52 protein-coding genes and 5 pseudogenes (2 of these 57 cut by a window edge) are annotated in these 57,671 nt (G+C 53.2%); 4 read left to right on the forward strand and 53 right to left on the reverse strand.

The window, feature by feature from the left end; all coding sequences use genetic code 11:
• Positions 1-1,108, forward strand: the 3' portion of a protein-coding gene (locus RGB73_RS26800; RefSeq protein WP_310766192.1) for a methyl-accepting chemotaxis protein. Its footprint begins 293 nt before the window's first position; 1,108 of the gene's 1,401 nt are visible here — the last part of the coding sequence; its start codon lies off the left edge, out of view; its stop codon occupies positions 1,106-1,108.
• Positions 1,109-1,138: 30 nt separating this feature from the next.
• Here RGB73_RS26800 and RGB73_RS26805 read toward each other — a convergent pair whose 3' ends face one another.
• The 7 genes from RGB73_RS26805 to RGB73_RS26835 form a co-directional block, all read right to left on the reverse strand.
• Positions 1,139-2,041 (reverse strand): SDR family oxidoreductase, encoded by a 903-nt coding sequence (locus RGB73_RS26805; protein WP_310766193.1) that lies wholly within the window; start codon positions 2,039-2,041, stop codon positions 1,139-1,141.
• A 366-nt stretch (positions 2,042-2,407) separates the two neighbouring features.
• Complete coding sequence (locus RGB73_RS26810; protein ID WP_310766194.1) at positions 2,408-3,268, reverse strand: N-acetylmuramoyl-L-alanine amidase; 861 nt, start codon at positions 3,266-3,268, stop codon at positions 2,408-2,410.
• On the reverse strand, positions 3,265-3,729 hold the full coding sequence (locus RGB73_RS26815) for a phage holin family protein (protein WP_310766195.1): 465 nt from the start codon (positions 3,727-3,729) through the stop codon (positions 3,265-3,267). Before RGB73_RS26815 ends, RGB73_RS26810 begins: the two co-directional genes overlap by 4 nt.
• 116 nt (positions 3,730-3,845) lie before the next feature.
• Positions 3,846-5,294, reverse strand: a complete 1,449-nt coding sequence (locus RGB73_RS26820) for a transposase (RefSeq protein ID WP_310764996.1) — start codon at positions 5,292-5,294, stop codon at positions 3,846-3,848.
• Between the two features lie 287 nt (positions 5,295-5,581).
• The gene (locus tag RGB73_RS26825) at positions 5,582-5,698 is read right to left on the reverse strand and encodes a CD1375 family protein (RefSeq protein WP_310766196.1); all 117 of its coding nucleotides are present in this window, start codon (positions 5,696-5,698) and stop codon (positions 5,582-5,584) included.
• Complete coding sequence (locus RGB73_RS26830) at positions 5,698-5,892, reverse strand: hypothetical protein (RefSeq protein WP_310766197.1); 195 nt, start codon at positions 5,890-5,892, stop codon at positions 5,698-5,700. Before RGB73_RS26830 ends, RGB73_RS26825 begins: the two co-directional genes overlap by 1 nt.
• Positions 5,889-7,256, reverse strand: coding sequence for an Ig-like domain-containing protein (locus RGB73_RS26835; RefSeq protein ID WP_310766198.1), 1,368 nt, complete (start codon positions 7,254-7,256; stop codon positions 5,889-5,891). The genes RGB73_RS26830 and RGB73_RS26835 overlap by 4 nt, the downstream gene beginning before the upstream one ends.
• A 715-nt stretch (positions 7,257-7,971) precedes the next feature.
• Between RGB73_RS26835 and RGB73_RS26840 the strand changes: the two genes are divergently transcribed.
• Complete coding sequence (locus tag RGB73_RS26840) at positions 7,972-8,298, forward strand: hypothetical protein (RefSeq protein ID WP_310766199.1); 327 nt, start codon at positions 7,972-7,974, stop codon at positions 8,296-8,298.
• 161 nt (positions 8,299-8,459) lie between these two features.
• Here the strand turns inward: RGB73_RS26840 and RGB73_RS30700 are convergent.
• The 15 genes and pseudogenes from RGB73_RS30700 to RGB73_RS26915 all read right to left on the reverse strand — a co-directional run.
• Positions 8,460-9,065: pseudogene (locus tag RGB73_RS30700) on the reverse strand (glycine-rich protein); the annotation flags it as partial.
• Between the two features lie 145 nt (positions 9,066-9,210).
• On the reverse strand, positions 9,211-9,483 hold the full coding sequence (locus RGB73_RS26850; protein WP_310766201.1) for a hypothetical protein: 273 nt from the start codon (positions 9,481-9,483) through the stop codon (positions 9,211-9,213).
• Complete coding sequence (locus RGB73_RS26855) at positions 9,484-9,801, reverse strand: hypothetical protein (protein WP_310766202.1); 318 nt, start codon at positions 9,799-9,801, stop codon at positions 9,484-9,486. It abuts the gene before it with no gap.
• Entirely contained in the window at positions 9,798-10,370 is a 573-nt protein-coding gene (locus RGB73_RS26860) for a hypothetical protein (RefSeq protein WP_310766203.1), read from the reverse strand. The genes RGB73_RS26855 and RGB73_RS26860 overlap by 4 nt, the downstream gene beginning before the upstream one ends.
• Entirely contained in the window at positions 10,367-11,182 is an 816-nt protein-coding gene (locus tag RGB73_RS26865; RefSeq protein WP_310766204.1) for a baseplate J/gp47 family protein, read from the reverse strand. Before RGB73_RS26865 ends, RGB73_RS26860 begins: the two co-directional genes overlap by 4 nt.
• Positions 11,170-11,604: a DUF2634 domain-containing protein gene (locus RGB73_RS26870; protein ID WP_310774561.1), complete on the reverse strand. Its 435-nt coding sequence runs from the start codon at positions 11,602-11,604 to the stop codon at positions 11,170-11,172. Before RGB73_RS26870 ends, RGB73_RS26865 begins: the two co-directional genes overlap by 13 nt.
• Positions 11,604-11,852 carry a hypothetical protein gene (locus RGB73_RS26875; RefSeq protein ID WP_310766205.1) on the reverse strand — a complete coding sequence of 83 codons (249 nt, stop codon included), beginning with the start codon at positions 11,850-11,852 and terminating at the stop codon, positions 11,604-11,606. Before RGB73_RS26875 ends, RGB73_RS26870 begins: the two co-directional genes overlap by 1 nt.
• Before the next feature lie 2 nt (positions 11,853-11,854).
• Positions 11,855-12,808, reverse strand: a complete 954-nt coding sequence (locus tag RGB73_RS26880; RefSeq protein ID WP_310766206.1) for an XkdQ/YqbQ family protein — start codon at positions 12,806-12,808, stop codon at positions 11,855-11,857.
• A gap of 4 nt (positions 12,809-12,812) precedes the next feature.
• Positions 12,813-13,412, reverse strand: a complete 600-nt coding sequence (locus RGB73_RS26885) for a hypothetical protein (protein ID WP_310766207.1) — start codon at positions 13,410-13,412, stop codon at positions 12,813-12,815.
• Positions 13,409-15,781 carry a hypothetical protein gene (locus RGB73_RS26890; RefSeq protein ID WP_310766208.1) on the reverse strand — a complete coding sequence of 791 codons (2,373 nt, stop codon included), beginning with the start codon at positions 15,779-15,781 and terminating at the stop codon, positions 13,409-13,411. Before RGB73_RS26890 ends, RGB73_RS26885 begins: the two co-directional genes overlap by 4 nt.
• Before the next feature lie 232 nt (positions 15,782-16,013).
• A complete protein-coding gene (locus RGB73_RS26895; protein WP_310766209.1) occupies positions 16,014-16,394 on the reverse strand; it encodes a phage tail assembly chaperone in 381 nt (126 codons plus the stop codon).
• Positions 16,395-16,409: 15 nt separating this feature from the next.
• The gene (locus RGB73_RS26900) at positions 16,410-16,862 is read right to left on the reverse strand and encodes a hypothetical protein (RefSeq protein WP_310766210.1); all 453 of its coding nucleotides are present in this window, start codon (positions 16,860-16,862) and stop codon (positions 16,410-16,412) included.
• Entirely contained in the window at positions 16,863-18,200 is a 1,338-nt protein-coding gene (locus tag RGB73_RS26905; RefSeq protein WP_310766211.1) for a phage tail sheath subtilisin-like domain-containing protein, read from the reverse strand.
• Positions 18,201-18,365: 165 nt separating this feature from the next.
• On the reverse strand, positions 18,366-18,824 hold the full coding sequence (locus RGB73_RS26910) for a hypothetical protein (RefSeq protein ID WP_310766212.1): 459 nt from the start codon (positions 18,822-18,824) through the stop codon (positions 18,366-18,368).
• Positions 18,825-19,198: 374 nt separating this feature from the next.
• Positions 19,199-20,140, reverse strand: a complete 942-nt coding sequence (locus RGB73_RS26915; RefSeq protein WP_310774564.1) for a DMT family transporter — start codon at positions 20,138-20,140, stop codon at positions 19,199-19,201.
• A 136-nt stretch (positions 20,141-20,276) separates the two neighbouring features.
• On the opposite strand from RGB73_RS26915, the gene pdxR reads away from it, so the two are divergent.
• Positions 20,277-21,677: a MocR-like pyridoxine biosynthesis transcription factor PdxR gene (gene pdxR / locus RGB73_RS26920; protein ID WP_310766213.1), complete on the forward strand. Its 1,401-nt coding sequence runs from the start codon at positions 20,277-20,279 to the stop codon at positions 21,675-21,677.
• Between the two features lie 274 nt (positions 21,678-21,951).
• Here pdxR and RGB73_RS26925 read toward each other — a convergent pair whose 3' ends face one another.
• From RGB73_RS26925 to RGB73_RS27005, 16 genes and pseudogenes are all read right to left on the reverse strand, one after another.
• On the reverse strand, positions 21,952-22,338 hold the full coding sequence (locus tag RGB73_RS26925) for a YxiG family protein (RefSeq protein ID WP_310766214.1): 387 nt from the start codon (positions 22,336-22,338) through the stop codon (positions 21,952-21,954).
• A gap of 438 nt (positions 22,339-22,776) precedes the next feature.
• A complete protein-coding gene (locus RGB73_RS26930; RefSeq protein ID WP_310766215.1) occupies positions 22,777-23,130 on the reverse strand; it encodes a hypothetical protein in 354 nt (117 codons plus the stop codon).
• Between the two features lie 578 nt (positions 23,131-23,708).
• Positions 23,709-23,819, reverse strand: a pseudogene (locus RGB73_RS30705) (RHS repeat-associated core domain-containing protein); the annotation flags it as partial.
• Between the two features lie 509 nt (positions 23,820-24,328).
• A complete protein-coding gene (locus tag RGB73_RS26940) occupies positions 24,329-24,886 on the reverse strand; it encodes a hypothetical protein (protein WP_310766217.1) in 558 nt (185 codons plus the stop codon).
• A 15-nt stretch (positions 24,887-24,901) separates the two neighbouring features.
• Positions 24,902-25,600, reverse strand: a pseudogene (locus RGB73_RS26945) (RHS repeat-associated core domain-containing protein); the annotation flags it as partial.
• A 66-nt stretch (positions 25,601-25,666) separates the two neighbouring features.
• Positions 25,667-26,902 (reverse strand): annotated as a pseudogene (locus RGB73_RS26950) (IS110 family RNA-guided transposase).
• 430 nt (positions 26,903-27,332) lie between these two features.
• Positions 27,333-28,061, reverse strand: coding sequence for an IS21-like element helper ATPase IstB (gene istB / locus RGB73_RS26960; RefSeq protein WP_023555238.1), 729 nt, complete (start codon positions 28,059-28,061; stop codon positions 27,333-27,335).
• Complete coding sequence (gene istA, locus RGB73_RS26965) at positions 28,058-29,563, reverse strand: IS21 family transposase (RefSeq protein WP_024985199.1); 1,506 nt, start codon at positions 29,561-29,563, stop codon at positions 28,058-28,060. Before istA ends, istB begins: the two co-directional genes overlap by 4 nt.
• A gap of 130 nt (positions 29,564-29,693) precedes the next feature.
• Positions 29,694-30,410: a recombinase family protein gene (locus tag RGB73_RS26970; RefSeq protein WP_310766219.1), complete on the reverse strand. Its 717-nt coding sequence runs from the start codon at positions 30,408-30,410 to the stop codon at positions 29,694-29,696.
• The gene (locus tag RGB73_RS26975) at positions 30,407-30,673 is read right to left on the reverse strand and encodes a hypothetical protein (RefSeq protein ID WP_310766220.1); all 267 of its coding nucleotides are present in this window, start codon (positions 30,671-30,673) and stop codon (positions 30,407-30,409) included. Before RGB73_RS26975 ends, RGB73_RS26970 begins: the two co-directional genes overlap by 4 nt.
• Positions 30,674-31,923: 1,250 nt before the next feature.
• Positions 31,924-32,214 (reverse strand): hypothetical protein, encoded by a 291-nt coding sequence (locus RGB73_RS26980; RefSeq protein WP_310766221.1) that lies wholly within the window; start codon positions 32,212-32,214, stop codon positions 31,924-31,926.
• The gene (locus tag RGB73_RS26985; RefSeq protein ID WP_310766222.1) at positions 32,207-32,473 is read right to left on the reverse strand and encodes a preprotein translocase subunit TatA; all 267 of its coding nucleotides are present in this window, start codon (positions 32,471-32,473) and stop codon (positions 32,207-32,209) included. Before RGB73_RS26985 ends, RGB73_RS26980 begins: the two co-directional genes overlap by 8 nt.
• A 413-nt stretch (positions 32,474-32,886) precedes the next feature.
• Positions 32,887-33,426 (reverse strand): RNA 2'-phosphotransferase, encoded by a 540-nt coding sequence (locus RGB73_RS26990; RefSeq protein ID WP_310766223.1) that lies wholly within the window; start codon positions 33,424-33,426, stop codon positions 32,887-32,889.
• Between the two features lies 1 nt (position 33,427).
• Entirely contained in the window at positions 33,428-33,838 is a 411-nt protein-coding gene (locus tag RGB73_RS26995) for a hypothetical protein (RefSeq protein WP_310766224.1), read from the reverse strand.
• Positions 33,839-33,853: 15 nt separating this feature from the next.
• Complete coding sequence (locus RGB73_RS27000) at positions 33,854-39,373, reverse strand: RHS repeat domain-containing protein (protein ID WP_310766225.1); 5,520 nt, start codon at positions 39,371-39,373, stop codon at positions 33,854-33,856.
• A gap of 22 nt (positions 39,374-39,395) precedes the next feature.
• Positions 39,396-41,312: a hypothetical protein gene (locus tag RGB73_RS27005; protein ID WP_310766226.1), complete on the reverse strand. Its 1,917-nt coding sequence runs from the start codon at positions 41,310-41,312 to the stop codon at positions 39,396-39,398.
• Positions 41,313-41,757: 445 nt separating this feature from the next.
• On the opposite strand from RGB73_RS27005, the gene RGB73_RS27010 reads away from it, so the two are divergent.
• Positions 41,758-42,222 (forward strand): EVE domain-containing protein, encoded by a 465-nt coding sequence (locus tag RGB73_RS27010; protein WP_310774566.1) that lies wholly within the window; start codon positions 41,758-41,760, stop codon positions 42,220-42,222.
• Here RGB73_RS27010 and RGB73_RS27015 read toward each other — a convergent pair.
• The 15 genes and pseudogenes from RGB73_RS27015 to RGB73_RS27085 form a co-directional block, all read right to left on the reverse strand.
• On the reverse strand, positions 42,212-42,835 hold the full coding sequence (locus RGB73_RS27015) for a nitrite reductase (protein WP_310766227.1): 624 nt from the start codon (positions 42,833-42,835) through the stop codon (positions 42,212-42,214). The two genes, RGB73_RS27010 and RGB73_RS27015, sit on opposite strands and share 11 nt — an antisense overlap.
• Before the next feature lie 26 nt (positions 42,836-42,861).
• On the reverse strand, positions 42,862-43,728 hold the full coding sequence (locus RGB73_RS27020) for a hypothetical protein (protein WP_310766228.1): 867 nt from the start codon (positions 43,726-43,728) through the stop codon (positions 42,862-42,864).
• Positions 43,729-43,744: 16 nt separating this feature from the next.
• Entirely contained in the window at positions 43,745-46,183 is a 2,439-nt protein-coding gene (locus RGB73_RS27025) for a heavy metal translocating P-type ATPase (RefSeq protein ID WP_310766229.1), read from the reverse strand.
• Between the two features lie 107 nt (positions 46,184-46,290).
• Positions 46,291-46,491, reverse strand: a complete 201-nt coding sequence (locus tag RGB73_RS27030) for a copper ion binding protein (protein WP_310766230.1) — start codon at positions 46,489-46,491, stop codon at positions 46,291-46,293.
• A gap of 271 nt (positions 46,492-46,762) precedes the next feature.
• Complete coding sequence (locus RGB73_RS27035; protein WP_310774568.1) at positions 46,763-47,107, reverse strand: metal-sensitive transcriptional regulator; 345 nt, start codon at positions 47,105-47,107, stop codon at positions 46,763-46,765.
• Positions 47,108-47,313: 206 nt separating this feature from the next.
• The gene (locus tag RGB73_RS27040; protein ID WP_310766231.1) at positions 47,314-47,529 is read right to left on the reverse strand and encodes a hypothetical protein; all 216 of its coding nucleotides are present in this window, start codon (positions 47,527-47,529) and stop codon (positions 47,314-47,316) included.
• A gap of 221 nt (positions 47,530-47,750) precedes the next feature.
• Positions 47,751-48,527 carry an arylamine N-acetyltransferase family protein gene (locus tag RGB73_RS27045; protein WP_310766232.1) on the reverse strand — a complete coding sequence of 259 codons (777 nt, stop codon included), beginning with the start codon at positions 48,525-48,527 and terminating at the stop codon, positions 47,751-47,753.
• Positions 48,528-48,818: 291 nt separating this feature from the next.
• Complete coding sequence (locus RGB73_RS27050) at positions 48,819-49,472, reverse strand: sigma-70 RNA polymerase sigma factor region 4 domain-containing protein (protein WP_310766233.1); 654 nt, start codon at positions 49,470-49,472, stop codon at positions 48,819-48,821.
• A 459-nt stretch (positions 49,473-49,931) separates the two neighbouring features.
• Positions 49,932-50,693: an SDR family NAD(P)-dependent oxidoreductase gene (locus RGB73_RS27055; RefSeq protein WP_310766234.1), complete on the reverse strand. Its 762-nt coding sequence runs from the start codon at positions 50,691-50,693 to the stop codon at positions 49,932-49,934.
• Positions 50,694-50,727: 34 nt separating this feature from the next.
• Positions 50,728-52,005 (reverse strand): histidinol dehydrogenase, encoded by a 1,278-nt coding sequence (hisD, locus tag RGB73_RS27060; protein ID WP_310766235.1) that lies wholly within the window; start codon positions 52,003-52,005, stop codon positions 50,728-50,730.
• Between the two features lie 156 nt (positions 52,006-52,161).
• On the reverse strand, positions 52,162-53,163 hold the full coding sequence (locus tag RGB73_RS27065) for a LacI family DNA-binding transcriptional regulator (RefSeq protein ID WP_310766236.1): 1,002 nt from the start codon (positions 53,161-53,163) through the stop codon (positions 52,162-52,164).
• A gap of 141 nt (positions 53,164-53,304) precedes the next feature.
• Complete coding sequence (gene rhaA, locus RGB73_RS27070) at positions 53,305-54,591, reverse strand: L-rhamnose isomerase (protein ID WP_310774570.1); 1,287 nt, start codon at positions 54,589-54,591, stop codon at positions 53,305-53,307.
• 156 nt (positions 54,592-54,747) lie between these two features.
• A pseudogene (gene rhaB / locus RGB73_RS27075) lies at positions 54,748-56,073 on the reverse strand (rhamnulokinase); the annotation flags it as partial.
• A gap of 77 nt (positions 56,074-56,150) precedes the next feature.
• A complete protein-coding gene (rhaM, locus tag RGB73_RS27080; protein ID WP_310766237.1) occupies positions 56,151-56,465 on the reverse strand; it encodes an L-rhamnose mutarotase in 315 nt (104 codons plus the stop codon).
• Between the two features lie 74 nt (positions 56,466-56,539).
• On the reverse strand, positions 56,540-57,671 hold the 3' portion of the coding sequence (locus RGB73_RS27085) for a bifunctional aldolase/short-chain dehydrogenase (protein ID WP_310766238.1). The gene runs 938 nt beyond the window's last position; the window shows 1,132 of its 2,070 coding nt (coding positions 939-2,070); its start codon lies off the right edge, out of view; the stop codon is at positions 56,540-56,542.

Raw genomic sequence — 57,671 nt, forward strand, 5'->3', positions numbered from 1 at the left:
CATGCGCGAGACCAATGCGTCTTTGGAGGAGGACTTGCGCCATGCGACTCAGGCATTGACCGACACCAGCGAGACATTCGCCAGCCTGACGGGCAGCACGCAGCGCACCTCTCAAGCGATCTATTATCTGCTCGAACAGATGCAGCACATCGCCGAGATTCGGAACATGCTGAAAAACATGGTCGAGCAGACCAGCATGCTGGCCATGGACGCATCCAGCGAAGCGTCGCATGCGGGGGCGAACGGACAGACGTTTGCCGTCGCGGCCGGGAGCATCAAGGAGCTCGCAGACAGCGGCAAGCGCAGCCTGCTCGACATCGACCTGCTCCTTCACAACATCCGGCAAGCCTCGCTGGAAGTGCTCGCCGTGTTGGACAAAAACCAGCAGCTGATTGCGTCAAACAAGGAAAAGCTGGAGGATAGCCATCGCTTTCTGAGCCAGGTGCAGGGACGATTTGACGTGCTGGAGCGCATCATTTCCGCCAACGAGGAGGCCTGCCTCGGACAGGTAGAGACGGTGCAAAAGATGGCCGGACAGCTGACCCAGCTCCTGAACAAATCGAAAGAAAGCACCCGGCTGGCAGCGGATGTGCAAACCATCTCCGCCGGCCAAAACAGCATCGTCAAACATTTGCTCGAGGCGAGCAAGCATCTCACGGATATTTCGGACGAATTTTCCGTCGTGGTCAAGCAGCGCAGCGAACACGTGGAGATCGTAGACAATCCCCAGTTCACCATCGATACGTTTGCCCAATGGAAAGGGACGATGGAAGCGTGGGCCGCGCAGGACGGCCTCTTGCAGTCGACGCCCGAAGAGCTGCAGGAATTGTTTCAAACATGGATCGAGAAAACGGCCGCCCTGGAGGCGGTCTGGCTCAACAACGCCGATGGCGATTTCCTGCACTCGCTTCCTCCCGCAGGCATTGTAAATGCCAAAAGGCGCCCCTGGTTTACCGGCGCCTTGCAGGATGGCTTCTACATTTCCGCTCCCTACCTCTCCGCGATTACCAAGAAGCCTTGCGTGACCATCTCCATCCGCGTCGCAGGCAAAGATGGCAGCCGCGGAGTGCTCGGCGCGGATATTCACTGCTTCGTTTCCGAAGAATGACGGCCAGGCAGGCGGCCCGGTCGTCATTTTTCAGGACTCGACCATCGTACCGCCGTTTACATGAAGCACCTGTCCGGTCACATACCCGGAATCGTCGGACGCCAAATAGACGTATGTAGGCGCCAGTTCAAACGGCTGCCCTGCCCTCTTCATCGGGGTTTCCGTCCCGAATTCCGACACCCGCTCCGCCGAGAAACTGGATACGATCAACGGCGTCCAGATCGGACCAGGAGCCACCGCATTCACCCTGATTCCCTGCCCGACCAGATTGAGAGAAAGCGAACGGGTAAACGAGACGATCGCGCCCTTGGTCGAAGAGTAATCAATTAGCGTCTTTTCGCCTTGGTACGCCGTGACCGAAGCCGTGTTGATGATGGTGCATCCCGGCCGAAAGCACGGCAGCACCGCCTTTGTCATGTAAAAGAAGGAGAAGATGTTCGTGCGAAACGTATGCTCGAGCTGCTCGTTGGAAATGTCCAAAATGCTGTCCTGTGGATACTGGACGCCGCAATTGTTGACGAGCACGTCGATTTTCCCAAAGTGAGCGAGGGTTTGTTCCACAACATACGTCGACGCGCGCGGATCCTGGAGATCGCAGGCAAGCGCCAGACATCTTTGGCCCAACTGCTCCACCCGGCTCCGGGTCGCTTCCGCATCCACATGCTCATACAAGTAGACGATGACCACATCCGCCCCTTCCTTGGCAAACGCGATCGCCGTCGCCCTGCCGATCCCGCTGTCCCCTCCCGTGACAATCGCCACTTTTCCCCGCAGTTTGTTCGCGCCTGTGTACGAGGGATTTTCCGAGATCGGCTGCGGCACCATAAGGTATTCGAGGCCCGGCTGGCGATCCTGATGCTGGGGCGGGAAGGACACCGGCGTTTCTTCGCATTTGGTGCGATACGCATAATTCGGATAGACTGGATAATACATGGGACGTACGCTCTCCTCTCTAATCGGCAATGCTACCACCCAATGTATTCACAGCCCCATATTCGTGACACCAGCCCAACTGGGCCAGACGAACTCATATATCATTCGCAATGGCTTCATCATTTCCGCACGTCTCTTCCCGCCGCACGTTGCAGCGCTGCTTGGCGGCATTGCTTGCTCCTCTAACCGGCACAGCCCTTCCCCGACATAGCTGATCTCGCTTTCCTTGATAGAACAATTTCCTTCCAATCAAACCGGGAATAGACCCTCCAGTTATCCACAGATTGTTGAGAAATCTGTGCATAAGACTGTTGTTTCTGTGGGTATTCCCTTAATAAGCTGTGGATATTATTCAATCAAAATTTTTTATCCGGAACTTGGCGTTGTTTTCACCAGCCGGACGGTTCTGCTCTCCTGCTCCCACTCCACCTGCATATCCAGCAAGGCTGCCAGCTCTCTCGTCGCGCTGTATGCCGTCCCGTTTTCAATCGTCACAGGCAGCGCCTTTCCGTTCACCGTCACTTTCTTGGGTCCGGCGTCCCACTCCACTTTTCCCCCCGCCGCTTCCGCTACTGCGCGGACTGGCAGGTACGAAACGCCCGCCCGCAGACGGCCTTTTACGGGCAGCGTCACCTGAATATCACAGTTATCCACATCCACCTGTGATTTTTGTGCATAACCTGTTAGTAAGCTGTGGACACCCTTTTTGAACTGTTCCCACGCTTCCGCCGCGTTTTGTCCCACGTACTTTTGCGCGTAGTCATCCGATGCGAAGAAGGCCGGGCAGTTTTTTCCCGTGATGTCATAGTGCCGCCAAAGCTTGTCCACCCCCCACCCGTACCGATGGAGAATATCTGCCGCAAGCTCCAGTGTGTTGCGGTACATCGCCCGGAAATCCCCGTCTGCATTGACGCACATCTCGATGCCGATCGTGCAGTTGTTCGGGTAGGAACTGAGCCGCTCCAGGGCAGCGGGCTTGTACGACTGGGCTCCGACGTGGTACCCCATTTCATTTTCCGGCAGGCAGCGCACGATCTGCTTGTCGCAGACGATGTAGTGCGCGCTGGCCACCGTGGTCGGGCGGTTGAAGTAGTTGCGGTTGGCGATGGCATTGGCGCCCTTGCCTTCATTGGCCGTCCAATGGATCACCAGTCCCCGGGGAGTGATCCGTGTCCCCGGTCTGGCGTTTGGATTGGTCAGGAGCATTTCCGTAATCTGCAAAGTCATTTCCCTTCTTTCTGCTTCATGGCCCGTTCGGTCTTGGCCTTGATCTCGGTCTCGACCAGATTGACGATCGCTTTCGGCACCGGCCAGCCCGCCCGATGCGCATTCGCCGTCAAACTGTTCCAGGTGTGATAAATGAGCCCGAATGTCACTCCGTAAAAAAGAAACCCCGGCGTCGCCATCACGCGGTCAAGCAGGTTGGCAAGCGCGGGAAGGGCCAGGAAAAACATCGTGCGCGGCAGACGGCTCAGTCCGTATTCGGACGAGTAGGTCTTGTCCTGCTTCTTGGCCGCCTGAATCCCCGTGACCCAATCCAGCGCCGTGCAAACCAACAGGACAACCAGAATGTCGGCGCGCCCGGTTCCGTAGAAGTAATGAAAAACGGGAGCGACGACCGCCCCCGTGGTCGCGGCCCACCCGTGCGCCGGTGTCACCGCGTGCTCTACGCTTTGCCAAAATTTCATGTGCTCATCTCCCTTCTCACCCCCTTGGGGTAAATATGAAAAGCCTCGTTAGGAACGAGGCTGGTTGTCAGTCTTGGTGTCATTTAGATTGGACGCCTTTCTAGAAGTCCGGTGATTTAAGTCAGTTGTATCCGTCTCTTCGGCATGAAAAAAGAGGAAAACAACCCAACCAACGCCGAAATGAGCAGGTCCGACACCGCCTCCATCATCACGGATTTCGGTTTTGGACATGCCGAAATACCGGTTTGGGGTCGTTTCTTCTTAAACCGGCATAGTTTTTTCAGATTTTGAACGATTGCCGTGAGCAGTGCCTGCTCCTGCATGCAATCCAGGCCGCGGCTCCGCGCGCGACCCAGGCCATGCGCGACTTTGCTTTCGGCAAACACATGCTCGCACCGCGTCCGTAACTTTTGCAGATGACGGTAAGAACCCTTGAGCTGAATTTGTTTGGCTTTGTTGCGGATTTGGATTTCTCGGATTTTGGCCAGACGCTTGCGTTGTTTCTTCGGATCGTTCGTTTGGCGTTTCCAAGTCGGTACATCTTCCAGTGCCAGGTTGCGAAGCGAAACCAGAGGAATAATCCCTTGCTCGAACAGCGCTTGCAGATAATCTGTCGTACCGTAGGCTTTATCGGCAGAAAGCGTGCGAATCCGGATTTGCGGATGGGCAAAACGGATCGCGGCCAGCTGTTGCAAGCTCGTCTCGCGTTCAGCCGTTCCGGACGCGATGCTCGCTTGCGTAGACAGAATGACGCCGGATTTGACATCCGTCACATGATGCACCAAATACCGCAAATGCGCTTCCTGACCGTTGCTCTTTTTGTACAAGCGAGCATCCGGGTCCGTCACGCTGCGGTAGGTCTTGTTCGAGAACCTTTTGCCATGAAAATCTTCATGTGTCGCTTCGTCTTCCAGACGCCGTTCTGTTCGCGTGGGCGGTGCGGGCGGCCGTCTGTCATCATCGGAATCAGCGGCGTCACCTTCGGGTTGCTCGTCTTGCCGGGCCATGCGAGCCAGGTAGTCTTCAATCGACTCCACAGGTGCCAGAGTGATTTCTTTCAAGCTGTGGATAGAAGCGTTGGCGCGTACTTGGGAACCGTCGACTCCCGCATCTACATCGGGTTGGACCAGTCCGGCGGCGATGCACTGATCGACGACATGTTTCATGAGCGTGTCGAAAATACCGTGTTTTCGCCACAATTTCCGGGTCTTCACCAAGGTCGTCCGATCCGGCAGGGACGGCCTGGATGGATCCGGGCGCAAGACGGATTCGAAATCCAGTCCGCAAAACCACAAGTAGCCCCCATGCATGGGCAACAGTTGATACAATTCCCGTTCGGAATGGTTGAACAAATACGAAAGCAGCATGAGTCGAACCATCCGCTCCGGGTCAGCCGCCGGGCGTCCGGTACGTTCCGTATACAGCGGCGCCACCCAATCATGGACGATGGAAAAATCAAGCGCTTCGTTCAGTTGGCGCAAGATGTGCTTTTTCGGTACGAGTTCATCCATATCCACAAATTGGAACATCTGAGGCTGGATAGCCGATGACTTATAGGCTTTCATGTTCAATCACTCTTTCGATCATCGTGTTACGATATAAATTCGACAAACCCGTGATAAAGGCCTGCTTACGCGGACTTTTTCACCGGACTTCTAAATGTTGCGAGAAAAGGCGTTTACACTCACAGAGATGTCTTACTTGTCCCCAGTCAGCGTACCTCCGCATCGCTTTTTACCGCTGGTTGCCAACCAGCCGTACACCAACAAAGGCGTGATGAACTGCTACAATTTGTGCTACATAGTCGCTGCATGACATCAACTCTTTTTAGATCGCGAGCCAAACTCCCAGATTAAAGCATCGTGTTTTGAATATCGAGCCTTGCCTGCACTTCCTCCCGGAGATTGGCCGGTACCTGATCAATGGTCCGGCGCCCGGCTATCACCAGATTGTAGTAAATCGTTGCCATTATGCGGTTCCTCCGATCTGTTCTTTGAGGGCGAGCAGCTCTTCATAGACCTGGGCTGTGGCTTCCATGATGTTCAGCTTGTCTTCCTTCTCCGCAGCCAGCTCCCTTTCCAGCCGTGCGATTTTCTGCTCCGGGGACTCTTGCTGTTCCTCCCGAATCACTGAGATCGGCGTACGGTCCTGAAATTTCATCAATCGAATGCACCCCCGAATCCGTTCAACTTCACACGCTCCGTTGCGGAGCCCTTCGCGATGACCACCCAGATGTTAATGGCCCAGTTTGTTGCTGTCTTCGTCGTGTTCGTGAACAAGTAGCCGCGGTTCGTTTTCACCGCGTTTGTCGCGTCCTCCCAGGTAGGGGAGGCGTCCAGGGCATTGTTGCATACCTTCACGCTCTCGATCGTCGCGCCTTCCGGGATATACCGCTCCAGCGTCACCAGCACCCGCTGTGGCATGCCATCCAGGACGAAGTGGGCTTGCACGTCCGGGTTGTCGAAGTTCAATACAAACTCGATGTGCGTCTCTGTTCGGGTGAAGGTGTAAACGCGTTCTGAATACGAGCCCGCGCTATCCGTTGCTCGGATCCTGATCTCATGCTGCACATTCAGGTCCAGCCGGATCCAGGCGTCATGATCGATCTGCACCACGTAGTTTTCACCGGCCGTTCCATCGAACGATCGGATCTGCTTCCCGTTCAGGTACTCCGTGAAAGTGAACGTGTTACCCTCGGGATCGACCGCTGAGTAATCCACGGTCGGCGGCTGCATAAATGTGCCAAGATCGCCATCCTGGCCGCTGATGGTCGGTGGCCGGTTCCAGACGACACGGAACTTGCGAGTGACCTCTGGGCTCTTTCCGCTCTTGTTGTCCTCCGCCCAGATAGTGAGGGTATGGTCGGTATTCTCCAATAAGTCCCTGCCGGTGATGTCCGTGCTGCCGAGCCAGATCCGCTTATTCCGGTACGTGAGAGTCTGGTCAAAAGAAATAGGCGTCGAGCTCCCTTTTGAAACGCCGGAGGCTGCCGCCTGTGCTGCACCACTGTTCACTTTGTAGAAGACCGAAACAACGTCACCGACATCCTCTTCCGTGGCCGACCCTTGGAGGTCGAATGTCACGCCCTCGGTCAGGATCAGGCCGTCATTCGGAGACGTGACGGTGACGACTGGCTTCTTGTTGACGTTGATTGCCCCGTAATATTTGACCGCGCCGGTATCCTGGAAGAACGTCGGGGGGATCGTGAATTCTGTCTGGAATGTCGGATCGTACATGGATGCCGGGACTGTGCCTGCTGCGACAGTATAAGGACCCGACCATGAAGCGAATTCGTCCGTGGACTCGATCCGCTTGATATTGCCGCCGTCCTCGTAGTGGATCGTCAGCTTTCCGTTTTTGTCACTGGTGATGCTTGCGTTCTGACCTTTGACCAGCTTTTTCGGAGTGGCGAGCCAGTCTGCGCCGGTCGTTGCGTTTGAGTAACGGATGTACGGATTTACCGTATCACTTGAATCCGTCCCATGCCATACAACGTGCAGCTTGCCGTTTGGCGTGCGGATTACCATAGGTGAGGATTGGTCGTAAGAACCGCCTTTGTAAATAGACTGCCAACTCCAATTTGCATTAAGATAGCTATTTCCTGTTGTTAGTGTGTTATCTCTTTTCAAGATAGTGATTGCTTTGTTTGTTCCAGTCTCCAGCCCTGTATTAAGGAAAGGTCTGTCTTGAGAAATAGCTATAACCGGAATCCCATTGAGAAAGTCAATGGAAGGGCTGACTGCAAAATTTGGGAAGGTGGAATTACTAAAAGTAGTGACTTGTTCCGCTGCACTCGGATTTCCTAATGTTCCGTCCGGCAAAATCGGGATAGAGCCAACGCGGAGGTTGAAGCCGTTCGGGTAGGTGCTGTTTTTCGTGTTGGCTGTCCACCAAAGTTTTGTGCCGTCTGGAGTGATAGAAACTGAGACTGTTCCTAGGTTGTTTTGACCATTGTCGGCAATAACTCGGTTTGTTCCGAACACATTTCCTGTGGTCGTGGTTGCGTCGAATGCTCCTGCATAAACCGTAACACCCCCATAAGTCGAAGCCCAGTATACGTAGTTGCCTTTTGAAACGATGGAGAGTACACCTACATCAGCAGATGCCGCTTGAATGTTGGCAAATTCTGTCCACGCTCTTCCATTGTCTATTGATCTGTAAAAAACAAATCTATCGGGATTCGATGCGGTATCACGAACCGCCCCCACAAACCACCCATTGCTCAACCGAACAGGAGGAGCCATGCGAGAAACGAGATACGCGGACGATACCACGTTTACAGGCGCGAGAATTTGGCCGTCTTTTTGCCGGATCGTAATGACGGGTGACGACTCCGCCCATTCGCCCGTTCCGTATGCGTCTTTTGCTCTGACTCGGTATTTCGCGCTCGTTGTGTCCGGCATCGAAGGAACAGGCGCAACAATTGGTGAGCGAGTGAAATTCGTACCCAAAGAAATCCACTTAGCGTCAACAGGGCTGTATATTTCCGCTTCGAACGTCATCGAATCGCCTTCGACATCTGTTGCGGTGAACGGAATTGAGATGTTGTCGCCTACCGTCAATGTCTGATTATCGGCAGGAGTTGAGAGTGTAAGAGTTGGTGGGGTGTTTAGGGACGTGATTACAACTAGGCCGTCTCCCTCTCTAACTCCAGGAGTCGTTGCTCCGCTATTGAGAGTTCCGATAAATGAAGATCCTCCGCCCCCTGCTCCTCCGTTATAAGAAAGTGATGATGCACCTGCTCCACCGCCGTAGTACCCTCCGCCACCACCGCCGTAGTATAAAGTGGTATTACTGGTATTACTTCCGCCTTGACCTAAACTTCCACTTCCTCCAGAATAACTTCCACCAGTCCCTCCTGCACCACCAGCAGCTTGCGTCCCTCCAGCGCCTCCACCGATAGTACCATTGCCTAGCCCGTTAGATCCCGATAAACCTCCACCAGACCCTCCCGTACTACTTTCGTAACCACCTTGCCCCCCACCGCCGCCAGCGACAATAATTCGATTTGAAAGTGCTGTTCCTCCAATTCGAATGTCTGATGCACCGCCGCCGCTACTATTGGCTTCCCCCCCACCGTTCCAACCTGATGTCAGCCCCGATTGCCTTTTACCTTTACCACCGACGTAAACACTTATTGTTTGTCCTGGAGTAAAAGTCAGCTCACCTGTAGCGTAACCTCCCTTGCCGCCAGCCGGACCCCCTCCTTGAGCTCCCCATGCTTCAATCTTGACTTTTCCTACCCCGGTAGGAACAACCCAGTTTTGCACAGAGCCTGTATATGAAAAAGTGTATGTTGTCCTTCCTTGTCCGTCCGTACCTATTACTGGCGCCATTATCTCGCTCCTCCCTTCCGTAAATGGCCGTTATCGGCAGGTTTCCTCTTTAGCCCAGCCATCACTTGATCACCAGCCTTGCATTCGCCTGATCCAGCCATCCGGCCTCGATGATCAGGCCGGTCACAGATTTTCTCATGTTGACTTACACCTCCAGCCGACTCTGTGCCTCGTTGTAGTAACCCCGGATGACTTTGATCGAATCCAGAGTGGACAGGTCATCATTGAAATTATTCTTCGTAAACCCGTCGGGCAATGTGGCCTCCAGCGTGTTCACCCGCGTTTTCAGGTTCGATACGTCCGCAGTAAGGACGGAGATCTGAGCATGGGCGTCCGCGATACCTTTCTCCCACCGGTTGATGTCTACTTCGGTAACCGGGTCGTCCATCTTCCAGTCCGTTTTTGCCTGGTAGCTCATCTATTCCCCCCCTTTCACTTCAATGGCAAAGGTCAGATTTATGAACTGTGCACCATTGGTCTCAATAAAAACCGTCTTTTCAGCAACGACAGCGCCCGTATCTGTCAGCAGCTTCACGCTTGTGATCACCGGGACGCTGTTTACATGCGGCGCGGTCACCTGCAGCGCAATGGCGTTCTCAACGCCGACTACGAGATTCGTAGAAATCGCGACCGCTGTAACCGGCACGGCCACCGAATTATTGATCAGGATATTACCTTTTTTGGCTCGTGCGATCAGGTCGTCTCGGATGATCTCTAGATATGCTTTATCGATCATCTGACCAGCTCCTCATATCGTTTGATTGGGGTCATGCCGACCCGGAACTCCCTGACAGTGTGGTACTCCTTTATGCCGATGACCATTACGTCCCGCAGCACGATCGTCTCCCGTGTGGTCGGCTCGAACGAGACGCCGTTGCAGTGAACTGGCCGGATCCGCTCCACAGCCTGCACCGCGTTTTTCGTGTCAAAGGTGTCTTCGACCGGGAACATGTACTGAATCGTTTTCGAACCGAAGTCCTCGACCATCTGCACGTTTTTCAGTCGAGAAGAACTGATTCCGATCGCCCGCAGTACGCTGGGGGTAAACCCGAGGTACGCCCAGTGCTTCTGCTGGATGTTCTTTCGACGTTCCTCGATGCTGAAAAGCTGCTTTTTACCGAAGTAGATCCAATCCCAGACGTCCAGCCCCCAGGTTGCCGAGAGAGGGAAGAGCTGCTGCTCCAGGTCTGCGCGCTTTTCTGCGTGCGCATCGATGGCAGCCGTCGTGCCCTCGAAATGATAGTCCGCCACTTTGTTCTCATACCACTGAGGCGGAAGCATCTTTCGGTAACGCTCTGGAATCATACAGTCACCACCAGACTCAGGGAGGAAACCGCATCGGCCGGCACGGTCAGGTTTGCTTCTTCGCCGTTTAGGGTGAAATCCGCGAAATCCTCTACGCCGTCCACGAAAAAGAGCGTCCCGATCTGCTGGTACACGATCTGAGAACGCCCTTTCAAGTATGTCTGGATTTGCGCCGCGATCTGCTCCTGCACATTGTCCAGCACCGCATCCGCCCGCAAAACGAGGCGTACGGCGACGTTCACGGCGAACATGTTGGCCGGGAATACCTTCAGGTCGTGTAAGGCCTTGCGTTTGTCCTCCAGCTTGGTACGCACAGTAGCGGCCAGTTCTGCCGAAGCGGGCTGCCCGTTCATATCCGTAATGTACACGTCGATGGAGAGATCGTGTCTCGCCTTCTCGATGGCGATCGCCCCGCCTACTCCGTCGACGTTCCGAGCCCACCTCTCGTAATCCTGACGGCGACCGTCGCCTTCTTCTGTTCGCGCGCGATCGATCAACCGCTGCCGGTAGGCGTCATCCGTCTCCCCTTCGTTCCGGGGAAGGCCAAAGAAAACGCCGTTCGCGTCCAGGAACTCGCCGTCTGCCCACGGGAGAAAGCGCTGAAGAAAGCCGTATTCCAGCAGCTGCTGCTGTTCGCTGATCTCCGCGGCGATCGGGTACTCGAAGTCGTAAAAGATCTCGCCTTCCTCCGTCGCAGGCGGGTTCTCCCCGCGCTGCTGCGCGAGAGCCGCCATCCTGTTTGCCATCCGCTGATAGATTTGATCCGGCGTCTCTCGCAAAATGGGCATGTCCGGTTTGTCTATCGTTGCCATGCGCTCACCTCCAATCTCGTAGAGCCTCTCGCTCCTTCGATTTCTACCTGAAACACGATTTTGTTGCCCGCAAACTTGATGTCGACCACCTCGGCGCGTTCGATTTCGCTGTGCGCTTCCAACGCTTCTTGCGCCTGGGCCTTGACGACCGCCAGGGGAATGCCGGAGCGCAGCCTGCCGAGGTTGGTCAAAAAGTCGACCCCGTACCGCTCCGAATAAATCGGGTAGCGAAAGCGGCGCGTGTGCAGGATTTTCTTCGCCGTCTCCTCGAGAAACTCCGGATACGACGCCGTGCGGACATATCGGCCGTCCGGTCCTTGCACGAGCTGCCGCGTCTCCCAGTCAAACTTGTACGTCCAGGGGATCGGGCCTTCCGTTTGCCCTGACAGCTGCTCTTCGCTCCCGCTCATTTCCGGAAACATCATTCCACCACCCCCAACAGAAGATACTGGTCGTTGCTGCAGCGAAGCACCGCTACCTTTTTCCCGACGTCTTCCAGTCGCAAATTGGCGCTCCGCAAGACCCCGAGCTCCTCGCGCTCCAGCGGCGCAGGGTCTTCGTCCAGCTTGACGGACAACGGGGACAGCGACAGCAGCCTGCCAAGCTCCCCTTGGGTATCGGTCAGCCCGGACTGGGCTTCCCTCCGTAATCTCGCAATGACGGAATACATGCTTACGTCCTCCTCTCCAGTTGCAAATCCATCGTGTACCAGCCGCCCTTCCAGCGCGCCTGGCAGCTCGTGACGATCCAGTCGCTGATCGTCCGGTTGTCTTTCTCCAAGATTTTGATCATCCAGCCGGCCCGCAGGCGTGCGGCCTGTCCGTCGTCGTGACGCACCGTAATCGAGCGCGTCCGCGGTATGCGCGACAGCTCGGACAGCTGCTTGGCTGCCAGCGAAGAAAGATTTGTCTCTTCGCCGGCATCGATGACCTTTTGCATGCGCCCGATGGTTTTGATCAGGCTGTCGTTTGCCTTCGACACGCTGCTCGCTACCTGATCATCCTTGTACCGCTCTACCGTCACGACCGTATACACTTCCTCGATGCTTTCCCCCGTGGAGCTGCTCTCCAGCATGCTCGCCTTGAACATCGGGATGACGCTGTTCCCGCCTTCGCGCACAACCGTCAATTTGTCGCGCTGGTACTGAACAAAGTAGCGCACCCCCGTTTTCTCATAGGCCTGCTCGGTCAGGGAAGTAAAGAGCGAAGCGTAGGACTGGGCCGGAAGCCTTTCCTTGGAGGAAAATCCGAACGGCGGACAGCTGAAACGAATCCCCGAAGCGCTGATGATGCGCCCCAGCTCGGTCCCGACATCGCCGTTGAGCTTGAGGCGGGAGACCTCGTTCTTTTGCAAATACCACCCGAGCTCATAGGCGGTGCCTGTCACGTCGCCGGTTTTGTCGTCCCGGCTCATCTGAACGAGCGGTCCGTGAAAAAACTGCTGCGCTTCCAACAGCTCGACTCCCGAAAAGAGCATGAAAAAACCCGCCGATTGCAGCGGCGGGGGTTCCTCGATGCGAACGTCGCACGTCTGGGCGAGCTGGCCCCGGGACGATGACCAAGAGAGCTCCAGCACGGCCGGTGTCAGATCGTAGCGGATATGCTCTTTGCCGTAAATGACTCGCATTCCATCACCTCATCCCGTGGGCGTGCTCCAGCTTTTCGCGGATCAAGTCACGCTTTTCCTTCTGCTGCTTGTCTCCGCCGGGAGAAGCGCTCGTCCCCTGCGGCGGGGAAGGCTTCCTGGCCTTCTTGCCGGTCGTGTTGGGACGCGCAGACTGCTGCTTGGCGATGACCGTCCCCGGACTCAACAGCTGCGTCTGGTTGCTCCAGCTGACGAACTCGTCGCGGACAAACAGCGGCAGCTCGATGGTACCGTGAAAGTCGGCGTGCTTGCCGCTGAACTTGCCGTCGCACGGCCCGACGAGGACGTTCCAGGCGAGATCCAGCTCCTCGATCGTCAGCAGCACCTCGGAGCCGGTCAATCGATCCAGCCCGGCCAGCCAGGAGCGAGGCCCTTGGTAGCCCTGGACCTCGATGTACGGCGCGAAAATGTCTCCCGGCAAAAAGAAATCGAAGGCGATCGATTTGGGGCGCCTTCCGGAAATCCGGTTCCCGGTCAGCAGCGTGATGGATGTCGTACTTTCCGTATCGTTCCCGTACCCGCGAAACTGGATTTCCCCAGGGGTAACGGGGAACGTCAGCCTGTATTTGCCTTGCATCCGGATCATACCGGCACACCTCCTCTCGTTTCCAATGCGTCCAGGAGCGATTTCTCGATGATGCTCTTGATCTTTTGCGCGACGGACGGATCTCCGAGCATCTTCAGCATGGTCGGGATGTCCTGCAAGACCCCTTCCGCGTGCAGGGGAATCGTGATTTGCGGAATGGTGATGGAGACGGAGGACGGCTGTGCTCGTACAGCGGACGCAGGCGAGCTGCCCGGTACAGGAGGACCGCTCGGCATCGTTTGGCGAATCGCCTGACGCTCCTCCGCCTCAAGCGGCTTTCGCACCCCCGTAACCGGTGCTTCCGAGCCCCCCTGCCACCATGACTTGATTCCGTCAAAAGCTGCACTGCCGAGCATCGAGCCGCCGAATCCGCCGATCAGACCGCCGATGACACCGCCCGCAGCCGTACCGATGATCGGGACCACGGAGCCGATGGCCGCACCGGCCGCAGCTCCTGCCGCCGCTCCGCCCCAGCTGCCCAGCGCCTCGGCGCCGAGCTGCCCCGCTTTCTCCAGCTTGTTGTCGGACTGCAGCCATTCAGCCGCGCCCAATACCGTACCCAGCAACGGAACCTTCCGCAGCAGCGTTTTCGCTCCTTTGAGACCGGCACCCCCGGGAATGCCGGAATGGCTGCTGCCTCCAGGAGAAAATCCGCTAAATTGGCGGGATGCAAATCCATCGACTGTGTGCCCAGAACCTTTGCTTTCGGTATGAGCAGCTGCGCTCTTTCCGGCTCCCTGATCCTTGGCCATTTCTTTCGCGGTAGCCGATCTGGAATCTTTGGCGTTCGACTCGGAAAGGTCAGCAGCGGTTTGATGAGGACCTCCTGATTTACCGCCATCGGATTTTGCACCACCCGAATCGTGATCGGGAACGGTGCCCCCTGCTGGGCCTTGCCTCTTTCCTTGGAACAATTTTCGCGAGGCATCCCATAGGTCTCTGCCAAGCGGAACCATCTGTGCTGCTTTCGCCATGCCTATCACGATGGTGCCAGCAATGATAAGATCATCAATGAAAGATTTCACTGAGACATTCGCCTCATTAAATGTGCGGATTAATGATGCCATGGCCTGTGAAATACCCTCATAAAAACCGGATGTATCCTTGGCAAAGAAAGCCGATGCCTCCATCACTTCCTGCTTGGCTTTCGCTTGCTCCACCATCTGATCATAATACGCATTTTCCCGAGTAGCCGCCTCGTAGGACTTGTCGACCTCGTTCCCCACCTGAGTCCGCGTTTCCCCGGTCGCGATTTTCCCCGCCGTCTCCAAGAGGTGCGGGAACTGGGACCCCAGGTCTTTCCCAGCATTGCCTCCCAGGCTTTGCAGCACCTTTTGCTGAGCGGCTTTGTCCTGCATCGTAGCGATGGACATCATCAGTTTCCCGAGCGCGATTCGCTGCTCGTCCTGGTCGCCAGATGCCAGCGCTCCCGTAATTTTCGCCGCCTCTTCTTTTGCCAGGGAAGCGGATTTTGCTCCCTTGCCCTGCGATTCGTACTGCGTCTGGAGCAGCTTTGTGAGCTCCCCTTGGTCGGCGAACTTGAGCGTGCTCTCCCGCAGCGCACTAAACGCCTTGTCATCGTTCCAGATACCCAGTTTGCCGATCTCGCTGACCATCGTCGCCATTTTTTCGGGCGTGTCCAACAGCTTGCCGTTTTGGGCACTGAACTCGACGACGGCATCCACGAACTTGCCGTTCAAGTCTCCTGCGTGGTTGCTCATGTACTGAATCGAATTAGCCAGCCGCGCCGCATCATCAATCCCGGTGCTTTGCCGCAGGGCCGCCATCATTTTCAGGTGCTCCTCTGGCCCGTACTTCGTCGTGAGGCTCAGTTTGGTCGCCTGCTCCGCGTAGGCTTCCGCGTGCTTGGGATTCACCTGTTCACTTTTGGAAACAAGCGCCATCACTTGCGATTTGTTCAAGTACGGATTCACGGTGGCCAAGCGACTGGTGAGCTCGTCGAAACGTCTCATTTCTTCATTGGTCTTTCCCTTGGCAGCATACAATGCGCGCTCTCTGGCGGCTGCCTTCCCCTCATCCACAGTTGCACTCCAGGTGGTCCCCAGGGCTAACTTCGAAAGCTGCGAGCTAATACTCGTTACCTGTTGACTCACGGCTCCGAGTTTGTCCAGAAAGGTACCAAACCGCTCCATCCTCGATGGCATTTCTTGTCCGAGCTGATTCATCTCCTCGCGCATCTTTCGGACCTGCAGCTGCATCTGCTCCATCCCGCTGGCGAACTCTCTGGTCATTTTCTGCATCGACCTTCCGGCTGTCCCCAGCGTGCCCGAGAATCTTCCCGCTTCCGCAGACAGCTTACGGACTTCCTTGCGTACAGCCTGGAGCTGGTCTTTTTCTGAAAAAAACACGTCCCATTCACCCCCTGTCTTTCCAAACATAAATAGCGAAGCACAAGCCGGGTACCGGAAAAGCCAGAGGCTCAGCCTCTAGCGTTTTCCTCCTCCGATTCGATGATCTGGCACGCAAACAGGAACAGCTTTTGCTTGTACCGATCGACTTCGTACTCCAACAGATCCGACGGCAGCCCGCGGCCTTTCAAAAAGGCCCGGCAAAGATGCCAGGCTTCCCCGTCAGATCGGATCAGTTTTTTGCTTCTTCGATGGCTTCCTCCTCAGACTGGCCGGCGTTGACCTGGCGGACGGCCTGAAGCAGCTGCGTGTAGCCTTCCGGGTTGTCGCGGAAAATCTTCTCCACCAGCTCGTACTTGCTTCCGACCTTGTAGGCTTTTTTCAGCTCCTCCTGATTCCATGGAAAATCGTGCTCGGTCGCTTTCACCAGACGCGCGTCGTTGTACAGGAACCAATCGGTCTTGTCCCCCTTGTCCGCCATGCGCTCGCAGTCGCGCAGCTCGGACAGATTCAATTGGCGGACCTTCCACACATCCCCGTCGATGACGACCTCGATTTCTTTGCGCGGCGCTGGCTCCTGGGCCTTCGCCAAATATTTCTCCAGCTTGTTCATTTCGCTTTTTCCCCCTTATTCGATGTACGCAGGCAGTTCGTCCAAATAATCCGGCTTGTCGATGGAAATCCCTTTCAGGTCGTACGTCGCGTGGTCGGTTCCGTCCGCCTTGGCTTCCCACAGGGTGATCTCTTCCGGATTGAGCACGATGTTGGAAATGCGCACGCGCTCGGAGTTGCCGCCTTCCTTGTCCAGCGTCTCCCCGATCAGGAAAGGCAGCATCGGCGTCTTGCCGCTTGTCAGCTGCTCCACGCAGTAGTATTTGAGGGCCGCGTTGGTGGCCGTGATCTTGAGCGTGACCTCCACGTGCCAGTCGTTGACGGTCTGGATTTTTCCTTTTTGCAGACGATTCGTGTCGCCGTACTCCACCTTGAGGGTCATTTTCCCTTCCAGCGTCCCGTAGATCGGATCCCCGTTTTCGTCGTAAATTTGGCAGTTTTTCAGTTTGATATCGCGTGCAATCGCCATTTACAGCACCTCCCAGTCAATGTCAAAGTATTCGATGGCATCCAGCGGCTTGGCGGACAGAAGGAAGCCCCTGCGGTCCCCTACACCGTTTTTGAGATCCGCAAACGTCCAACCCGAATCGATGGCGCCCTGCTGCTCGCGGACCGTCATGTAGGCATGGACCGCCGAAACAAAGACAGCGCCGCCCAAATCGTTGTTGCTCAGCTTACCCTTGTACTTCTTGCCGACCTGGCTGATGTCGTTGACGATCTGATCGAGCGTCATGCTGACCCGGATTTTTCCGTAGTCCTCGCGTTCGCCGGTGCCCACGACGGCCAGCGTGTTGACGGCGCTCTCGATGATGTACACGCCGCCGTCTCGCGTCGCAATCAGGGTGCCAGTCCCGAGTGCGCGCAAAATCTCGGTGTGTCCCCAATCCTTCAGCGCTTTTTTCAATGGAACCACGACGGCTGTCAGCGACTCGTGCGCAGGCGTCGCCGCGATCATCCCGGCCACCCACGCTGCCCATTCCAGACTGCCGTACGTCTTGCCGTTGTTGTGCTCGCCCGCGATCGCGCAGTTCACCACATAACGTGCGTTTTGCGCGACGGAGCGCTCCACATGCTTGTCCATGTTGTCATCGTCGGCGCTTTTGCCCCCGATGACCAGCGTGCTCAGCTTTTTGTTCTGCGTCCGGCGGTCATTCATGAACTGCTTCGCCGCCGCTTGTACCGCCACATCGTCAAACGGGAGGTACATCGTGTCGAAGTCGGCACCGGATACAGCCGCAAACAGCTTCGTCGCGTCGGAAGCGCTCCATGCAGGGGCCCCGCTCGTGCCGCCGGCCAGCGCAATTTCCGGCATCAGGGAAATCGCCGCGTCGCCGAGTTTTTTCACGCGCACGTAAATGGATTGGTTCGTCTTCGCTGCCAGCTCGTCCGCATTGGCAAACGAGTACTTCTCGGTGCGAATCGGCCCTTGCACCTGCAGCTCCTTTTTGCCCGGCTCGGACGCCGAGGAAATGACGGCGATTTTCAGATCGTTGCCGCGCAGGCCCGGGTACAGCGCTTCGACCCGGAACGCGTCCGGCTGCTCGTAGGAGGCTGCTGCAGCCGCCCCGTTGGTCACCCGATAACCGAGGACGGTCGCGCCGCCCTCCGCCGCCAGCTCGATGGCGTCCACTTCCCCGAAGGTTTCCGCCAGACGCTCATCGTAGCTCGAGAGCCGCACCAGCGTATCCGGCGCTCCCCACTCCGCTTGATACGGCACCAGCACGACACCGCTCTTCGCTTCTACGCGTTCTTTTGCTTTTGCAATCAATTCGACCGTGACTCCCGGTCTCTCCCGATGAATGGTCATTCGTTTCTCCCGCCTTTGTTTTTTCTTGGTTTTGTTTCGCCCCTGCCTCAACGAAAAAGAGCCCCTCGTCCTCAGACTGTCATCGTCCGAGTGTCCGCGGTGCTCTTTTTGTGTTGGTCAGGACGTCAATCACGCGCACATACACTGACTTTCTGCCGCCGCTCTTCACGGCGCCTCCTGAATGTCAAACGCGTTCAGCTTTTCCCCGCTCTCCCGCGGAACGGGCACGTGGTACGTGAACCGGAACGTCATTTCCAGCCGGTCCTTCTTGTCACGCCAGATCCGAAAGGTAGCGCTGTCCACCTCGATGCAGATGTCCGCCGTCTTCCCCCGGTAGCTGTACTGCTTTTGGCGCAGCAGCTGCCGCAGCGGCTCAGCGGACAGCGGCTGGTAAATCCCCTCGCTAAGGGGAAACTGCAGGACGATGACAGCATCCGCCTCGACCTGGTAGGATGTCAGGCTGCTCTGCACCTCACCCGCGCCCTGCGTCGTCACAATGGCGACGGGCGCTTCGAACCGATGCTCAAGCCACTCCTGCATATTTGCCAATGTCGCCAGTCCCGGATACGCTTCCTCTACCAGGTCGACGACGACGGAGATTTCAGGCTCCATGCCGCTTTGCACCTACCTTTCTCCAGTTCGGGAAGTCTTGACTTCACAGGCAACCACCTCCTTGCCAGTCTTGAGATTGGGTGTTGCGTGTAGCAGCGGTTGACTTGCATCCGCCGAGCAGGGAGCGAGTGGACTTTTGCCTTGAACTCGCAAATGGTTGTGGGCTTTCTGCCTTGGGTCCCTGCTCGCCGGAAGCTGCCGCCTAACAGAAAGAGCCACCCGGTCTGCTCGGGCGGCTCTTTTCTTTTTGTCTCTTCTCTGTTTCTTTGTTTCGCTTGGCTTAAGTATAAACCGGATGGCGATTTCAGAGGGAAAATGGATGGGAGTGTCAGGTTGTGTAAAGGGTTGTCTGGGCATTCCTTCGTCTTTGTGCCGTTCCTTCCTTCTCAAAAACTCCCTGCCTGTTTCACCTTCCGAACGAGGCGTTGTTTCCCCCCGATCAAAACCATTCCGAGGACGACCAGCAGCCCTCCCGTCCATTGCTGCCATCCAGCTACCTCTCCCAATACCGCGACAGACAGCAGCAAGGCTGTAAACGGCATCATGCCCGACAAAGCGGCAGCAGTGGATGCATCACATCTTTTGATCCCGGCGTACCAAAAAATGAAAGCGAGAGCCGTCACAAACGGTCCGTACCACACCAGTGCCAGCCATTCACTCCACCCGATGGCAGCCAGAGCGGATAAGGGATTCTCAAAAAGCGCCGGAACCACGCAGAGTATCAGAGCCAGAGCGGAGACAATCGCCGTTTGTGCAATCGGGTCAAGCGGTCCCGCAGATGAGCCTTCCGTTTGGACAGCGGCTCGGCGCGAAAAGATGTTGAACAGCGATTCGCTTATGGCGGCACAGAGCACCAGTGCATTCCCCCAAAGATGAGAGAAGGAGAAAGCATTCCCTGATTCAGGTGTAAGCAATCCCTGTATGAGCAGAACCCCGCCGACGGTACTGAGGATGCCAAGCGCCGCAGCGCGATTAACCGTCTCTTTCAATAGAAGCAAGGCGAGCAGAACGGTAACGGCCGGCGTTGCTCCCGTCAAGATTCCCGCTTCTCCGGCGCTTGTCCGGGAGAGGCCGAAAAGCAAAAACAGACGAAACAGAAAGACGCCAAACAGCGCCTGCACGCACAGGAAAATCCAGTCTCTGGCTGTGCAGCGCCGGATCGTCCGCACGAGCTCTCTTCCCCCGAGCGGCACCAAGCACACAAGTGCGAAAAGCAAGCTGACAGCTGAGATGGTGAATACCCCCATTTTGTCGTGAACGAACCGTGCCGCAATAACAGAGGAACCCGCAAGAGAAAACGCGCCAGCCAGGTACAGCATTCCTTTCATCCGTTCCAAGCGATCCACATCCTTCGCATACGATCCATGTGCAGGATCGAAAATCATGCTACAATCGTATTGAAAAAACTGGTATGGAGAAAGTGCCAGTTCAGCTTGAATTCATACAGACCAGTGGGAGGGCCAAATGTGGGGGATTGAACTGCACAGGCAAAGCGAGGTTCCGTTGAAACGTCAGCTTTACCAAGAGCTGAGGGATCGGATTGTGAGCGGCAGGCTGGAAGCCGGAGAAGCGCTGCCTTCCACCCGCGAGCTGGCCGGCGAACTGAAGGTGTCCCGCAACACGGTGAACGAAGCCTACGAGATGCTGATCGCGGAAGGCTTTGTCCAAAGCCGCCAGGGAGCGGCGACGCGGGTGGCGGAAGGCGTATTCCTGGAGAGAAAACCAAGCGAAGAGCTGCCAAAGCCCGAGAAAACCTCCGTTGCCCTGTTAGCCGATTTCCAGACCGGCCAGCCGGATTTGCGGAGATTCCCGCGCTACCTGTGGCAGCAAACCGTACAAAAGGCCATGCAAGAAATGCCGCCGCACCTCTTTGGCTACACTGGACCTGCCGGACTGCCGAAACTTCGCGAGGAAATTGCCGCATGGCTTTTTCGCAGCAAGGGGCTTTCCGTCGATCCGGAGAACATCTTCATTACGTCCGGGGCCACCCATGCCCTGCATTTGGCGGCCGACTTGCTGTATGAGGAAGGAAAGGAGATTTTGGTCGAGGACCCTTGCAACCGCGGGATGTACCATACGTTTCTGCACAGAGGGTACCCGCTTTCCCCTATTCCGGCAGATGAGCACGGGCTGCGGACGGAATGCCTGAACGGAAAGCAGGCTTGCGCGGTCTACGTGACGCCCTCGCACCAATTTCCGCTCGGCGGGATTTTGCCCGCCAGCCGCCGCGCTGCCTTGATCCGCTATGCCAGGGAGACAAACTGCTACATAGTCGAAGACGATTACGACAGCGAATTCCGCTATTACGGCGACCCGGTCGCCCCGCTGCATGCCCTGGATCCCGAGCGGGTCGTTTACGTCGGCACATTCAGCAAAGTGCTGTTCCCGGCGCTTCGCATCGGCTATGTCATCCTCCCCGCCAAGCTGCACAAACGCTGGCGCCAGTTGCGCACTCACTCGGACGTCCAAAACCCGCCTTTTGAACAGGCGGCTTTGGCTGAGCTTTTGCATACTAGAAAGTTTGACAGACATATCGGGAAGATGAGAAAGCTGTACAAAGAGCGCCGCCAAGCTCTGCTCGACGCCCTGCGGGACAACTTTCAGGACACATGGCGCTGCTGGGGAGACGCGGCGGGACTGCATCTTGCCGTGGAGTTTTTCGGGATGTCGTTTGACGAAGCGTTTGTGGAGACGTGCAAACGCAACCGGATTCGCGTCACACCCGTGGAAGCCCATAGCATCCGCAAGGGAGAACACACCAATAAGCTGTTGTTTGGCTACGGCCATCTGGAGCCGGATGAGATACGAAATGGGGTATTTTTGTTGCGGCGGTGTTTTGGGGAGCTATTGAGGGGGCCTAGATAGGGGGTAAGGGGTAAATCTAGAGAAGAGAACAGACTTCAGTTCTCCCTAAATCGCCCTTTACTCCTTACATTTATCTGGAAAATACGCTATCAGAACAAATGGGCGGATTTTTTTAAAATTTTACAAGGGTTATGCTGCCTATTTGGAGATAAGTCGGTTCATTCGGCACTGGGTGGGGTTATTTCTATTGCCCCCCTCTTTCGAGGTCGGACACAAGAAAAAAATACCCCAGACGAGTTGTTGATTACTCGCTTGGGGTATGGAATAAGTTGCACTACTTCAAAACAAACTCTTGATTTCCGATACTTACCTTCTCAGCTTCAATCAACAGAATTGAGTTCCAAATCTCAATGCATATATTTGGAGTTGCACAATACTGGGAAGCAAATTCATCTCCAATAATACGTATAGCCGTATCGCTGACAGTGTCAAACGAGACTAGGTCAAGAAACTCCCACTCTGAAAGAATTTTTCGTGTTTCTCCACAATCGTTAATCCAAACGAATGAGAGAACATTTTTGAAAACTACTTCAAACTTTTCCTCTGTTCCATCGTAATTTCTAACTACATCTAAATAAATCCTGTGCTGAAGCATGTCAACATTATAGTCATAGACTCTACAACCCCACAGCATCCCTATCATATCTTCAAATTTTGACAAGGGTTAACACATCCTCACTCTATGGATTAATAAATCTCTCAATAATCCGTGAGATATCGTCAAATGAGTTTTCTGTAATGTTAATGTGCGTTGGCTTAATCTCATTTGAAAAATTCCCATTGATATCTACTGTTCCTTTTGAACCTATTGATAGCCTCCAATAATTATCATTATGTTTACTTGGATTCATTACTCTAAGAGAAATAACATCCTGCTTGCCATTCAATGTAACAGGAATCTTAATAGCCCAGCCATCCCCTTCATATTTCAAAGAAACTTTGTATGGGTATTACGAGGGTTAAGTTGTCTTTTGGGAGATAAAGCGTTTTATTCGGCACTGGGTGGGGTCTATATTTATCGCCGCCCAATTGGACTTAATAGGCAAAAAGAAAACCCAGATGAGTAGTTGATTACTCGTCTGGGTTTCCGTTGGTAACGCTATTCAGCTAAAAGAGCACATTCCCATTTTGTCATGTGGACGTTGTAATAGTTAAAGAAATCAAGTAAATCTTGACAAAGTAATTTCAATTCGTCAATTTCTTTATCCTTTTTCTTGTATTTAATCTCAGCCTCAAAAGATTTCTCAACGAATGAAAAGTTCTGTAACATAAAAGGTCTGATATCCTTATCATTCTTCGGAAATGTCCACGTGTCGATAATAGTAGGGAGATTTTCCCTATCATATTCATCTAACTCGTTATCCAACTCTACGCTGATTTTAACTACTGTTCCTGTTTTTACAACAAATTCTGGAGAATTATAGATTTTTTCAATATCATCCCATTTGCTCAAAGTAACCCCCCCCTTTAATATCCTGGCGATAAACGCTTACCCAAAGGTGTCATCTTAGCAAGCCCTTTAGCAATTACGATTGCCGCACCAACAGTAGTCAATGCCTTTCTCGTACCATCATCGTTTTGGACATACATAGAATACCGTGCTTCCCCTTTGTTTATCTGGTCGAAAACAGTTATACCTGAGATTGTATTTAACTTCTTCCCTTCTATCAATCCTCCAATTTTTTTATATAATTCGAGTTGCGGTTTAGGGTCTTGTCCATTCAAAGGCTTAACTTCCCATACCTGATTTCCCAAGACAATATCGGCTTCATATTTCTTCTTCAGTAACCCGAAAAACTCTGTTTCGCCCGTTTCTAAACTTTTCTCTAACTCAGGCTGTAGACCAGTCATTTCATATAATTTTTTCGCTACGTTAATTTGTGCAATCTCATGGAACGGAGTATATAGAGACGTATGTTTTCCGTTTCCAAGGGCAGTATTTCCACCAAAAACCATCATTGATGCTTCCCAATCTGCAACGACACCTGAGTTATAGGTGGCTGAGATTAAATTAAGAGACCATACAGGCATATGACCACTTGGGTCAATAAACTTAAGTGGATTATTGTGCGTATAGATGTACCTATTCAAACTCAACGGATTATCCACTTGCCCTTTATACGTATCCTCCGAGATAAACCGAAGAAAACTAGTGACTCTACTCTTTGGAATAATCAGTGATTGCTTCAACTTTTTGACTAACTTTAGCATCCCGACAACTATATCCTGCTGAGATTGTTCAATCCGCTCTACTGATTATTACAGTACCACTGAAAGCCTTTCTAACGTCTCAGTCCGAACCTTTTAAAATACCTTAATCTATTTCTTTCCGAACCTCAAACAAACTCAGTGCACATCGACTATAATCTGGATATACTTTATAAAAAATACACCTCTTGAAGTTCATCGGCAAACCACCGGGTTATTCCAATGCTTACTTTAAGGGGTGCAATTTTAGACTGCATGTTTAATATATGTACATTATTCTTTCGTTGCTGCTACTTCTGGCAAAGATATTGCTACTGCTCTTTCGTTCACCCATTTCATATCAAATTGCTGGGGTCTATCTTACTCTCCTTCATGGCAGTTACTAGAGAAATAAAGAAACCCCAGACGAGTTTTTGTTTACTCGTTTGGGGTAAGGTGTGAAATTATAGTAAGTTTGCTTCTTTGAACACGATTATCTCTTCGGTACTAAGATTTTGCAATTTTAGACCTGAAAGTGCGTTTTGATTGTCAAATATACAACTTAATTGTTCATTTACTTCTACCACCGATGTACTCTCCATATTATCAAACAAACAATACAAGGAGTTATCTACTAGATGGAAGCTGAAATTTCCTTTTTCCTCATGATAGTATCCATGTTGCGCTTCTTTTTCATCAAAACTTATTAAAGGGAGTCCTTTTGGCTTTTGATGGTAATGAAACCGATCAGACCCTTGTACAACAGATTCACTAATAAAAAATCTGATTTCTTTCAAAACCCCACCATTAAGAACAAAATCGTCCCTTAAGTCCAACGATACAGTCAAAGGTTCAGCTTGACCATACAACCTCCATTGAAAGCCTCCCCTTAAGTAATAGGACTTCTCAGGTTCAGGTACATTTACTGTAATAGTAACAAGTACAAATTTATCTCCCATATATTCGATACTGCGTGAAAGAGATGTAAAACTACCAGTAGTAGACGAACAAAGTAACTTCAAAATACAATCCTCCAATCACTTGAATAATGCATGATAAATCACTGCCTCTTTCTCAGTAACATTGATTCCTATCTCCCATTGTCCTATATTCATAAATTTCCTCCCAGATTTAAGATTTGGTATTGTTTTCTCAACCGCAGTCCTAAAGCTAGTTAACATTGCTTGTTCAATCATCTGCTTGCTCTTCATGCTAAGATTTATTACTTCTGGGTTTTTCAACATGTAATCAACCATATGCTTAGTTGCATTTGGATGTACCCATAGTTCATGTCCGCCTGCCTTTAGCCCATTTAGGACGAAAGATTTTGGAATGTTTGTGCCTGCAACTGCGGCTTGGGTAACCTTTATTGAATCCCAAACGGTTACCGTCGTTTTTCCTGCCGCCGCCGCTTTACCACCCCATAGGAATTTCGGTAATGGAGCGAATAATAGGAATGTATTAACCTCTAGTGCTACATCTTCCCTAGCACCTTCGACATGTTGATATACCCCAGTAATTACCCCATTTTCTTTGATAAAATCATTGTCATGCTTATAATCCGCTTCGAAACTACTGTTATTACTTTTGTTATTACAAGAACCTGCATGAGCATATTTGCCATCTTTCGATTCGCACCAATTCCCTGTTGGGTCAACATTATTAAGAGGGTTATTATGCACATACGTATACCGATTCAAACTCAGCGGATTATCCACTTGCCCCTTATACGTATCCTAGTTAATAAACCGTTATTTGCCGAGAAAGAAGGCGGTAACTGCTTTCCAATTACCACCATTCTATCATCCTGCTTGCTTCTCTGAAACGGTAGGCATCACGTACGCCGCCTTTGTCCTCATGAGATAGTGAATGACATTCACCAGTTTACGCATGATGCACACAATTGCCTGTTGTTTCGTTTTCCCCGCCGCCAGCTTCTGCTCATAGTACGAGTAGAAATATGGGTTACGTGGCTCTTTCTTTCCTCTCGTAACCGCTATCTGGCGAATGGCTATGCCCTTGATTATCTCGTGCAAGACGCGATTTCCCTGCTTGCTCTTATAGTTCCTCCCCTTCCCGCCCGAACCAGCAAAGACGGGGGCGATTCCTGCAAAACGAGCCAGTTTTTCGGGGGTGGAGAAGCGGTGAATGTCGCCAATCTCCGCTACTAACTCTGCCGCTGTTACAAGGTCTATCCCCGTCATTGTTTCAAGCTGAAAGCCTAGACCTGTCATCAATTCCTTGATTTCGCCCTCAACCTTTGCCATCTCGACCTGGTTAAAACGGATGTTTCGGACAAGGCATTGCACAATAAAGTCCCTCTTGTCTTGAAAGTCCCTTGTTGTGTCGCCGTCTTCTTTTATCAGCGCGAGAATTTGAGCAGCTTTCCCGTTGGATAGGCTGTAATTGCTCAATTTCCGCAAGTATTGCGCTAATTCCTCTTCGGTCACACCCGCCAAGTGACGTGGGGAAGGGTACTTCTTCCAAAACGAAAGAGCAGTCTTTCCATCTACCTGTGAAAAGAACTGCTTATAACTTGGATAGTGATAACTCAATTGCTGATGTAACTTTTGATTGGTTGCGGATTGGTTTTTCACCAACGATCTCCGCTGAGTGACTAGCTGGCTCAGTGCCCAATACAAGTCCATGGGCTTGGCATCTGGCAACTTCTCTAACTCGTCTCGCAGTACCCGCGCTACACATTCAGCATCCCAGCTATCTGATTTCTATACCGTCACATGGCTTTTCCGCCTTGCAGTAGAAAGAACGGGATTCACTTCTTTTACCCAGCAGTTGCTTTCTGCCAAGAATACCGCTAACGCTCTGCCATTCCCGCCAATGTCTTCTAATCCATAGACAGCTTTCATGCCTCTTTTCGTGTACTTCTTTACTTCCTGTAGAAGTTGCGGAAAGGCGGCGGGCTTGTTCAGGAATTGAATTTCGCCCAACTTCCTATTCCGATCATCAATGATCACTGCCGTATGATGCTCTTTGTGCAGGTCAACTCCCACATAGATCATATTGTCTTGATATTCCATATACAGACTCCTCTCCAGTATCGAATGGTTACTGATGAGCTAGAGTTTGCATCCTCCGATCAAGTAGACAAGCTACAAAGACACGTAAGCAAAAAATCTAACCCATGAGCAACCATTCCATACCGCATGGTATTGAGACGGCTTTTATCAGTAAGGTTGCACCCTCAGTTCGAGCGGACAAGCCGCAAAGATACGCAAGCAATCTCTTACTACCGTCTTTACTTGCTCTATACGAGATGAATTGCTCTCAGTTAAGTAACGAAAAGCTAGATTATGGGCTGATGTACTCCCTTGGCTTCGATCTGACCATAGCGATACATTCCTCTGTAAAAGCCCTCGCGGTCTAGGATGCGCTGTATTTTGCAACTCAAAAATGCAGAGTTTGGCGGCCAATTTATGCAGAACACTGCCAACATCAATACAAAAGAATTTAGGAAGACTTCATGCTGGATAGAGCATGGCGCAGTCGGTAGCTTTCTCCGGTAAACGCCAGAATATGGGCGTGGTGGACGAGGCGATCCACAAGGGCTGCCGTCAATCGCGTATCTCCAAACACCGTATTCCACTGCCCAAACTCCAAATTCGACGTCACAATCACACTGTTTCTCTCATAGCAGGCCGAGATAACATGAAACAACAGCTCAGCCCCCGTTTGGTGAAAGGGAACAAACCCAACCTCGTCCAAAATCAACAACTCACAGTCTGCCAGTTCTTTTTGAAACCGCATCAGTGCCCCATTCGCGTGTTTTTCCTGCAAGAGCGCAACCAGATCGGGAACACGGAAGAATCGAACGGCATATCCCCTTCGGCACGCCTCTACGCCAAGCGCTGTTGCCAGATGGGTCTTCCCCGTGCCCACTTTTCCCAGCATCAGCACATTTTCCTTGCGCTCCAAAAAACGTAGGTCGATCAATCCCTCCTTTGTACATGTTTCCGGTAAGGTGACTGCCTCAAAAGCGTAATCTTCCAGTGTCTTCAGTTGGGGAAACGCGGCTTTCTTTATCAGTCGCTTCAGCTTTGTCTCCTCCCGCCGTTGAATCTCCATCCGCAAGACTCCCAGCAAGAAGCTCTCCCGATCTTCAAACGGCACCTGTTCATAGGTTTCCATCACATGCGCCAAATGCAAAGTTTTGCACACCTTTGCCAGCTCTTCTCTCATTCCACCCTCACCCCCAGGATCCGGTCGTACTCATCCAGCATGGGTATCTGCCCGTGAAGGGCAGGGGGTGTATGCGACTCTGAAAACGGTTCCGGGCGGAAAACAGGGTGTTTTATCGCGTAAAGGGCATGCTCCAAGGCAACAGCCAGATGCTCTTGCTGATGCGACAATTCTCCCAGTACTTGCCCGATTTCCTCCAACGTATAGGTGTCGAGCAATCGATGGAGCAGGCGAATTCGTGCTTTTCGTGCATTCATGTCTTCCACCGTCAAAAACGTTTGGAGCGCCTGAGGCATCATGTTGGTAAAGGAAGAATACATCACCGCCCGCGGGCGTTTTTCATATCTCTTCAATACCGCCTTCCAATCTACTGAAATGACTTTCTCCGTATAGGGACGAGGCAATGTCACAATCGGGGTATATGTCCCGTCTGCCGTTAACACCTCCAGCACATCCCACTTGACTTTCACCAAAACCGGCTGCATGGCCCGACACTGCGGCAACGGGAAGAGAGCCGCGTCAAACGACAGCTCAGCGTATTTGTTCAGGTGGCACGTCTCCAGCCGGAAAATCTCCAGCGGTGTCGTCGGCAGCGTCAGCAGCTTGCATTTTTCTTGCTCCCACAACTCGGCAATGGTTTGCTTTTTCACATAGTGAGGGCGCTGCATATCCGCACGGGCAGCTTCCGCCAAATACGTCTCCAGTTGTTCCGGCGTATCGATAACCGGTGGCGGAACACACCAGTTCCGGCGTCCATACCCCACTTTGTTTTCCACATGGCCTTTCTCATGGCCGCTGTATGGATTGCAAAACAGGGGCTCAAAGCGGTAATGGGCGCAGAAACGCCGAAACGCTTCCGTACACTCTCGTTTTCCGCCTTGCTGGATGGACACAACAGCAGCGGACAAGTTGTCAAACCAAATCTTGCGAGGAACCCCTCCCATTTGCTGAAATAGCCGCCCTAAGGCCTCCAGAAAGCATTCCGTGTTTTCTTTCGGAACCGGGAACACAAAGGCGGCATTGCTGTACGGAAACGACAGGGTCAATACTTTCCGCTCCACCAGTTCTCCCGACTTGACCACGTACACCGTCCCGAAGTCAGCCTGAGCTTCTCCACCTGGATGCTCCAAACGCTCAAAATGTTCGGCTCGTTCGGCTGCCATGGCTTTCTTCCGTTTGGAGACATATTCGGATACCGTTCGCTGCCCGCCAGGGAAGCCGTACTCATCCCGTAACCGCTGAAACATGCGGACGGCTGTATGGCGTTGCTTGCGTGGAAGACGCTCATCATCCTCCAGCCATGTGTCAATAATCTCTAAGTACGGTCCCAACACCGGATGGCGGCCTTTTCGCTTGCATACCGGTTCATTCCAATCGTCGCGATCCGCATATTTCTTGGCGGTTCGCCAATTCACCTGGACACGTTCCGCAATTTCCTGAATCGAACACCCTTCGACTTCTCGCAAAAATCGGATATACTGTTGTTGTGGCACTTTCAACATTCCTCTCACTCCCTCAGATTTTCGCCAAATCCAAGGGTAGATTTTGTAGGGGGATGTTGGCAAGTGCCTTTTTCATGGCCTCAGAATTGCGGTGGAACTCTGCAGTTTTCCGCCGCAATTCTCTGCACTTTTATCCTGCCATAAACATGCGCTTTACCTGTACTTTGCTAAATGGCTTGCCTTGCACCGTTGTATAGCCTTCCTGATTGAGTTCTGCTGCAATCTGTGCCAGTGACCATGAAGGATGCTGTTCTTTCAGATCAAAGACTCTGCGGACAGTCTCAGCCTGTACAGGGTCAACAGAGAGCGTTTTCTGTCCTTTGGTCGCTTTGTAGCCATAAGCAACCCTTCCACCCGCATACCCTCCCTGCTGGGCTTTCTTGCGTCTTCCTCTGCTCAATTTAAGGGCAATCTCTAACCTTTGATACTGGTCTAATAATTCCATCATGCCATTCACCAAAAAGTCGTTGGGGTCGTGAGCATAAATGCTGTAGCTCGGCTGCTCAATGGCTTTTACGTCCACTTGATTCCGTCTAAGCTCCCGCTGGATAAGTACCTTGACCATATCTGCTCTCCATAGGCGGGAAGTGTTCAGTACAACGATATATTTCACGTCTCGCCATTTGAGGTCAGATAGCATCTCCTGTAATCCATCCCGCTCAATGGCTAGATCATCCTCGTCCACCTTTGCCCCGCTAATGCCCTCATCCTTGTAGATGTCGAGCAGTTCAAGGTTGTGGTGGGCACAGTAACGCTGAATCTCCTCCACTTGATAAGCAAGGGAGTATCCATCTTTGACTTGTCCCTGAGTAGAAACGCGGACATAGCCGACAACCCGTGTTTTCATCGCTCTTTCCCTCCTTCATGCTGTAGTCGGTTGGTGATAAATGCTTTCTCCAGCCTGATATGATTTAATTCCGCCAGCCATTCGCATTGGAGTGCACAAACGGCTTTCATGATCTCTTCGATGGCTACGAGATGGTAGTTGTGCCCCTCTTGCTCCGTGTAGGCAAAGATGACAGACAGATACGCCTCACAGGTTTCCATCTTCCGCAAAAGCGTGATTTCTTGATCTGTCAGTTGTTTTTGTGTCTGTGACAAATCCTTCATCTGCTCACCCCGTTTCGGAAATTCCAGTTTTCGTAACGCTTACCCATTGCTAAGCACATGGTTGTCAAGATCGTGTCCTTGTCTTACACGCCACGAGGATGTATGTCAGGAAGCAAATGAGCGAATAGCTCACCTTCCGATATGTGATTGTCAAAGGGCATTTTGTTGATGTGTTGGATATATCTAGCCTGATACAGAGCGGATTGTAAAGGGGGAGGTTCGGGGAATGGAATTAAAAAATAAAATCGATTTGGGTAGCGTTAGACACAGGAATGCTTACCCGCCCACTACCTAGGAAAAGCAATCTCCGCCCTTACGGACGAGGGGATGGCATGATACCGACAGGGAATTTTTTAGGAAATGAGGTGCGAGGCTGGAGGGGGCTGGGAGGGCATAATAATAAGAGCCTACAGAATAGTGGTAGACTCCTTAAAGATAGTCCCGAGCACAGCGAGGGAATACTAGCTTTGGTTATGTTCAGATTGATTGTTATTATCTTTATATTCTTTGTGCTCAAATTTTGGGATTTCATGTCCCAAATTTCAGGATTTCATATCCCAAAAAACAGGATTTCATATCCCAAATTTTGCGATTTTAATACACTAAAGTGAATATAGATTTTCAAGTATACTATTAACTTTCGCTCACCTATCTCGTATAGATGAAGTATAGGGACTAACTATACCTGCGATAAGCGTGGTTACAGGAGAACACGTTAAAAACTGGCTCGGCACTCATCATGCCCAATGCAAGACACGTTAGAAGTGGGACGAGATTTCTATGCTTTAAGTGATGCTTAAAGTCTCCCATATTATCCGTCGTAGTGTCGAAAGACAGAGAACCTGGACAGAGCGCGGTGACTTCCCTTCACCGACACGTGGTAAAGCTACACATGGGCACGTTTGAATGTCTGGTAGGGAACCTAACCTTCATATATCCCTGTGTTCTCCCCCCATAAGGGGGAGAAGCAGTTTCCTTCCTTCATACATCCCGCCCTGCGGAGCGGGGCGGGGGGTGAGAAAGATGCGAGACTGCCAAAATATACATAGAGAGAAACATCAAGTCATTTCTTAGAGAACAGGGACAAGGAAAAACAGTCTTCATAGATAACCAAGATAGAGCATAATCAATGACATATGAAGAATAAGGCTGCCACAGTCTCAAACTCGCCCGCCCCCCGATTTAAAAACTGCCTCTATACGCAAAAAGAAGCCCACAAAAAGAAAATCCCGCCATGCAGCGGGGGAAGGTCAACGAAACAACGCATATTTCTTATAGTAACCTCTGAAGTCATCCGATAGATGCCAGCCGTACTGATTCATGAAGCGTACCACTTTCTCCAATACACTGTTCCTGTAAACGACATCGTTATGTTTTGATTTAGAGAGATAGCAGGCAAGTGCGTATTCAACATCTTCCATAGATAGCACGTCTCTAACGTGCTTACTAAACAGCGCGGCTAGTTGATCAATTTCATATTGATTGAGAACCTGCTCCCGCCTCATCAACGTGACGACAATATCCAACGGTAGTCTATTCATTGTCTACACCTCCCCCATTGCGGGCGGCGGCGAGGAGTTCCTGCTCCGCTTTCCACTTACGCCATTGTTGATACTGCTTTTGTACTTCCTGTTCATCGTAGCCATGCTGTACTAGAGCGTTTACGATTCTCGACGGGATGGCGGGAGTGTGTCCATATAGACAAGCCTTCAATCGTTGAAATGAAACGTCATGTAGCACGGCAAATGAAACCTGCGATACTCCCAGCATAGAGATGCACTCTTTGACTGGATGGTTCATGTGTATATCCTCCTCTATTAGTTTAGTCTCTAATAGATTAGGCGGCTACCGCCAGAAGCTAACATATATGCATACCCCCCACCATTCAGAGGGCAGACAATAATCAATCTTGATTTTGTCACATCACTGCAATGTAAGCAAGAACCGCAGTTCCGCAAATCCTTATGCAATTCGAGCATTCCATAGCGGCACTCTACAGCACCATGACGCGCCATTTCGCGGCAGGGGCGGACAGAGTTCTTTATCTTCCCTGCCCTCATCCCCAGAAATGCCTAGCTTCGCTTTCTTAGGAGCTTAACATTAGCGGTGCGTGTTGCGCTTTGTTTTCCTAGCCTAGCGGGCGGGGGACGGTTCCAGAACGCAAAGAGAAACCCCAGACGAGTTGTTGATTACTCGTTTGGGGTGATCTTGACTCAGCAAACAGTTATATACTTTTCGCTAATAGCATCAGCTAACCAAACCTTTTCATTTCCAATATAAAAGATTGTACCGTGATCCCAAGCCTTTCTTGCATTAATTTTTAACAAAGTCGGTTGCTCATCTCTTCTTTTCCCAACTTGTAGTGCGGTTTCAACATCTACTGATAAATGGACATATTGCCTGCCTTTTGGCAAAAGCCCATGTTCCTTTATAGAACTTACAAGCCTTCTTGCAGTGCCGTGGTACAGAACATCAGGTGGTTGCTTAATCTCTTTTGTAATCTTTTGTGGTACTGAGTGACCATACAAAGCCCTTATTCTTCCGTCTAAAATTTCATGCCGTTTTTTCTCAGAGGTATTAATCATGCTAAACAAATGCTCTTCTTGAATATTTCTCCATTGATCTGTTTCCCTTAATGCTTCTAGTAACTGATGAACTTCTACCCATCCATCCTTATCTAATTCCAACTCATACTCGTGAGGGGCATGTCTAAGAGCGTATGAGACTTCTTTACTAAGTTTTAAAATGTCCATTTCATTCATCCTTTTTCAAAGTGCCTTCTTGCTTCTCGATGAAATCATAACGAACCGCAATAAACTCATATAAACCGTAACTATCTAGGTAAATTGCAAAGTGTCGTAAATTCCTCTGCTTAGTATATTCACGGTTTAAATCCGTCAACTCTTTTATCCAATTAGAATCGCGCACCTCAATAAGAGTATCGTAACTAGTGCGTATATACTCAGGCTTAGTAAACTTTTCATCTGAATGCCGAAAAGCTACTACAGTGTTAAATGTAACACTCCCATTGTAAGTCCTATTGTTATCTTCTTCATCAAAATAATCAAATTTTAGAACCACATTTGCCCCTTCATAAGTCATTAATACCTTTGTTGCAATATTTGTTGAAGGAACTGGAAATGTCCAAAGCTTCTCGGCATTCATAAATTTCATCTCCTTTTAATCAATTAAGCCAGGTCTTACGGTTGGGATACCCTCAGATGTTAACTTGTTTCTTGTTAATTGCCCCGTTAAAAGTTCTTCATAGAGGCTATCACCTGTTCTGTTAATTACATTCCACTGACTTCGAGGAATTCCCGCCTGTGTTAGTGCTTGTGCCGATCTTGTATTTAAGATAAGAGTGTTTCCATCTCTGACAATATAGTCAATAGGAATTTGAGATGGACTAATTTTGCCGTTATTAATTGCGTTAACTAGATCATTTACTGTTTTAACTTGGGTACCTGCCATATCGGAATATATTTGTGAGCCTTTCGCACTAAAGTTATTTCCGTAAGTTTTTTGGGCAAAGTTTGCTTTATCTAATACTCCTCCATTTGAAATAGGAGTACCTCGCGAAGTAAATCTGTAGCCATAGTAAGCAGCAGATACCTCTAGAGCCACAACTGCCTCAACAGCAAACACACCTAATGATAAACCTGCAACAAAGTAATCATACCCATCCCTAAAAGCTGACTGGTATATTCTTTGCTTCATTTTAATCTTAGTTTGTTCCGAAAATCCTTCTAAACTTCGTAAACCGTTAGCTACTTTAAGAAAGTCCGTTTCAAATATTTCTTCGTTCAAATCCGCATAAGGTGCGGGTTTATGACCACTCGGATCAACAAACCTCAACGGATTATTATGCACATACGTATACCGATTCAAACTAAGCGGATTTTCCACTTGCCCCTTATACGTATCCTCCGAAACAAACCGCCCTACCTTCGGGTCATAATACCGCGCCCGCAGATAGTACATCCCCGACTCGTCGTCATACATCTCCCCGCTGTACGCAAACGGATTGGACATCCCTTCCGTCCTGGAGACGATGTTCCCCCACGTGTCGTACTCGTAGCGATTCAGTTCGTTCCCGCTGCCGTCGGTGATCGAAACGACGTCGCCATGGCTGTTGTATCCGTAATAGCCGCCCTTCCCGGATGCGAAGTCTTTCCGGAACAGCAGCTCGTTGCCCCAAATGTTGCGGGCCAGGACATTCCCGGTAGCATCCAGTTCCTCGATGACGTGTCCGTTCAGGTAGACATATCTCGTCTCCGCGCCGTTTTTCGCCTTGGTGGCACGCAGGCCGTCTCCGTAGTACGTGTAGGTGGTCGCGGCGCCGGTCGTTTCGTCGGTTACTCCGCGCAGGCGGTTGCGCCCGTCAAATGTATAAGTGGTGTTGCCGGACTCCGCCGGCTTTTTCCCTTCAAACGCGGATCGGTTGCCGCGCCCGTCGTACGAATATTGATTCGTGGTATCCGGCAAGGTTTCCTTTTTCAGCCGGTCGATTTTGTCATATTCGTAGAGATAGGATACGCCGTTGCGCTGGATCTTGGTGACATTGCCGAAAGAATATTGATTCGACTCGGTCCACACCGGTGCCTGAGCCTGCATCGCGGTGAGGCTTTCCACCTGGCCGAAAGAATCCTGTTTTCGCTCCGCGTGGCGGCCGTTTGGATAGTCGATCTGGTAGCTGTCCCCGCTGTTGTCCACGCGATAATCGTAGCGGACGGCCCCGGAGAGTGAGCTGTTTACTTCCTTCAGACGTTCTGCGGTGTCGTAGCGGTACGTGACCACGGACTTGTCCGGGTAGGTGAGCTGGTCCATTCGCTCATCCCGATCCGTGTAGCCCAGCTGATACGTGCGGCCAAACGCCGTCACGCTGCTCAGCCGCTGGAACGGATCGTACGTGTAGCTCGTCTCGCGGTAAGTGGTGCTGGACGGATCCAGATTGGCTCCGTTGCTGTTCGTCTCTTTTTTCAAGAGCGACGTATTCGGGAAATACTCCTTCGTTTCCTTATTCGTCACCATGCCAGCCGGATTTTTCGTCTGCACGCTGGTCAGCTCGTAAAACGGGGTGTACGTGTAGTCGTGGCGGTTCCCCGCCTTGTCGATGAACGCCACAGGTTTGCTGTTGGAATCGTAGCGATACGACTCCACTGCGCCGGACGGAACATCTTTTTCGCTGATCTTCCACGAAAGTGCATTGTAGTGGTGCTGGGTAGTCAGGACCTGGTTTTCCGTCACAGTCGCGAGGTTCCCCAGTGAATCGTACGCGTATTGATACGTGTTTTGTTCAGGGTCCAGCAGATAGGCGAGATTGCCCTGGTTGGTGTAGCGATAGCTCCAGGAGCGTTCGTTTCCGCTTTGGTCCCGCTCTGTCTTGCGGATCACCTGGCCGAAGTCGTTATGGGCGAACACACTCGTCCTGCTCTGGGCTCCGTCCCCGCTGCGTTCCGTCTGCTTTTCCAGTTGCCCGTTGCGATTGTAGTACTCCGTGGCTTGCAGCCCGTTGGGAGCGACCGTGAGCTTGGTGGTAGCCGGCAAAAATTTCGTATTGTCCCGGATTGTATTGGCGGTGAGGTAGACCGTCGTTCCGATCGGGTCCTTTTTCTGCCAGACCGTGCCGTCTTCATTGTATACATACGTCGTCGCCCGCTCCTTCAAGGCGTATGGCTCGCTCGTCAGAAGGTGGTTGCCGTCCAGCGAGTACGTGTTGTACAAAAGCGGACGGACACTGCCGTCTGTTCCGATCTGGCCCTTGTACTCGACTTCGCCAAACGGCGTAAAGTGAGTAAAAGTCTTGGTGCCGTCCGGCATGGTCGCCGTCGCTTTGCGGGACGTATCGTCGTATGTGTAGGTAATCGTCCGGGATTCTCCCTGGTTGGTAAACTTCTCGCTGGTGGGCCTGCCGAGCACATCGTACTGGTATTGCACGTAGCTCAGATCGGGATAAATCCGAGCCTCCACCCTCCCCAGCTTATCGTAAACAAAGGAGTGATAGAGAGTAGACTGAACGCCCGGCGCTACCTCTACACGCATGTTGATCGTCGCAGGGTACAGTCCCAATTCATCGTATGCTGTGATGTTTTGAGTAAGTGTTTTACTGTCCGCCCCGGTGCTAGACTCGGTGATAGAGGAAACCAGCTTATTTGTATACGTATACGTACGGTCTACTTGATCCACTTTCACGCCGGTCCCATCCGGGTAAGAATCGACGATCTTTTCCGTCGCCAGCAGGTTGTTCAGGTACGTGTACGTCTCCTGATGGTAGTGGCTGGCGTCGTTTGCCGCCGTCTTCTTCACTTCGGCCGGCAAGCGCAGGAAGGTGCTCGTGGCCGGGTGGTACTTCGTCGTGGTGGTATTGCCTTGCGGATCGACCTCCTTGATGACATCCCCGTAGCTGTTGTATGCGTATTCCGTCACTTGGGCGTAGGGAGCCAGTCTTGCCTTCACCTTGTCAAGGCGGCTGTCGGTTGGCGCAAGCAGAAACGCGTACACATCCTCATCGCCCGTAAAAGATGCCGGTCGTCCCAGGAACGAAAAGATGTAGCTGGGCTTGTTCTCTCTGTTGTTATACAGGTAGCTCGTATACGAGACCGGAGAATAGCGGTATTCCTTGCCGTCCTCTGTGAATTTGAGCTGTCCAGAGATCGTATCGGTATCCGCTCCGCTGCCGATGTAAGTCTTTACGTAACGCGGCAAAAAGCTGTTGTCCACATTCAGGGCAAATGCGCGCTCGATGCTCGGCAGCCCTTCCTGAACGGTTTGGCTGACCACCACGGCACCGTCCCGTACTGACTGGTCTTTCAACCGTGTGGATGCTTCCTTGGATGTTTTCCAGATCTCTTTGTTCGTCAGCGGGTAATACTTCGTGAAGGAATAGGTCCGGGCTACCTGCGTATCCGGGTGAGCCGTCTGGCTAAAGCGGAAATTCACCGAGGTCACTGGATGATAGCTCATGTACGCCAATTTCTCCTCATCGGAGTAGAGCCGTACGACCCCGCGCCCCAAGAAGTCCGTGACATCCGGCTGATAAGGGCTGTACGTGTATGTCATCGTGAGGCCTTCGATGGGGTACTTGACGCGTTGCAGAAGCAGATATTTGAGGACACCTCGCCCGTTGTTGTCCGCTGAGACGTAAGCGGAAGACTCTCTGCCGTTCTCGTCCAGGATGATGGTTTGCGTATCCTTGTTCACCGGAAAGTAATAATACCGCTGAAAGTTGAATTCTGCCTTCCCGTACAAGGTCGGATCGTAATACGTGTATTGGGCGACGACTTTATCCCCGCCACCCCCGGACACATCATGCTCAATGACCTGATTGAGCTGCCCCAAATTGTTGTTGACGTCGTATTCCAAATATTTCAGCAATGTGGTTTTCGTTTCATCCGCATATACTTTGACGTAGCTGACGAGATTGCTGTTCCTGTCTTTCTCGAGGACGATGTAGCGGCCTACACTATCCAAGATTTCAATAGGAACTCCTGGATCCCGTGAGATTCGATACGTAATGCTGTCCCCATGAACGTTGGTCTTCTTTACGATATCGATTCCATACTGGTCGTCGCCGCCGAGCTGATGCAAAAATGTATAGGTGTACCCATCGATGGTGAGCTTTACTACCTCTTTGACGCCGCGGTCATAGTCACCCTGCCCGTATCCCGTCATCTTTGCCCCGCTGTAAGGATAGTTGACCCAATCTCCTTGCTTGCTGGAGGACTCCAGGACTGTCCCGTCTTCCAGCGTAAAAATATACCGCTTTCCGTCCAAAACCAGATTGCACGTGGCAGAGGTTTTCCCTGCTGTGTAGGTACACTTGGAACCTTGTTTGTCGACTTCGTCAAAGCTGGGCAAATTTAATTTCCAGCCGAACCCCATGTGGTAGGCTTCCGCATATTCAAAGTTGGAACGCGTTCTGTTTCCTGAGCTAGAGGAGTAGTAACCCATTTGTTGTGCCGCATCCAGCGAGGAATAGGTTCGCTCCAGTGTAAGACCCATGCCATGCTTTCCATCTAGCTGCAGGTCGGTTTCCTTGACGTTCGCCGCCCGATACAGCTCGTCCACCGGGTTGTCCGTCTCCGTCCGTCGATACTGGTAGGTCAATCCTTTGGGATCGTAGTCTGCATCCGGCGGCAAAGCGGATGCACTTGCTTGAACATCCATAGAGGCTCCGGCTTCACTCTTTTGGCTTTGCGCCAGTCTTGCCGTTTCCCACTGCCGGACAAACTGTGCAATCACTGGCAGCTTCCCCTCCAAGCGCCCCCTTTGCTCCGCGCCCAGCTTCTTGAGCTTTTCCATCACCCCCTGGTCGTCCCACGCATTCTTCTCCACTTGCTCATTGTGCGACAGGAATCGGTCCCACTCCGGATAAAAATACGCGGCGACTTGTAGTGCGCTCCGGTCCAGCGACCTGGACAGCTCCCATACCTCCTCTGCGGGCAGAGAATCCCACTGTGCAGCGAGAACTTCCGTTTTTGTCATGTCCGGCACAGCATCCGGTTCCTCTGCCTTGCGGGCAGCCGCCGTTTCCATGGCCTTTTTGGCTGCCTCCAGCCATTGCTTCGTATCGGCCGTTCCGTCGAGCTTTTCAGGCTGTCCGGGACCAGTCTTTTCCTCGGCATGCACCACGCTGGGCAGCAGCAGAGAGGCGATGAGCACGACATGGACCGCTTTTTTCCACCAACTGTTTCTTCTCACGCGTATCCCTTCTCTCTTTCATTTATTCATGAACAATTTTTCGAATGACGTTTCCGTTTCCGTCATACTGCCATTCCGTCAATACCTTGCCGTTCTGCCTGGTCGAGATGAGCTGTCCCTTGGCGTTGTACACATACTCCACGCCGAGGTAGCGTACGGACAGACGGGCATGAACGCTTCCCCCTCCTGCACCCGACAGGACGATGTAGTAGTCCTGTCCGCTTTTCAAGGAAGGTGTCAATCGGGAAAACGGCGGATGGTCCCCGTCATCATTGAAAGCTAGCTGGCGCGTCTGGCCATAATCCTCATACAGGCCGAGTACGGTATTGCTCGTCCCTTCGCCGGCCGCTCCCCCGTAGTACGTCGTGGCGATTTCGTAAGGGCCGGAGAACGGCGCTGTCAATTTCAGAATTTTGCTTTGCCCTGCCCCCAGATTCATATCCTGCGGGGTGGATACGACGATCCCGTCCGTATCTGTAAACACGAAGCCGAACGGATTGGTCACCAGATCGGCCACCGCCCCCGGCACCTTGTCCTTGGAGATCGTGGCGGTGACGCCCTCCACGTGGTGTTTGCTCTCGTGATTTACGGCCTTGCCCGCGAATTTCAGCGTAATCTGCGTATCGCTGTTGCGCGTGATGACGGGCGTAAGTCCAGCAGGCAGCCCTTTTACCGTCACGCCGTTTGCCACATCGGTCGCAAACGTGCCGTTGCTGAGCGAAATGACCTGTGTTTCCTCGATGCTGCCGTCGTTTGCAGCCGATTCGTGAATCACCGGGGATGCTGCTTTCGCGCTGGCGTCCAAAGCCACGGTAAGTCGGGCATGCACCCCTGTTTCCTGTCCGTCAGAAACGTAGACGAAGTAGGTCTCACCTTGGGTCATCGGGACTTTCATTTCCGAGAAGAGGAGGCCGTCCTGTGCTTCGTCGTTGAATCCGACGAGCTGACGCATTTGTTCGTCTGCAAAGATCACCAGAATGGTGTCAAACGGCGCCCCAAAACCGCCATACGGACTCGTGAAGAAGCGGTATGTGCCGTTGACCGGCGCGGTAAACCGATACGCAGGCACCTCGCCCACTGGCAAGCTGATGTCGATTGGCGATGCAAGCGAAAGCACCGCTGTCACTTTGCTGAGACTGAGGTGATAGTAGTCCGTCGTGCTGAAATGGCGATTGAAGCTGAATACCCCGATGTAGTAGGTCGTATTCGGTTTCACCTGAAAGGTCACGGTTTCCGTACCTCCCAGTTTTTCATAAATGCTGAACCCTACCACATTGCTCGGCGCTTCCATGACGATGAGGTCGTAGTCTTTATCGGCAGGATTCGTCAGGGTAACTGTCAGGCTTCCCGTGAGCGTACCGGATTGAAACTGGTAAAAGTCCTGGTCGGTACTGGAGGAAAGCTTGGAGTCGTACAGATTTCCCACGGTAATGGGGTAGCTTTGGCTTTCGCTGTCATTGGGCTCGAATGGATCCACGACAGCGCCTGTTGCCGTGAAAGCGGCCATACGCGGGAGGAGCGAGGACGGAGCCGCTTCGGCGGAAAAAGAAGGCAAAAGCAGCTTCCAATAAGCAGCAATTTGCTGCTCGTAGTCGGCCTGCAGCTGTTCGAGCTTGCCCTTCTGTCCGTGGAGATGTTTCATGATGGCTGCTCGCTGGGCCATCCGGCCGGCAGCCTTCGGAGCGACATGAAGGGCCTTGTTCTTCTCGGCGAGGGCGGCTGCTTTCGTGGCGATTTGTTGCGCCAGCTTTTCGTCCCCTTTTTTCCGGGCGACACTCTCGAAAAACTTCATCGTGTTTTGCTGATTCAATAGCTGCCTGTCCGTTTGATAGATGCCGTCGAAAGCGCCCTCTTCCGCTTTCGCAAGGACGTCTGGCATCCCTGTGAAAGAGAAAAGGATCGGCAGCAGCAGGAGCAGGCAGGCGAGTTTGCTTTTCATTTTTCGTTTCACCTCTTTGCTTGTTTTTTTGTTTCGCTGACAACCGGATACGGATGGCAGTCGTCCTTGAGGAACACTGTCGTCCGGCGAAAAATGGTGGCTCAAACATTGGCAGCAGTTCGCATCATGGCTTTTGCCCCCTCCTTTCCAGGCGATATGAATCCACGCAAAAAGCCACCCGATTGACTCAGGTGGCTTGTGTATGGTGGCATTCGCCTTGGTTCAATTATATACCGCTATGGGGTCCTGCCATGGACCTGCACGGTTGTGTCTGGTTGTGTAAAGGTGTGTCCACTCCACGCCAAAAAGTTTTAGACCCTCCTGACAGGATGTTGTCAGGAGCATGGCGCTATAATGAACTTGCTTTCCTTACCAGCTGTCGCCGTCTCCCATGGGCTCGCCCGTTCTGACGACTGGGACAGACTCCAAAAAACTTAACCAGGTGATGAAAATGGAAACGAGTAATCAGAGATATTGGATCGGCGTCGTATCGAAATCGCATGTCCTGCGAGGAGTGACAGGCGGCTTTGCCCAGCTATGCCACGGAAAAGCCGCCCCTCTAAAGCGGATGAGGCGCGGAGATTGGCTGATCTATTATTCCCCCAAGACGGATATGCACGGCGGCGAGCCCTTGCAGGCATTTACCGCCATCGGCCAGGTAGCAGACGACGACGTGTACGAGTATCCCATGAGTGAAGGCTTCGTTCCTTATCGGCGCAACATCGATTACGCGGCCTGCACCGAAGTCCGCATCCATTCCCTCTTGCACCAGCTAAGCTTCACCAAGGGAAATCGAAATTGGGGATACCTGTTTCGCACGGGGCACTTTGAGATCGATCGCACGGACTTCTCCCTGATTTCCTCCGCGATGACGGGGAGGCAAAAAGAGCAGCAGGCGCTCATTCGCTAACCTGCTGCTTCAGCTGTTCGATGGTGATTCGATCGACAAACTTGCTGAATTTCTCTTTCCCCTTGGCGTTCTCCCTGTAGTAGTCGATCAGTTTCGTTATCACCGGCACCAGCCGCGCTCCCGACAAACCGGATACGAGCAGTTTGGCCAGACCCGCCTTGAGGCCTTTGGGTTCCCCTCCCACGTAAATGTCGAAGGTATCCCGCATTTTGACGACGCCGATATCTTTCAGCAGCGGCTCGCTTGTTCCCAGCGCGCAGCCCGCGTATCCCACCTTTACGGGCGTGGGAGTTGCCAGCCCGGCGATGGCTTGATTCAACATGCGGGCCGTCTCCAAGCCTGCCTCCTCGGCACCTTTGCAAAAATTGCAGGCAATGAGGCTTTTGGTCACGAATCCGGCCGGGTTCACTTCCAGTCCGGATCTCTCGAGCGCTTCCTTGACAGCGTCATGCTTTTCTACCGGCACCTCTACATACAGCTGTTTGAAGGACGTCATTTCAATTTTCGCTTCGGGACCTGCCGCGTTTCCAATATCGGCAAGCTGCTGCGGTGTAAACAGGCTGCCGCCGACTTGAATTGCCGGACTGACCGCCATTTTTTTCGTCTCAGACATGTTCTTTCCCCTCTCCCGCCTGTAGATTAGTTCACTTTCACGACAAAGGGAACGGTAAAGACTTTCCCTTTATGCTGAAACTGCCCCCAGATTTTGTAGATGCCGCTTTTCGGGAACGAAGTCGCAAACTGAGCTTTTGGCCCGGTCGCTTTTTCGTCCAGCGGATGGACGTGGAGGTATTGTCCCGCATCTTCCGAAAGAATGACCACATGACCGACAGCGCCCAAATACGGCTCCAGGTCGTTGATTCCTTCCTTCGTTTTCGCGTCACGGATTTCGAAGGTGAGCAACACCTCTTCCTTTGCCTTCACCCCGCTCATGGAAAGCTCAATCTCCTTGTCATCCACTTGTTTAACCAGACTGGAGTCAGGTGTGACGGGCACATGTTCTCCTTCGGTTCCCCCCACATCCACCCACTCGCTCCATGTGGTTCCGGAGCCACCGGCTGGTTTGAAGTCTGCGAATACCTTGTATGTGCCGCCGGCCGGAAACGCGGTTTGAATCACAAAGGTTCCGTCTCCTTTGAACTCAGGATGAATGTGGGAGAAATACGACAAGTCGCGGTTGACGATAATGAGATGGAGCAGCTTCTCATGACTGATGTCAAACTGATTGACCGGAGCTCCGTTCTGATCGGTGATGCGGACCCGCAGCTCCGTATTTTCCTTCGCTTTGGCGCTTCCGGAGGCGAACGCAACCGACGCTTTCAGGTTAGCCGCAGGCGCTTTCTGTTCCGTACCGTGCCCGGCGTGTTGTTCCCCCTGGTTGTGATCGGCTTCATGCCCGGCTGCGTGGCCGTGGCCGGGCTCCTGGCCGTTTTCGGCGGAATTGCCGCAGCCGGCCAGCAATCCCAAGATCAGCAAGGAGGAAACGATCGTCCTCTTCGTTTTCATCGCTTTCCCTCTCCCTTCATTTTTGTGGAACCTTGACGCGCTGGAGCCGCAGCGCATTGAGAACGACGGATACCGAGCTCAGGGCCATTGCCGCTCCTGCCACCCAAGGGGCCAGCAAACCGACCGCGGCGATGGGAATGCCCAGCGTATTGTATCCGAGCGCCCAGAACAGATTTTGTTTGATGTTGCTCATGGTCTTCCGGCTCATGTAGATCGCATCGGGAATACTCGACAGGTCGCCCCGCATGAGCGTGACATCTGCTGCTTCCATGGCGATGTCCGTACCGGTGCCGATGGCCATTCCGATGTCCGCCGTTGCAAGTGCAGGCGCATCGTTAATACCGTCTCCCACCATCGCTACTTTCTTCCCTTGGGCCTGCAGCTTCCTTACTTCCTCCGCTTTGCCCTCCGGAAGAACTTCTGCCAGCACATGATCGATGCCGACCTGGGCTGCGATGGCTTTTGCCGTGCGTTCATTGTCGCCTGTAATCATAATCACTTGGATGCCCATTGCTTTCAGACGGGCGACCGCATCCTTGGACGTTTCCTTGATCGTATCGGCCACAGCTACTATACCCCGGTACTGTTTATTGACGGCGACAAGCATCGCTGTTTTTCCCTCTTCCTCCAAACGGGACATCGCAGCATAGGCTTGCTTGGCATCCACATTGAAGGTCTCCATCAGGCGGCGCGTGCCGATCATCAGCTCTTTTCCTTCCACCACAGCCTTGATTCCATACCCCGGGATCGCTTCAAATGCTTCCGTTGCTGGCAGTTCGATTCCTTTTTCGCGTATTCCGGCCACGATCGCTTCGGCAAGCGGATGCTCCGAATTTCTCTCGGCCGCCCCGACGAGTCTGAGAAATTCTGCTTCGTCCCCTTCGGCAAGCACATCCGTCAACTCCGGTTTCCCTTTCGTCACCGTTCCCGTTTTGTCCAGGATAATGGCGTCGATTTTGTGGGTTTGTTCCAAATGCTCTCCGCCTTTGAACAAGATGCCAAGCTCGGCGGCGCGGCCCGACCCCGCCATGATGGACGTCGGTGTAGCCAATCCCAGCGCACACGGGCAAGCAATGACGAGGATAGCGATCGCCTTTTCCAGCGCGCCCGCAAAATCTCCCTGTGTCACGAAAAAGTACCAGATCAGGAATGCGGCTGCTGCAACGCCTACCACGATAGGAACAAAGATGCCGGAAATCACGTCTGCCACCCGTTGGATGGGGGCTTTGGAACCCTGTGCTTCTTCTACGACTTTAATGATTTGGGCAAGTGCCGTTTCTTTCCCGACTTTGGTCGCCTTGATTTTCAGCATGCCGTTTTTGTTGATCGTTGCGCCGATCACGGCATCGCCGGGTTTCTTTTCGACGGGAATGCTTTCTCCGGTCAGCATCGATTCGTCCACCGACGACACGCCTTCCATGACTTCCCCGTCAACGGGCACTTTGTCTCCAGGGCGGACCAGGACGATATCCCCGGCGATCACTTCCTCCACCGGAACGGATATTTCTTGCCCGTTCCGCACGACCAGCGCGGTCTTGGCCTGCAATCCCATTAACGACTTGATCGCTTCGGACGACCGTCCCTTGGCGAGTGATTCAAACAATTTGCCCATGATGACGAGCGTGATCAGGACTGCGCTCGTTTCGTAGTACAGGGACGGACCATGGTGCGCTCCGCCGCCTCCGACATACCAGGCAATCGTCAGATACAGGCTGTAAAAATACGCGGCCGACGTCCCCAGCGATACCAGGACATCCATGTTGGCGCTGCCATTGCGAAGCGCTTTATAGGCGCCGACGTAAAACTGCCTGCCGACGTAAAACTGAACCGGAGTGGCCAAAAGAAGCTGCAGCCAGGGATTCATCAGGATTTCCGGCATGTAGATCCAGGACGTGAACGAAAAATGGCCGACCATGCTCCACAGAAGCGGCAGCGAAAGAATCGCCGAAATCAGCAGTTTCCGTTTTTGATGCTGCACTTCCTTTGCGCGGTGATCTTGGGCAGCTTCGTTCCCGGTTTTCAAAATGGCTTTGTACCCGAGCTGCTGCACCTTGTTTTGCATATCGGAGACCGAGACGTCACTTGGCGAATACTCGACGCGAGCCGTTTCCATGGCGAAGTTGACCGTAGCATTCGTAACGCCGGGCAGTTTGTTCAAGCCCTTTTCGATACGATTGGCGCAGGCGGCGCAGGTCATCCCTTCCAGTTGGAAATCGACGACTTCTTTCACCGTACCGTACCCCAGCTTCTCGATGCCCTCTTCCAGGCGGCGGATGTCAACCTTTGCCGGATCGTACGTAATGCTCGCTTTTTCCATGGCGAAGTTGACGTTTGCCTCCGTTACCCCTTCCAGTTTGTTCAAGCCCTTTTCGATGCGGATCGCACAGGCGGCGCAAGTCATGCCTGTGATGTTCAGATTGACTTGTTTGTTTGCCTTCGCGGCGGTGGCTTCCATGACTATCACATCCTTCTTAGTGGTCGGAGCGGCCTCGAATTCCTTCTTGGGAGGCCGCTTCCGGGTGGGGGCATGTTGGGTGCTCCCCAGTTAATTCGGGTCGTTCGTTACAGAACGTCGTACCCCTGTTCCTCGATCGCTTCCTTAATCTCCGCGAGTGTGAGGCGGTTCTCGTCGTACGCGACATCCACCGAATTGCCCGAGAGGTCGACTTTCCCTGTCGCACCGATCTCTTTCAATGCTCCCTCGATGGAAATGACACAGTGCTGGCAGCTCATGCCTTCGACTTGCAGCGTAACTTGTTTCATGTCAGATCTCTCCGTTCTTTTTTCTTATGGTTCGGCGCCTTTGCAGCAATCCTTCCGAAGCTGTACACTCGTGCTGCGGAAGCGCCGGCCGCTTGCAAAGGTTTGCATCCGGGACGATTCCGTTTCTTGGCGGTTCGTTGTCGGCCGCCCTCTTGGTTATAATATACTCCAGGGGGGTATTTTGTGTCAATGAGTTTTTAGGATACCCTAGTACCCTATATATCGAGCCAAGAAAATAGCAGCCAGCCCGCTGCCCTTTTTTGTTTTTTCCTTATTTCATCAGTTTATTCATGGTGGCGAGAAGTTCGCTCAACACCTCGGTGTCGCCTTCCTGGATCCGGTCAATGACGCAGCTTTTCATGTGATGCTCGAGCAGCAGCTTCCCGACCCCATTCAAAGCCGATTGGACCGATGCAATTTGATTCAGGATATCGTCGCAATAGACGTCCTTCTCAATCATTCCTTTAATGCCGCGAACCTGGCCTTCAATCCGATTCAGACGGTTGATCAAGCTGTTTTTTGTCTGTTCGGAGTGATGGCTTTTGCGCCCTGTTTCTCCCGAGGAACAGCAAGCCGATTCCTCTTGGTGCGGATGCACCGCTTGTTCTGTAACCATGCTCATTCCAATCATCTCCTTTACCCGCATTATACTCCCACCCCCTATATAAAGCAATGGGGGAAAGCACAGCGGCCACCGCCCAAGCTACGTCTCCATACGGTCACCGAAAGCAAGAACGTCGCTGCATGGCCAAGCGGCGGTTCCAAGGAAAAAGCCTGCTTGCCGCGTTTTTTGCTCCGGCAGACAGGCTCTCTTGGGTAAACTTATTCATTGCTGTTGGCTTTCATGAAAGCATCGAAGGAATCGTCGAGCAATCTTTCCCGATTCGGATCTTCGTTTCGATCGCTGTCCACCTCAAGGGCTGCCGCGTTGATCGTCTCCGTGTCCTCCGCTTGTTCGGTAATGTAAGGTGTGTCCATGTTTTGTTTGGCCGTAAAGAGGTTGATTTTCGGATCTTCGTTCTCGGTTCGTTTCTCCATTCATGTTTCTCCTTAACAGTTTGACGTAAACGAAATGCTCCTGGAATCGATCCTCTCTATCATGCTTCGTTTTGCGAAAAACTACTCCCTTAAAGGCTCTGGCAAGCCGTCGGTCTCTTTCTTTTACTCATTTACCCCGCCGCCAATACGAATGATGGCCCCGTTCATAAAGATCGTATCGTATAGTTCCGAGGGGTATTGCTTGCGAGACCGCAAATGGCTTAGTTGGTGAACAGCTCGCCCAGCAGCTCTTTAAACCGCTTCTCATCGATGCTCTCTTTGGTGACCACGCCGTCCTCCCAACGTGTGAGAGAATGGGGAGTCAACGTCACATTTCCCCGGTCGGTAAGTTTGGTTACCATCCGGCTTTTGTTGAAAGGAGAGTCCGGATGACGGGCAATGATCGACTGAATCTCGCTTGCCTCTCCCAAATCCGAGACGGGCCTGGTGGAGTCGAAGGCGTATCCGATCCGCCACTCCTTGTCCTTATGCTTCAGCTTTAGTTCCAATCGGTAGTCTCCGGGACCGGTGTCCGCATTTATGACCCGGAATTGTCCGGTGGCGGAGGTCACAGTCTCCCCTGTCAATGGAACCGGCTTCAGCGGCAGGTTCGCGCCGAATCCCGTATCGACCAAATACGTCTGTTCTCCATGCTTCAGCAAAATGGTGAGATGCGTTCTCCCCAAGGACTGGTATTCGCCCGTCTCCGGTTTGTACACATCGCCGCGCACCAGGGTGACATGAAAGCCGTTTTCCAGCAAAAACAGGTACAGCAGCGAATTGAGCTCATAGCAGAGGCCGCCTTCGTTTCGGACCAACATCTTTTGAAGCAGGCTCTCTTCGGTGATGTCTTTGGTTTTGTTTTCGATGTTGCACAAATTCTCAAAAGGAAAGGTCTTCGCCGTCTTTTCCAGCACACGGTCCAATGTGGAAAAGGTAATTGTCTCGTCTTCCGGAATGCCGATTCGTTTGCGAAACAAGACGTTCAGATCGCTCATCGCTTTTTCCCCCCAGCGTGCATAAGCATTTTTATTTCATTTGGCCTCTCCAACATCCTTGTCCATGTATGAAAAAGTTGCCGCATACGCTCGCATCCGATTGACCACTTCTTCAGACTCGAGAGCCGTGTGCATGTGGCCCCTTGGTTCGAGGCACTGACCCAAGCGGCCAGGGATATTCCGGCAATCAATACTGCGCCAAGCAATGTCCATGTATATCTCTTCATGGCCGCCCCCTGGAGATACATTTTATTCCAATATACACTGAATCACCCCTTTGCAGTCACTTCTTCACCCGGTCGACGACATCTCCCGTCCATACATCGCCCGCGCCATCTTCGAGACCGCGCTGCGCTTGATCTCGTAGTACCGCTGCCGCGAGATTCCGATCTCTTTGGCGATTTGGCTGTTCTTGTCCCCATCCAGCAGCGCCTCGAGAATCAGCCGTTCCTGCTCGTCCGGGATCGACTCCACAGCCTCGTCGATTCTCGCGATTTTTTCCTGCAGGTTTTGCAGCCTCTTCCACTTTCGCTCCCGTCTCACTACTTCTGCATGAGTCTTGTCCCCATACACTCCCATTCCCTTGGGCAAGGACGCCTCCAGTCCGTACTGCCCGACCATTCCTTCCCCTGCTTCCCGCAGAAAGCGCTGGATGCGCACCACCTCGAGCTGCATGTAGCTGTAGTCGCGAATTTCTTCTTCGGTTCGCTGCACCAGCTCTGCCGCAGGCTCCCATTCGGAAAAGGCAGCGGATCGGAGCCGCTGCTTCTTTCCTTGCAGCTGTTGTCCTTCCAGAAACTTGTCCCATTCCGGGCAGGAATCGACCTTCCCTACATGCTTGTCGTGCACCTGGCAATGGGCCTTTTTCCCCCAACCGGTCGCAGGGCACCCTTCGCATACCTGTTCCCGGAGCTGGTCCGGATTGATTCGTGTTTGCGTAGCCATTTTGTTTCCCCCTTGCACGTTCTATGTGAATACCAATGTCAATCAAAAAGCAAAACAGGAACACTTGTTCTTATGTATGTACAAGTATCTCATACTATCCTAAAATGTTCAAGATTTTCCAACTGGGAAATATAAAAAAACCAACGCGTCCTTGTACGAACCGCCGTGATTTCGGTTTGCCGCTGCTCATCTCCACTTATCCACAGTTTTTCCTCAGCGCCTGTTTATAACTTGTTTGTAACTTACGGATACATGTGTATAGCCTGTGGACAATTCCGGATATGCTCCGCACCAAAAGAAAAAAGGATTACCCCATTCCCTTGAATGGGTAATCCTTGCAGCAATGGAAGTCCCAATGTTACCGCTCTCGCTTCACATCCTCTTCCCGCTCTCTTTTCAGCCAGCGAATCAACTCCCGCTCCGTTACTTATTCCCGGTGTCCAGCCCCCACCAAGCCGCTCATATCGCGGTCCACCCTCCATCTACCTTGATCGTCTCGCCTGTGATGAAGTTGGCCATGTCGGAAGCGAGAAAAAGAACGGCCCCGGTAATGTCCGACACTTGGGCGAGCTGCCCCAGCGGGATTCGCCTCAGCACATCCTGGTAAAACTCCCGGTCCTCAAACATTTTCTTGGTGAGATCGGTTTCGACGAAAGTCGGCGCTACGGCATTGACCTTGATGCCGTACGGCGCCCACTCCACCGCCAGCGCCTTCGTCAACTGGACCGCGCCGCCTTTGCTGGAGCAGTAGGCTGATCGCTTGATGTAGCCGACAAAAGCCATCTGCGACACCATGTTGATGATGCGTCCCCCGCCGTTTGCCACCATATGCTTGCCTGCCCGCTGCGAGCAAAAAAAGGTTCCTTTCAAATTGGTATCGAGCACGCGATCCCAATCCTCCTCCGTCACCTCGAAGGCAGGCTTGGCGATGTTGATTCCCGCGTTGTTTACGAGAATGTCCAGCCCTCCCAGCATGGCGACCGAATCGTCCACCATCTGGTAGATGCTCCCGACATCCTGCATATCCGCCGCCAAACTGAACGACTTCGGCTGCACCTCACGCAATTCTCGCAAAGCGTTTTCCAGATCGTCCATGTTGCGTCCTGTGATCACGACCTCTGCACCGAGCCGCGCGAAGGCCAGCGCCGCATCCTTTCCCAGCCCTTTGCTGCCCCCCGTCACGAGAACCTTCCTGCCTTTCAATTCCTGAAAGTAACCCATCCAGCTCTTCTCCCTTCCCGCGAATGTCTTTCGTTTACTTCTTGCCGTAGCGGCGTACCCGGAGCAGCGCCTGCTCCGCATGTCCCGCAAAGTTCTCCAGCTGGCACAGACGGGCAGCGTACTCGCCGATGTAGGCGCTCGCTTCTTCGCTTACTTTTTGGTACGTAACGGTTTTCAGGAACTTGCCGACCCACAGACCGCCGGTATAGCGGGCTGCTCCCTTGGTCGGCAGCGTGTGGTTGGTGCCGATCACTTTATCCCCATACGCCACGTTGGTTTCCGGTCCCAGAAAGAGGCAGCCGTAGTTGGTCATGTTTTGCAGGAAATAGTCAGGATCCTTCGTCAAAATCTCTACGTGCTCAAAAGCAAGACGGTTTGCTTCGGCAAGCGCTTCCTGTTCGTCCTCGACCAGAATGATCTGGCCGTAATCCCTCCAGGATACGCGTGCCACATCCGCCGTAGGAAGAGTCTCGAGCTGGCGTTCGATTTCCTTGATCGTCTCCTCCGCCAGCTTTTCGGATGTCGTGATGAGCGCCCCCGGTGAAGTCGGGCCGTGCTCGCCTTGTCCGAGAATGTCGGTCGCGATCATTTCCGCATCTGCCGTCTCATCCGCCACGACCAGTGTTTCAGTCGGGCCCGCGAACAGGTCGATGCCGACGCGGCCGTACAGCTGACGCTTGGCCTCCGCTACGTACGCATTTCCAGGTCCTACGAGCATATCGACCGGCTGGATGGTTTCCGTTCCCACCGCCATCGCTGCCATCGCCTGGATTCCCCCGAGAATGTAGATTTCATCGGCCCCTGCCAGATGCATCGCTGCGACCGTTGCCGCCGGGATTTCGCCGTTGATCGGCGGTGTGCAAGCGATGACCCGTTTGACCCCGGCCACTTTCGCGGTGAGCACGCTCATGTGCGCCGATGCGACCATGGGATAGCGCCCGCCCGGGATGTAGCAGCCTACACTCTCGACCGGGATGTTTTTGTGCCCCAGAATCACGCCCGGCAATGTCTCCACTTCGATGTCGAGCATGGATTTGCGCTGCTCCTCCGCAAAGCGTCTCACGTTGCTTTGCGCAAACTTGATATCTTCAATGGTCTGTTCGGGCACGCTGCCGACGATTTCCTCGATTTCCTCCGCTGTCAGGCGAAACTCAGCAGGGCTCCACTTGTCGAATTTCTCAGACAGCTCACGAACTGCTGCATCGCCTTCCTGCTCGATTTTTTGAATGGTTTGGCGGACGGTTTCCGCTACCTGTGCGTCATTCTGCGCGATTTCGTCTTTTGCTTTTCCCTGTTTCAAAAATTTTGCCATGATCGTTCCCTCCCGTTATTGCATACGTATGCAGATTTCAGAAATATTTTTCTCGCTCTTGTTTTTGCATACGTATGCAAAAAGTGGCGAGAAAAGTCTGAACCTTTTTACCTGGTAAGCAAATCGTAATGAAAAACGCTTACATTTGTCAATCCCTCACATTTTTTTCCTGGTTGTACGTCGCTCGATTAACCGCCCGGAAACGAGCTTGGACGCGGGTTCGACGTTTGTCCGTTTCATTTCGTTCAACAATGTGTCAATCGCCCATTCAATCATTTCATCCACAGGCTGCTCCCACGTCGTCAGCTCATGGGAAGGCCATGAAGCCATCTGGATGTTGTCAAAGCCGACGATTCCGAGGTCGCCGGGAACAGACAGCCCCATCGACTTTGCCGCATCGAGCGCTCCCAATGCCGTAATGTCGTTCGCTCCGAAAATCGCGTCCGGCTTTTGCTCCCGACGCAGCAGGGTCATTGTCGCTTCATAGGCACGCTCGTACGTGTAGTCTCCCTCTTCAATGATCGGCACCAGACCTTTTTGCTGCAGCGCATCGCAAAATCCCCGTTGCCGATCTTGGCTCGTCGAGGTATTGATCCGTCCCGAGATAAAGGCCATATTGCGATAGCCTTGCTCGTACAAGTATTCCGCGATCTGCTGTGCGGCGGCGTAGTTGTCGCAGCTGACCGAATAGCACGGGACATCCTTGCTGTAACGGTTGAACAAAACGACCGGGATGTTGTTTTCATGCAGCTGGCTCACCACTTTGGACGACAAATACGCGTCGGTCACGATCACACCTTCGACGCTGTACTCCAGAAATTGGGTGATCTCCTCTTGCTGGATCTCGTCGTTTTCCGTGTACATGAACAGTACATGATACCCTCGCTTGCGCAGCCCTTTGGTAAACTTGCCCAGCACCTCGTGATAAAACGGGTTTGCGATATCGCGCATCGCCAGGCCGACGATGTTGGTCTTGTTCATGATCAGACCGCGGGCGAGCGCATTCGGACGGTAGCCCAGCTCCTTTGCAATCTCCAGCACTCGTTTTTTGGTTTTTTCCGATACATTCGACCCAGGGGTAAACACTCGCGAGACAGTCGATTGAGAGACCTTGGCCAGTCTCGCCACTTCCATGGCATTTACCGTTTTTTTCTTCACAAAGGCTCCCTCCGAACAGCGGCGGTTTTTCAAAAAGCAGTGAGAATTATATTTTAGCATGATCTCCTGGCTTCTCCGCAACAAAAAACGGCGCGGTCCTTCTTCGGGCAAAGAGGACCGCGCTTTGTTCGCGAGAGACAATCAGGATGGAGACACCGCCGACTTTTGTTGGCCGCGTATAGTGAGCACGTCCCGTTCGTAACGCTTGACCTCAGCCAGCCACTCTTCCCGTACCGGGACGTGGTGGCGCGCGCAAAACATATCCCAGACCGCGCCAAACGGATACGATTTGAACTCCTCCATGAGCGCGAGCCGCGTGGTGTAGTCTCCCTCGAGCTCTGCCTGCCGCAGGTAGTCTGTCGGCTCCAGCATCGCCCGCAGCAAAGCCTTTTGCGTATTGCGCATGCCGATCACCCACGCCGCGATGCGGTTGATGCTGCCGTCAAAAAAGTCCAGTCCGATGTGCGTCATTCCGAGCAGATCGTGACGGATCAGCTCGCGGGCGATCTCCAGCAGCTCGTCGTCCAGGATAACGACGTGATCGCTGTCCCACCGCACCGGACGGCTCACGTGGAGAAGAATTCCCTTGGAAAAGAGAGCGAGGGACGAGAGCTTTCCTGAGATCGTCTCCGTCGGATGGAAGTGTCCCGCATCCAGGCAGATGACTTTCCCGTTTTGCACGCCGTAGCCCATGTAAAACTCGTGGGAGCCGACGACGTAGCTCTCGGAGCCGAGCCCGAACACCTTGCTCTCCACCGCATCCAGATTGAAAGCCGGGTCCAGCTCTTCCTGGAAGATTTCGTCCAGCGACTCCTTCAGCCGTTGGCGCGGCGCCATCCGGTCGACCGGAATGTCTTTGTAGCCGTCCGGGATCCAGACGTTTGTGACACATGTCTGGCCGAGCTGCTCGCCGAAGTAGGCGCCGATTCGCCGGGACGCCTTGCAATGGTCGATCCAGAACCGGCGAATGGATGGGTCCGGATGGCTCAGCGTGAAGCCGTCCTCCGACTTTTCGTGGGAGAAGCAGGTCGGATTGAAGTCCAGTCCCAGCCCGTGCTCCTTGGCCCAGTCGACCCACTTTTCAAAATGCCTGGGGGCCAGCTGGTCGAGCTCCACTTTCTCGTCCGTATCGGCGTAAATGGCATGCAGATTGACCTTGTGCTTGCCGGGAATGAGCGACAGCGCCTTCTCCAGATCCTGCCGCAGCTCGTCAGGCGTGCGCGCCGCCCCCGGATAGTTCCCTGTGACAGCGATACCCCCTGTCAGCTCCTGATCCCGATTCAAAAATCCGCGCACGTCATCGCCCTGCCAGCAGTGCATCGATATTTTGATCGCCGCCAGCTTTTCGAGGACGGCTTCCACGTCGATCCCGTGCCTCTCATACAGCTTTTTGGCTTCCTGAAAACTCGCTTCTACCTCTTGCCTCACTGTGCCCGCTCCTTTCTTTCTGCCCGTTGTCACTTGCTTGAATTCCTGCATCCACGCCGCACGTTCTGCGTTTTCTTCCGGTTCGTAGGCGACGCTCTCAAACGACCGGCGTATAAGCCTGCGTGCCTCATGGATATCGTGCAGTTCGCCTGTCGCAATCATTTGCACCGCCAGATTCCCCAGCGCAGTCGATTCGGTCGGTCCAGCCGTCACTTTTTTCCCGGAGACCGTCGCCGTCAGCTGGCACAACAGCTCATTGCTGGCCCCTCCGCCGACGATGTGGATCACCTCGATGGCCCGGCCCGTAATCGCTTCCAATTCTTCGACGCACAAAGCGTACAGAATCGCCAGGTTGTCATAGATGCAGCGGGCGAGCTCTCCCGGCGTCCGGGGAATGAGCTGCCCCGTCTCCCGGCAGTAGCTCTGGATTTCGGCGACCATGCTGCGGGGATGCAAAAACCGCTCGTCCGTGAAATCGATGAAGGTCGTAAAGGCCGGCTCCGCCTTGGCCAGCTCCACGAACTGTGCAAACGAGATCGCTCCCTCGTAATGGCGATGCACTTCCTGGATCAGCCACAGCCCCATGATGTTTTTCAAAAAGCGATAGGTCCGGTAGGCTCCCCATTCGTTCGTAAAATTCCGCTGACGGGCCTCTTCGCCGTGGATGGGGCTGTCCAGCTCCAGTCCCATCAGCGACCAGGTCCCGCTGCTGAGGTAGGCAAACGATTGCTGCGGGTCGGCAGGCACTCCGAGCACTGCCGATGCCGTGTCGTGGGTCGCTACGCAAATCGCTTCGCATTCGGGCAAATCGTACTCGTCACGCAATTCCTGCCGGATCGGTCCGAGCGAAGTCCCTGGCTGCACCAGCTCCGCAAACTGGGAACGGTCCAAACCGAGCACCCTCAGCAAATCCGCGTCGTAATTGCCCGTCTGCAAATGCAGCAGCTGGGTCGTCGAGGCGTTGGTCACCTCGTTGATCTGCTTTCCCGTCAGCAGGTAATACAGGTAGTCGGGCACGAGAAGGATCTTCTGCGTTTGCTCCAGCTGCCGCTGGTCGTGCACCGCAAGCTGAAACAGCGTATTGAAGGGCTGGAACTGGATGCCCGTCTTTTCATAGATCTTCTCCGCCGAAATATGCCTGGTCACTAACCGGGCGGCACGCTTTGTGCGCTCGTCGCGGTATGCGAATACTTCATGCAGCCTGTGGCCGTCGCGGCCCACCAGCACGTAGTCGACCGCCCAGGTGTCGATGCCCAGCGTACATTGGGCAATGCCCAGCTGCTTCGCTTTTTGCAGGCCTGCGATCACTTCCCGAAACAGATAGTCGATGTCCCAGTAGCAATGCCCGTCCTTTTCCGCGAAGCCGTTTGCAAACCGGTGAATCTCCTGCAGCGACATCTGCCCGTCCCGGATCGTCCCCCAGACCAGCCGCCCGCTCGAAGCCCCGATATCTACGGCAATATGGTTTGCCACGCCATGCACCTCCGTCTCCCTGCAACATTTTCTGCCTCCGCGAAAGCCGCAGCTCCCCCTCGCCGGCTAGCCACGGCTTCTGCGATTTATTCCAAATGAAAGACTTCCTTCAGCTCGAGCACGACAGGACTGTGATCCTCGTTCGTCTCCATGACGTCTTTCATGTATGTCCACCATCTTCGGCATACTTCCGTCTCCGCCGACTTGCTCCAGCGCTCCTCGTCCTCGACGACCAAATAGGCAAACAACCGGTTCGTCGTCGGATCCAGAAAGATCGAGTAGTCACGCGCGCCGTACTCTTTGAGCATCTCTACCATTTCCGGCCAGATCTCGTCATGCCGCCGCTTGTATTCCTCGTGGCAATCCCCGAACACCTTCATGACAAACGCTTTGCGGATCATCGCTTTTTCCTCCTTTTCCCCCGGCGCCGCTTGATGAGCCGAGCCATGTTCAAAGCATGGGACGCGGAAAATCCTTATCGTGTAAACGCAGCCGGCACCCCGCCATCGATCGTCAGCATGCAGCCTGTCGTCTTCTCCGATTTGGAAGAAGCAAAAAAGAGGATGCCTTCCGCGATGTCTCTCGGGTAAATGTTGACCAGCAGGGTCGTGCGCTTGCGGTAGTAGTCTTCCAGTTGGTCCGACTCGATCCCGTACGCGGCAGCCCGCTCATTGCGCCAGCTCGAATTCCAGATGGCCGAGCCTTGCAGGATGGCATCCGGCAAGATCGTATTCACGCGAATGCCGTACTCTCCCCCTTCTGCCGCGATGCAGCGGGCGAGGTGCACCTCCAGCGCTTTCGCCGCGCTGTAAGCCGTGACGTTTTTCCCGGCGTAGACGGAGTTCTTGGAGCCGACGAACACCATGTTCCCGCCGATTCCCTGTGCCTTCATCTGCTTGAATGCTTCGCGGGCTACGAGGAAATAGCCGGTTCCCAGCACGGAGATGTTCAGATTCCACTCCTTTAGGGATGTCTCGTCAAAGGGGCTGGAGGTCGCGAGTCCTGCGTTGTTGACCACCGTGTCGATCCCGCCGTATGCGAGGGCAGCCTCAGCCAGGGCAGCTTTCACTTCCTCTTCGCTGGTGACGTCCATCTTCACAGCGATGGCCCGCCCTTCTCCATACTGATCATTGATTTCCTGCGCCACCTTCTCCGCCCCGTCCAGATTCAAATCCGCCAGCACCACGTGGGCACCCTCGGCGACAAAGCGGCGGCACGTTTCGCTGCCGATCCCGCCAGCTCCTCCGGTGACGAACACCACCTTGCGGGAAAATTCCGCTTCCGCCGGAGCCAACGACAGCTTGTAGAGCTCCAACGGCCAATACTCCACGTTGTACGATTCGTTTTCACTCAGGGAAACGAATGTGCCCAGCGTCGTCGCCCCGCGCATGACGGCGATTGCCCGGTGGTAGAGAGCGCCGCTGACCTGCGCGTTGGCCCAGCTCTTCCCGGTGTTGACCATCCCCACACCGGGAATCAGGATGACCCGCGGGGCCGCTTCCGACATCGCGTCGCCCTCGTTTTTGTTCCGCTCAAAATAGCGCGTGTATTCTTCCTTGTACCGGGCAATGCCTGCAAGCAGGTTTTGTTTCAGAGCCTCGACGTCC

This window comes from Brevibacillus brevis, assembly GCF_031583145.1.
Classification (GTDB): Bacteria; Bacillota; Bacilli; order Brevibacillales; family Brevibacillaceae; genus Brevibacillus; species Brevibacillus brevis_E.

Coding starts and splice junctions, on each gene's coding strand:
- RGB73_RS26805 (WP_310766193.1), bottom strand. CDS start 2,041: ATGTATTATCCAGTCTATCCGAATTATGCGTATCGCACCAAATGCGAA.
- RGB73_RS26810 (WP_310766194.1), bottom strand. CDS start 3,268: ATGACTTTGCAGATTACGGAAATGCTCCTGACCAATCCAAACGCCAGA.
- RGB73_RS26815 (WP_310766195.1), bottom strand. CDS start 3,729: ATGAAATTTTGGCAAAGCGTAGAGCACGCGGTGACACCGGCGCACGGG.
- RGB73_RS26820 (WP_310764996.1), bottom strand. CDS start 5,294: ATGAAAGCCTATAAGTCATCGGCTATCCAGCCTCAGATGTTCCAATTT.
- RGB73_RS26825 (WP_310766196.1), bottom strand. CDS start 5,698: ATGGCAACGATTTACTACAATCTGGTGATAGCCGGGCGCCGGACCATT.
- RGB73_RS26835 (WP_310766198.1), bottom strand. CDS start 7,256: ATGGTAATCCGCACGCCAAACGGCAAGCTGCACGTTGTATGGCATGGG.
- RGB73_RS26840 (WP_310766199.1), top strand. CDS start 7,972: ATGCGAGAAACGAGATACGCGGACGATACCACGTTTACAGGCGCGAGA.
- RGB73_RS26850 (WP_310766201.1), bottom strand. CDS start 9,483: ATGAGCTACCAGGCAAAAACGGACTGGAAGATGGACGACCCGGTTACC.
- RGB73_RS26855 (WP_310766202.1), bottom strand. CDS start 9,801: ATGATCGATAAAGCATATCTAGAGATCATCCGAGACGACCTGATCGCA.
- RGB73_RS26860 (WP_310766203.1), bottom strand. CDS start 10,370: ATGATTCCAGAGCGTTACCGAAAGATGCTTCCGCCTCAGTGGTATGAG.
- RGB73_RS26865 (WP_310766204.1), bottom strand. CDS start 11,182: ATGGCAACGATAGACAAACCGGACATGCCCATTTTGCGAGAGACGCCG.
- RGB73_RS26870 (WP_310774561.1), bottom strand. CDS start 11,604: ATGTTTCCGGAAATGAGCGGGAGCGAAGAGCAGCTGTCAGGGCAAACG.
- RGB73_RS26875 (WP_310766205.1), bottom strand. CDS start 11,852: ATGTATTCCGTCATTGCGAGATTACGGAGGGAAGCCCAGTCCGGGCTG.
- RGB73_RS26880 (WP_310766206.1), bottom strand. CDS start 12,808: ATGCGAGTCATTTACGGCAAAGAGCATATCCGCTACGATCTGACACCG.
- RGB73_RS26885 (WP_310766207.1), bottom strand. CDS start 13,412: ATGATCCGGATGCAAGGCAAATACAGGCTGACGTTCCCCGTTACCCCT.
- RGB73_RS26895 (WP_310766209.1), bottom strand. CDS start 16,394: ATGAACAAGCTGGAGAAATATTTGGCGAAGGCCCAGGAGCCAGCGCCG.
- RGB73_RS26900 (WP_310766210.1), bottom strand. CDS start 16,862: ATGGCGATTGCACGCGATATCAAACTGAAAAACTGCCAAATTTACGAC.
- RGB73_RS26905 (WP_310766211.1), bottom strand. CDS start 18,200: ATGACCATTCATCGGGAGAGACCGGGAGTCACGGTCGAATTGATTGCA.
- RGB73_RS26915 (WP_310774564.1), bottom strand. CDS start 20,140: ATGAAAGGAATGCTGTACCTGGCTGGCGCGTTTTCTCTTGCGGGTTCC.
- pdxR (WP_310766213.1), top strand. CDS start 20,277: ATGTGGGGGATTGAACTGCACAGGCAAAGCGAGGTTCCGTTGAAACGT.
- istB (WP_023555238.1), bottom strand. CDS start 28,061: ATGAGAGAAGAGCTGGCAAAGGTGTGCAAAACTTTGCATTTGGCGCAT.
- istA (WP_024985199.1), bottom strand. CDS start 29,563: ATGTTGAAAGTGCCACAACAACAGTATATCCGATTTTTGCGAGAAGTC.
- RGB73_RS26970 (WP_310766219.1), bottom strand. CDS start 30,410: ATGAAAACACGGGTTGTCGGCTATGTCCGCGTTTCTACTCAGGGACAA.
- RGB73_RS26975 (WP_310766220.1), bottom strand. CDS start 30,673: ATGAAGGATTTGTCACAGACACAAAAACAACTGACAGATCAAGAAATC.
- RGB73_RS26980 (WP_310766221.1), bottom strand. CDS start 32,214: ATGAATAGACTACCGTTGGATATTGTCGTCACGTTGATGAGGCGGGAG.
- RGB73_RS26985 (WP_310766222.1), bottom strand. CDS start 32,473: ATGAACCATCCAGTCAAAGAGTGCATCTCTATGCTGGGAGTATCGCAG.
- RGB73_RS26990 (WP_310766223.1), bottom strand. CDS start 33,426: ATGGACATTTTAAAACTTAGTAAAGAAGTCTCATACGCTCTTAGACAT.
- RGB73_RS26995 (WP_310766224.1), bottom strand. CDS start 33,838: ATGAATGCCGAGAAGCTTTGGACATTTCCAGTTCCTTCAACAAATATT.
- RGB73_RS27005 (WP_310766226.1), bottom strand. CDS start 41,312: ATGAAAAGCAAACTCGCCTGCCTGCTCCTGCTGCTGCCGATCCTTTTC.
- RGB73_RS27010 (WP_310774566.1), top strand. CDS start 41,758: ATGAAAATGGAAACGAGTAATCAGAGATATTGGATCGGCGTCGTATCG.
- RGB73_RS27015 (WP_310766227.1), bottom strand. CDS start 42,835: ATGTCTGAGACGAAAAAAATGGCGGTCAGTCCGGCAATTCAAGTCGGC.
- RGB73_RS27020 (WP_310766228.1), bottom strand. CDS start 43,728: ATGAAAACGAAGAGGACGATCGTTTCCTCCTTGCTGATCTTGGGATTG.
- RGB73_RS27025 (WP_310766229.1), bottom strand. CDS start 46,183: ATGGAAGCCACCGCCGCGAAGGCAAACAAACAAGTCAATCTGAACATC.
- RGB73_RS27030 (WP_310766230.1), bottom strand. CDS start 46,491: ATGAAACAAGTTACGCTGCAAGTCGAAGGCATGAGCTGCCAGCACTGT.
- RGB73_RS27035 (WP_310774568.1), bottom strand. CDS start 47,107: ATGGTTACAGAACAAGCGGTGCATCCGCACCAAGAGGAATCGGCTTGC.
- RGB73_RS27040 (WP_310766231.1), bottom strand. CDS start 47,529: ATGGAGAAACGAACCGAGAACGAAGATCCGAAAATCAACCTCTTTACG.
- RGB73_RS27045 (WP_310766232.1), bottom strand. CDS start 48,527: ATGAGCGATCTGAACGTCTTGTTTCGCAAACGAATCGGCATTCCGGAA.
- RGB73_RS27050 (WP_310766233.1), bottom strand. CDS start 49,472: ATGGCTACGCAAACACGAATCAATCCGGACCAGCTCCGGGAACAGGTA.
- RGB73_RS27055 (WP_310766234.1), bottom strand. CDS start 50,693: ATGGGTTACTTTCAGGAATTGAAAGGCAGGAAGGTTCTCGTGACGGGG.
- hisD (WP_310766235.1), bottom strand. CDS start 52,005: ATGGCAAAATTTTTGAAACAGGGAAAAGCAAAAGACGAAATCGCGCAG.
- rhaM (WP_310766237.1), bottom strand. CDS start 56,465: ATGATCCGCAAAGCGTTTGTCATGAAGGTGTTCGGGGATTGCCACGAG.